Source organism: Methylobacterium sp. AC315 (genome assembly GCF_979253755.1).
On record NZ_CEEDEA010000028.1, the window covers coordinates 1 to 53,290 of the forward strand.

Genomic DNA, 53,290 nt, shown 5'->3' on the forward strand with positions numbered 1-53,290 from the left:
CCCGCGGCGCCTCCCCTCCGACCGCGTTGCCAGGCGGCTGCGCGGCCCCCACCTTGGCGCCATGCTCGAACGCCGCCCGCCAACGCCCGGATTGCCGACGGCCTTCGCGGACGGCTCCGAAGCCGACGACGTGCCCTTCGGCGCGCTCCAGCCCTCGGTGGGCATCCGCGACTGGCTGCTTGGCGAGGGCGCCCGGCTGCAGAAGGCCGAGGACATGCTGTCCGGCCTCGCCGAGCGGCTGATCGCCATCGGCGTGCCGGTGGATCGGGCCTCCACCGCGATCGACACCCTGCACTCGGAATATGCCGGCGTGGGCCGGGTCTGGACCCGGGACGGCGGCACCAGCGTGCGGCTGTTCCCGCACGGGGGCCGCTCGCAGGAGGCTTATCTCAACAGCCCGTTCCACACCGTCCACGAGACCGGCGAGTGGCTGATCCTCGACGTCGCCGAGACGCCGGACGATGCCTACGCGATCATCCCGGACCTGAAGGCCGGCGGCTACACCCACTACGTCGTGGCGCCGCTGTTCTTCACCAACGGCACCAAGAACGGGATCACCTTCGCGACGAAGGCGCCCGACGGGTTCGGCGAGGACGACATCGCGATCCTCCGCTTCGTCATGCCGGCGCTCGCCGCCGTCGCAGAGATGCGCGTCCTCAACAAGCAACTCGACCACGTGCTGCGCCTCTATGTCGGCGACGAGCCGCACCGGGCGATCCTGGCCGGCGACATCCGCCGCGGACAGGTGACGCGGATCCGCTCGGCGATCCTATTCGCCGACATGCGGGACTACACCCGGACCTCCGCCGACATGACTCCCGAGGAGGCGGTCGGGCTGCTCAACGTGTTCTTCGACTGCCTGGTGCCGCCGATCGAGCGTGAGGGCGGCGAGGTCCTGAAGTATCTGGGCGATGGCTTGCTGGCGATCTTCCGGGAATCGGGCGACGATCTCGGGGGGGCCGCCAAGGGGGCGCTCACTGCGGCCCAGAACGCGCTGGCGGCCCTCGACGAGGCCAACGCCCTGCATCAGTTCTCGGTGCCGGTGGCGGCGGGAATCGCGCTCCACCACGGCGAGGCCGCCTACGGCAATGTCGGCTCGGGCTCCCGGCTCGACTTCACGGTCATCGGCCGCGACGTGAACCTCGCCAGCCGGATCGCCCGGCTGAACCGCCAGCTCGGCGAGCCGCTGCTGATGTCGAAGCCGTTCGTGGACTTCCTCTGGGGCGATCCGATCCCCCTGGGCGAGCACGTCCTCGACGGCTTCCGCGAGCCCATGGCGGTGTTCCGCCCGAAATTCCTGCGGCCGCGTGCGCCGAGCTGAGAGTTTTCGCAAAATGTCACAGGACTGATAAATTCGCCCCCATACGTAACAATGACATCAGTGCCGTTTAGAACCTCTGTGCTTAGCCGTGTGACGCGGATATTTTTCCGACTGCCCCAGCTTTTAGGCTCTCCATAATCGAAAGATCGTAGACCTGTGCTGGGATTATCCCGATCCAGGCACCGACTCGGCCATCTTGACTAGAACTGCGTTCGCCAAGGCTGCGGTCCGGGTGAGAACCTCGTCTGGAACTTCCGGCAGGTCGAGTATTTTCAGGCACGCCGCCGCGCAGGCCTTGTGTTGCGCCGTGTGATAAGCGTGAATTGAAAATTCTTCCAGCAATCCAAAATCGTAAACCCAGGGCATTATTGCGATGCCTTCTTTTGGCGCCTTGAGGGACAGTCCGGACTCCGCATACCGGTATCCCGCCGCAAACTTCTCCTTGCGTCTGCAGTATTGGCTAGCGCTGTGGCGTGCCTCAGCCCGTGCCGGACAGACGGGAATCATGCGATCGTACAGCTTCAGGACTTTTTCCGCGGGCTCATTCAATTTCTCCATGAGCCAGGCAGCGTTCAATAAACTGATGTATACTTCTTCCTTCCAATACCCGAGGCTGCTTCGCTTCAGATAACAATCCAGTGCCTTGAGATCTTCGCCGACATCGCGATAAGATCGCGCGAGATAGAACGTGTATCGCGCGATCATGAATGGGTCTTTTTCAGCAGCTAACGCTCTTTCCAGAACCGCCAAATCTCGTCGTTCCGACGACCGATCGCGATGACGAGCTCCATCGTCGCCGCGACGCATGGCAAGCGGCAGCTTGGGTGTTGGCGGGTCCTTTTGGCACTCCAGAAATTCATGCACGACGCCTCGATAGCGCCAATTTTTATTATTTTTAATCAGTTGTATACGCCAGTATTCTGTATTTTCATCCAAAATCGTCATCATGTACCCTGCCGCAATGAGCTTCGGCATCGAGAAATCATTGGGAATTATCAATTGATCGTCGGCATCGATGATCAAACTATATACGGCGTGCGGGCGCGCTAATTTTAAAGCCTCGGTGCGGTTGAAGGCGAAATCGACCCAGGGTCTCTCCACAAGCGTACCGGGCATGTCTGCCATCGCTGCGCGGATGACATCCTGTGTTCCATCCGTCGAGCCGGTATCGACAATGATCCAATGGTCAATAACGGATCTCACAGAATCAAGACACCTGCGAATAACGTGAGACTCATTCTTGACGATCATGCAAAGGCAAATTTTTTGACCAAAACTATTCATGCCAATACACCCAAAGAAAATTTCGTTACATCGCCTCTTATCGTGCTGCGTCTTTTGATAGCGCAAACCTCCTCATCACCCAATCTAGCTCCCCGCATTAAATTTACTTTTTGATTTTCATTATTTATATAGCATTATAAAGGGCGAATTATTCAAGTACTTTTTCAAAATTAACGACTATCTCTTATGGAAAATTCATTGAATATTACTGATTATAACTCAAAAAATTAAAATATTGGGAATCGCTGGCGCAGGTATGCCGGCATGCACGCTCGTGCCGCGGACGCCTTCAATGATCGAGCATGGCGCATATCGCTCAACCGGCAAGCGACGCGATCAGAATTAGGCCCTGGGCCGGAGATCCGATCGGTGATTGCGCCACCAGGAATGTTGCATCCCAGACCGCCGCTCGCCGTATCAGGCTTGACCCGCGGGGCCTACGCGACCAGATCTATCGCTGTTCCAGGGAGATCCCCGGCAAGGGGCTGAGAAACCGCTGGCAAGTCCCCCGGACCTGCGGCGCGGAAATCCTTCGAACCTGATCCGGCTCACACCGGCGTAGGGATTGGACCGCGGCCGCCTGAATGGCAGGTCACCGCTTCTCACCGAAGCAGACGGCCCGATCTTCGCGACGGAATTCCGCGGAGATGACTTTGGCTTTTGACCGCCCCGTTTCGCCGATCGGACGCCGCCGCCTCCCGGGCGGCTTCGCCGCGCAGGCCTCGCTGCCGGCGCGTGCCGATGTCGCCGTCGTCGGCGGCGGGTTGATCGGCCTGTCGATCGCCTGGCGGCTCGCACGCGCCGGCCGCGCGGTGGTCGTCATCGAGCGCGACACGATCGGCGCGGGTGCGAGCCTGGCCGCCACCGGCATGCTGGCCCCGGCCGCCGAGCACGAGCCGGGCTCCGATCCGCTGCTGCCCCTCGCCCTCGAATCGCTCCGGCTCTGGCCGGGGTTCCGCGACGCCCTCGAAGCCGAGACCGGCCTGCCGATCGATTATCGCGCGGACGGGACCGTCGTGGTCGCCATCGGCCGCGACGAGGTCGAGCGCCTGCGCTTCCGCTACGACCTGCAGCGCCGCTCGGGCCTCGACGCCGCGTGGCTCCCGGGCACCGAGGTGCGGCGCCTTGAGCCCGCCCTGCGGCCGGCCGTCACCGCCGGAATCCATTGCCCACTGGATCACCAGGTCGATCCCCGCCTCGTTATGGCGGCACTGGCCGAAGCCTGTCGGCGTGCCGGCGTGACGCTGGTCGAGGGCCTGGCGGTGAGCGGGCTCGACTGGTCCGGCGGAACGGTGACCGGCATCCGGGCCGGCGACGAGGCCGTGACGGCCGATACCGTCGTGCTGGCCTCCGGCGCGTGGAGCGGGGAGGGCGGCCTGCTGCCCGAACATCTCGCCCTGCCGGTGCGACCGCTCAAGGGCCAGTCGATGGCCCTGCGCACCACCGCGCGCACCGGCACGCTCAGCCGGATGATCTGGACCGAGCAGGTCCACATGGCGCCCAAGAGCGACGGCCAGCTGATCGTCGGCGCAACGGTCGAGGATTGCGGCTTCCGGTCGGGCATCACCGCCGGCGGCCTCTTCGCCCTGCTCGAGGGCGCGCGCCGGGTGCTGCCCGGCATCGAGGAGATGGAGGTCGAGGCCGTGTGGGGCGGCTACCGTCCGACCTCGGACGACGACGCGCCGATCATCGACACGCTTGCGCCGGGCCTCGTCGTCGCCACCGGCCATCACCGCAACGGCTACCTGCTCGCCCCCGTGACGGCCGAGGCGGTCGCCGAACTCGTCACACGCGGCGCGCTGCCGGAGATCGCACAGCCGTTCACTCGGGCGCGCTTCGACCGACGCGAACCCACGAGGGCCTCGGCATGAAGCTTCTGGTGAACGGAGAAATGCGGGATCTCGCGGTCGAGACCATCGCGGCCCTGTTCCGGGCCGAGGCCGACGAGACCGGTATCGAGAGCCCCCAGGGCATCGCCATCGCGCTGAACGGCCGCGTGCTGCGCCGCCGGGACTGGGACGAGACGCCGGTCGCCGAGGGCGACCGGGTCGAGATCGTCCGCGCCATGCAGGGAGGTTGACCATGGACCAGACCGTCACGCCGCTGCGCCCCGAGACCGAGGCGGACCGCTTCACCATCGCCGGAGTGGAGCTGTCCTCGCGGCTGTTCATCGGCACGGCCGGCTACCCGACCCAGGCGATCATGCGCGACGCGGTCGCGGCGTCTGGGGCCGAGGTCGTCACCGCCTCGATCCGGCGGGTGTCCCTCCAGGGCCACGGCTCGGACACCGTGCGCATCCTGAAGGGCAAGCGCTTCCTGCCCAACACCGCCGGCTGCGAGACCGCCCGCGACGCGATCATGACCGCCGAACTCGCCCGGGAGGCTCTGGACACCAACTGGATCAAGGTCGAGGTGATCGGCGACCGGGAGACCCTCTATCCCGATGTGGCCGAGTTGATCGAGGCCTGCCGGCATCTGGTGGACGAGGGCTTCGTGGTCCTGCCCTACTGCAACGACGATCCGGTCGTCTGCCAGCGCCTGGAGGATCTCGGCTGCGCCGCGATCATGCCGATGGGCTCGCTGATCGGCTCCGGCATGGGGGTCGCCAACCCGGCCAATATCGAGCTGATCTGTCGCCGCGCGAGCGTACCGGTGATCGTCGACGCCGGCATCGGCACCGCCTCGGATGCGGTCATCGCCATGGAGCTCGGGGCGGCGGCCTGCCTGATCAACACCGCCATCGCCAAGGCCGACGACCCGGTGCGGATGGCCCGGGCCATGGGCCGCGCGGTCGAGGCCGGGCGCGATGCCTATTGCGCCGGTCGCATCCCCCGCCGCGGCCGGGCCGATCCGTCGAGTCCGCAACTCGGCCTCGTCGGCTCGTGAGACCGCTGCCGTCGCGGCTGCTGGCAGTGACGGACCGGCACGGGCACGCCCGGCCCCTGGCCGACACCGTGCAGGCGGCGCTCGACGGCGGCGTCCGCTGGATCTGGTTCCGCGACCGCGACCTCGACCCGGAGGCGCGGCGCAGCCTCGGCGCCAGCATCGCCGCCAGGGTCCGTGCGGCGGGCGCGTTCCTCACGGTCGGCGGTGACATCGCCCTGGCTGAAGCACTCGGGGCGGACGGCGTGCATCTCGGTGGCGGCACCGGGCCGGAATGGATCACGGCGGCCCGCGCGGCCCTCGGACCGAATGCGCTGATCGGGATCTCGGCCCACGCACCCGTGGAAGTCGAGGCTGCCGCCGGGGCCGACGCCGACTATGTCACCCTGAGCCCCATCTTCCCCACCGCCAGCAAGCCCGGCTACGGCCCGGCCCTCGGTCCGGAGGGCATAGCGGCGGCCCGTCGTGCCAGCCTGCCGATCGTCGCCCTCGGTGGCGTCACGCCGGAGCGCATCCCGCTCTGCCAGGATGCGGGTGCAGCCGGGGTCGCCGTGATGGGCACGCTGATGCGCGCCGCCGGGCCCGCGGCCGCCGCCCGTCGCATCCTGGCGGCCTGGGACGGGTGCCAGCCCTAACCCCCGTCGGGCGCAGGCGGACGGCGTCTCCGGGTGGACCGCCGCGGAGCGGTCGCCAGCGCCGCGAATGTATGCCTCACTCCGCGCCCGATTCGGAGCGCGGGGGTGGTGTTGCGGGCAGACCGATCGTCCTTCGGCTGGCGCTGGCTCGGCCGTTCGCTCGCGTTGCGCCGGGGGCAGGTGAACTGGCTCCTGATCGCGATCGCGGCGGGATACGGCGCCGGGCTGGTCTTTCCGGTCGCCACCCAGCGCATCGTCGACGCGATCGTGGCCGGGCAGGCCGACCTGCACCTGCTCGGGCTGGCGCTGCTCGCACTCCTGTCGATCGCCGCCGAGGTCGGGCTCACCGCGTTCCGGGGGCGCCTGATCATCGCGCTGGCGGTCTTCCTCGACCGCCGGATCTCCCGCCGCGTCTTCGCCCACCTGCTGCGGGTGCGGATCGACGGTGCCGGCTTCAAGTCCGGCGAAGTCTTGAATCATTTCCAGCAAATCACGAAGATCCGGGACTTCGTCCTGCATCAGATCCCGAACACGGTGATCGATGCCGGCGGCGCGCTCGTCGCCTTTGGCCTGGTCCTCTACTACGACGTCGCGGTCGGGGCGGCGCTCGCGGTGGCGGCGCCGCTGATCGTGATGATCGCGAGCAACCAGATCAGCGGCATCTGGAAATCCGCGAAGGCCTATTACCAGTCGATCAGCGTCCGTGACGGCACACTGGCCGAGAGCGTCAACGGCCTGGCCACCGTGAAGTCGCTTGCCCTCGAAGCCGGGCGGATGCGGCGCTGGATTACGGTGACGGACAACACGCTTGCCGAACTGAGCGGCGTCATGGACCTGCAGCGGCGCTACGGGCTGCGGTCCCAGGCGGTCTCGCGGGCGATGACGCTGCTGGTCATCGGCGTGGGCTGCTGGCGGATCTATGGCGGCTACCTGACCGTCGGCGAGTTTTTAGCGATCCAGGTGGTCGCCGCCCGCATCACCGGCCCGCTTCTCGGCAGCGCCGACATCCTGCGCATGGCCCAGGAGGTGAACGTCGCGATCCGCGAGATCGGCGGCTTCCTCAGCCTGCCGCGCGAGCAGGCCGGCCGCCATCCGCCCCTGCGACGGATCGGTCCCGGCGGCATCCGCCTCGACGGCGTCTCACTGACCTATCCGGGTGCGGCGCGGCCAGCGCTGTGGGATCTGAGGGCGACCCTGCCGGAGCGCGGCATCGTCGCCATCGTGGGACGCAACGGCTCGGGCAAGTCGACCCTGCTGCGCATCCTGCTCGGCCTGCAGCGCGACTATACCGGCCGGGTCGAGATCGGCGGTGCCGATCTGCGGGATTACGATCCCCGATGGCTGCGCGGCCAGATTGGTACCGTGGATCAGGATACGATGCTGTTCTCCGGCAGCGTGCGGGAAAATCTCGCTGCGCAACGCCCGGATGCGGCGGCCTTCGACGCGGCCCTGGACTTCGCCGGGCTGCGGGGACTCGTCGAGACCCTGCCCGAGGGTCTCGATACGTCCCTTGGCGAGGGCGGCCGGACCCTGTCGGGCGGCCAGCGCCAGCGCCTGTCGATCGCCCGTGCGGTGATCCGCAACCCGCCGGTGGCGCTCCTCGACGAGCCGACCGCCTTCCTGGACCCGGAAGCCGCCCTGGCGCTGGAGCGCAACCTCACGGCCTGGGGCCGCGAACGGCTGCTGATCCTCGTCACCCACCATCTCGCCGCGGCGCGCCAGGCCGACCGGATCCTGGTCCTCGACGACGGCCGCCTGCTCGGCGACGGGCGGCACGACGATTTGCTGCGCACGGTGCCGCTCTACGCGGCTTTGTGGGAGGATTACACGCGCGCGATGGTCAGGAGCGCAGACCGGGCCATCGAGCCGACCGGCTGACCTTCCTTGACCGGCCCTATTTGGCCGTCGGGCCGTAAGGCGGGCGCGGGATCGCCCGGTGCGCGGCCCGGAGCGCGGCCGACCAGCGCTCGCGCAGGTCGTGGAAATAGCCCTCGCCGGCCTCGATCCGATGGTTCACTTCGAGGTCGAGGCCGTTGCGGCGGGCGACCGCGATGTCGATCGGCAGGCCGACGCCGAGGTTCGACCGCATGGTCGAATCCATCGAGACGAGGCTGACCTTGAGGGCGTCGTAGAGGTCGCTCTCGAACTTCACCGCCCGGTCGAGGATCGGCTTGCCGTACTTGTGCTCGCCGATCTGGAGGAAGGGCGCGTCGGTGCTGCACTCGATGAAGTTGCCGGCCGAGTAGATCAGGAACAGCCGCATGCCCTCGCCGGCGATCTGTCCGCCGAAGAGCAGCGAGATCGAGAACCGGATGCTGGCCGCCTCGAACCCGTCCCGCTCGATCGCCCGCACCCGCCGGATGGCGCGCCCGATGAGCTGCGCGGCCTGGAACATCGTGGGCGCTTCGATCAGCTTCTGCGGCGGCTCGCCGTCGTCGCTGGGCACACCTTCCTGAAGCAGGCTCAGGACCGACTGGGTGATCGACAGGTTGCCGGCCGAGGCCAGCATCATCACCCGCTCGCCCGGCACGTTGAAGTGGTGGAGCTTACGGTAGGTCGAGATGTCGTCGAGCCCCGCATTGGTGCGGGTGTCGGCGACCATCACGAGCCCCTCCTCGACGAGGACACCGACGCAGTAGGTCATGGATCTCGGGCTCTCGCGGGGTGGGTTTCCGGCTCTCGCCGAGCCGGCGGCCCGCCCTTCAGGGAAACGGGCGAAGGATCAGGCGAAGAATTAGGCAGGGAATCAGGCAGGGACTCAGGACTGTGCGGCGTCCCTGCCTTGCTCGACGCGGAGCTTGACGTCCAGTGTCTCGGTTCCGCCACCGGTGCGGCTGCCGCGGATCGGCGCGGCGCCCAGATAATCCAGCCCGCAGGCGACACGGATCGTGCCGTCGGACGGGGTGTCCTGGTAGCAGGCGTCGAACGCCACCCAGCCGAGATCCGGCACCAGCGCCTCGGCCCAGCCGTGCGGCGCCTCGACATCGGCCTGGCCGTCGCCGCGGGCGCGGTAGCCCGCGACGTAGCGGGCCGGGATGCCGAGGTGGCGGGCGGCGGTGATGAAGACGTGGGTCAGGTCCTGGCAGATGCCCTTGCCGGCGGCAAATGCCGTGGCGGCGGGCACGCCGTTGGCGGCCGGCCCCGGCTCGTAGACCACCGTCTGAGGAACGGTGTCGCGCAGGCGGTGCAGCACCGAGAGCGGCTTGCTGTCGCCGTCGGTGGCGACCCGCTCGGCGAAGACCTGCAGTTCCGCGCTCGTCGTGCAGAGATCCGTGTCCCGCAGGTAGAACTCGTCGGGCAAGCGCTCGACCGTGCCGCGGACCACCCCGTGGGTATCTTCGGTGTCGACTGCGCCGGTGACCCGGATGGTCAGCGCGTCGGCCGGCGCGTCCGGGGTGAACCAGTGGACGATGTTGCCGAACCCGTCCTCGCGGGCGGTCAGCCGCCCGTCGATGGAGGTGTCGATCCGCCAGGTGCGGACATATTGCCCGTCATGGTCCCGCGGCGTCAGGCGCATGACCTGGACGAGGCCGCGGGCCGGGTGCTCGTAGGTGTAGATGGTCTCGTGGACCACGCGGATGCGCATGCGCCGGGCCTGTCTGTCTTTCCGATTGCATCAGCCCGAACCGGTCTCGCCGGCGCTCGGGCGACGATGATGCGTCGTCATACGCTCGGCGCATCGCCCCGGATCCGCCCCCCGGGACGATGCGCTATCCGACCAGATACTGCTTCGCGATGGCTTCGCCCACCTTGTTGTTCTCCACGATGAACGCCTCGACGAACTCGTGGAGCCCGGAGTTGAACACGCGGTCGATATCCTCGCTGTCGAGCTTGGCCAGCATGTTCCCGGCCAGGCGCTGGCTCGGGCCGCGGCGGCCGTAGGCGTCGGCGACGAGGTCGAGATACTCGACGATCACGCTGTAGCAATTGGCAAAGGAGCGCGGCATCTGCTTGTTCAGCATCAGGAGGTCCGCCACCAGCAGCGGCTTGACGCTCTCGCGATAGACCCAGTGATAGGCGTTGAAGGCCGACACCTCGCGCAGGATCGTGGTCCATTGAAAGTAGTCGAGGCTGCCGCCGACCGTCTCGTTCTGCGGCAGCAGGATCTGGTACTTCACGTCGAGGATGCGGGCGGTGTTGTCGGCCCGCTCGATCGCCGTGCCGAGTCGGGTGAACCAGAACGCGTCGTTGCGCAGCATGGTGCGGAAGGCCGAGCCGTCGAAGGTCAGCGAAACGGTCTTCACCCAGTCGAGGAAGCGGCTGAACTCGTCGCGGCTGAGCTCCTTGCCGGCGTAGTTGCGCAGCTCCAGCCAGGCGCCGTTGATCGCGTCCCACATCTCGGTGGTGAGCGCGGTGCGCACCGAGCGGGCGTTCTCGCGGGCCGATTCGATGCAGGAGCGGATCGACGAAGGATTGTGCGGGCTGAAGGCCAGGAAGTCGCAGACCGTGTCGGCATTCACGACACTGTAATGCGGCTTGAACAGGTCCGGATCACCGGCCGAGGCGAGGGCGGATTCCCACTCGTTGGTCTCGCCGCCACCATAGCTGGTCGGCAGCGAGGCGAGCCGGTGCGCCGCGTCGAGGATGCGCGCGACGAAGTCGGCGCGCTCCACGTAACGCGAGAGCCAGAAGAGGTTGTCGGCAGTCCTGGAGAGCATGGTGTGCGAACTCGGATCGGCTCGGCGGCAGGCGGCGCGTCTGGCAGTGTGGAAGCGCTGGGGACCTTAAGCGTCGAGCACCCAGGTATCCTTCGTACCACCGCCCTGGCTGGAATTGACAACCAGGGACCCCTCTTTCAGCGCGACGCGGGTCAGCCCCCCGGGCACGATGCGGATCTGGTCCGCGCCGTTCAGCACGAACGGCCGCAGGTCGACGTGGCGCGGGGCGACCCCGGAGGCCACGAAGGTCGGGCAGGTCGAGAGCGACAGCGTCGGCTGGGCGATGAATCCGTCCGGGGCATGCTTGAGCTTCTTGGCGAAATCCTCGATCTCGCGCTTGCTCGCATGCGGCCCGACCAGCATGCCGTAGCCGCCCGATCCGTTGACCTCCTTCACCACCAGCTGGGACAGGTTGTCCATCACGTAGGCGAAGGACTCCTTCTCACGGCAGCGATAGGTCGGCACGTTGTGCAGGATCGGCTCCTCGCCGGTGAAGAACTTCACGATCTCCGGCATGTAGCTGTAGACGGCCTTGTCGTCCGAGATGCCGGTGCCCACGGCGTTGGCCAGGGTCACGGAGCCGCGCTCGTAGGCGTTCATCAGGCCCGGCACGCCGAGGACCGAATCGGGGCGGAACACCAGGGGATCCAGGAAGTCGTCGTCGAGGCGGCGGTAGATGACGTCCACCCGGCGCGGCCCCTCGGTGGTGCGCATGTAGACCACGTCGTCCTTGGTGAAGAGGTCGGACGCCTCCACCAGCTCGACACCGAGCTTGTCGGCCAGGAACGAGTGCTCGTAGAAGGCCGAGTTGTAGCGGCCGGGGGTCAGCAGCACCACCGTGGGGTCGCGCGTGGTGGAGCCCGGTGCGAGGCTGCGCAGGGTCGCCAGCAGGGCGTCCGGGTAGTTCTCGACCGGCGCGACCCGGTGCTTGGAGAACAGGTCCGGGAACAGCCGCAGCATCACCTCCCGGTTCTCCAGCATGTAGGACACGCCGGACGGGATCCGGGCATTGTCCTCCAGGACGAAGAAGTCCTTCTCGCCGGTGCGGACGATGTCGATGCCGGCGACGTGGACGTAGAGGTCGTGCGGGACCCGGAACGAGCGCATCTCCATCCGGTAATGGGCGTTGCGGTAGACGAGGTCGGCCGGGATAATGCCGGCCTTGATGCATTCCTGCGCGCCGTAGACGTCCTTCAGGAACAGGTTGATCGCGGTCACCCGCTGCTTCAGCCCGCGCTCGAGGAAATCCCACTCCGGCTTGGTGATCACCCGCGGGATGATGTCGAACGGGATCAGCCGCTCGGTCGATTCGTTGTCGCCGTAGACCGCGAAGGTGATTCCGATCCGGCGGAACAGCAACTCGGCCTGGCTGCGGCGGGTGTTGAAATGCTCGGGCGGGGTGGTCTCGAGCCAGGTCTTCAGCTTGCCATAGGCGTCGCGGACGGCGGCCGGGTCGGCGGCGCCGTTGCCGATCCCGTTCATCTCGTCGAAGGCCGTCAACGCCATTCCGATTCTCCCTAACGCTCCCGCTCTTCAGGCAAGAGACGCGCCACCCAGCAGGGCTATACGCGCGGGCACCAACGCTCAAGTCGGCCGGAAGATCAGAACAGCTTGAGGCCTTTCAGGCTGGCATGTCCGTTTCGACCCAGGATGATATGGTCGTGCACTACAATCTTCAGTGGTGCCAGCACCGACACGATTTCGCGAGTCATCGCGACGTCGGCCGTGGACGGACTGGGATCGCCCGACGGGTGGTTGTGGGCCAGGATGATCGCGGTGGCCGAGAGTTCCAGGGCCCGGCGGGCGACCTCCCGGGGATAGACCGGCGTGTGGTCGACCGTGCCGCGGCCCTGGACCTCGTCGGCGATCAGGTGGTTGCGCTTGTCGAGGAACAGGATGCGGAACTCCTCGCGCGCCGCGAACGCCATGGTGGCCCGCAGGTACTCGCTCAGCGCGCTCCAGGAATTGAGCACCGCGCGCTCGCGCAGCGCGCCGCGGGCGAGCCGCCGTCCCGCCGCCTCGATCAGCTTGAGGTCGGCGGCGACCCCGGCGCTCACGCCCTCGACCTCCATCAGCCGGGCCGGCTCGGCGCTCAGGACCTCGGCGAAGCTGCCAAACCGTGCGACCAGGGCCTTGGCCAGGGGCTTCACGTCCCGTCGGGGGATCGCCCGGAACAGGACGAGTTCCAGAAGCTCGTAGTCCGGCAACGCCTCGGCTCCGGCTACCGCGAACTTCTCCCGCAGGCGGTCGCGATGGCCGTGGAAATGCGGCGGCTCCTTGGCGACCGGCGCGGTGCTCCCGGGGAACAGCCCGGCCGCCCCGTCGTCCGCAGCCATGGCCGGTCAGGCCGCCGGGTTGATGGGCTGATGCAGTCCCTTCGGCGAGACCGTGAAGATCTCGACGCCGGTCTCGGTCACCGCCACGGTGTGCTCGAACTGAGCCGAGAGCGAGCGGTCCCGGGTCACCGCGGTCCAGCCGTCGCCCAGGACCTTCACGGCCGGGCGGCCGAGATTGATCATCGGCTCGATCGTGAAGAACTGGCCCGGCTTCAGCGGCACGTCGTAGCTCGCCTCGACGTAGTGCAGGATGGTGGGCGCGTCGTGGTAGATCCGCCCGAGCCCGTGGCCGCAGAAGTCGCGGACCACCGAGCAGCGCTCGCTCTCGGCAAACGTTTGAATCGCCCGGCCGATATCGTTGGTCGATCCGCCCGGCTTCACCGCCGCGACGCCGCGCATCAGCGCCTCGTAGGTGATCTCGCACAGGCGCTGCGCCTTGCGGGGAACCTCGCCGACATAGGCCATCCGGCTCGAATCGCCGTGCCAGCCGTCGAGGATCAGGCAACAATCCAGGTTGACGATGTCGCCCTCGCGCAGGGGCTTGTCGTTCGGGATGCCGTGGCAGACCACGTGGTTGATCGAGGTGCAGATCGACTTCGGATAGCCGCGATAGAGCAGCGACGCGGGATAGGCGCCGTGATCCATCGCGAAGGTGTAGGCGAGCTTGTCGAGCTCCTCGGTAGTGACGCCGGGCTGGGTCGCCTCCATCAGCAGATCGAGAGCCTCGGCCGTCAGGCGCCCGGCCCGACGCATGCCCTCGAATCCCTCCGGGCCGTGGATCGGCGGCTCCGGCGCCCGGCGCGTACCCTGCGCGGTGGCCTGTTCCTGTTGCATCGTCGAGACTTTTTGCGGCGTCGGAGAGCGGGTGTCCTGCATATGTACGGTGCGCGGCGCGGCAGGCCAAGCCGCATGCGCGGAACGGCGCGCGGACGCGCGGCGGGGGAGGCTTGCGCGGGCCGCGGGGCTGGCGGCATAAGCGGGATCATGGCGCCCGGGGATGCCCGGGCAGATTCGCCCCGTGGACGGGTCTGGGGCAGGCGAGGGCCGTATGGCAGGCAAGGCGGTACCGCACTTCCACAACGAGCCGGGCGTCCCGGTGGTCGCTGTCGGGGTGAAGGAATTCATGTGCATCGGCGCGCTACCGCCGTTCGATCACCCGCACGTGTTCCTCGACATGGGCGCCGACACCGAGATCATCTGCCAGTACTGCTCGACGCTCTATCGCTACCGTGCCGGCCTCAAGGCCGACGAGGCGGATCCGCAGGCCTGCGTCTGGCACGACGCGGCCACGGTCGCCGCGGAGTAGCACACCCCACATTGCCCACGGACAGTCGAACGCCCTTGGAAATCGGGATCGTCGGGGCCGGGATCGGCGGTCTGACCGCCGCCCTGGCGCTTTCGGATGCCGGGCATTCCGTGACGGTGATCGAGCGCCGCACCGGCTTCAGCGAAGTCGGGGCCGGGATCCAGGTCTCCCCGAACGCCAGCCGGGTGCTGGCCGGCCTCGGCCTCTCGACGGCGCTGCGCCGGGCCGCGAGCGAGCCGCCGGCGGTCGAGGTCCGCGCCCTCGACAGCGGCCGGAGGATCGGCGGCGTCAGCCTCGGCGGGCCGGCGCAGCAGCGCTTCGGCGCGCCCTATTACGTGATCCACCGGGCCGACCTCCAGACGCTGCTGCTCGACGCCCTGCGCAGCCGCCCGGCGATCCGGCTGATGATGGGCCGCGCGATCACCGGGCTGGCCGAGACCGGTGCCGGCGCCGTCCTGACCGCCGAGAGCAGCAGCGGCGGCGCGCAGGCGTTGCCGTTCGACCTCGTGATCGGCGCCGACGGCCTGCGCTCGCGCCTGCGCGGCCATCTCGACGCGGCTCCGATCCGGCCGGGCCGCGCGGCCGCATGGCGCGCCTTGATTCCGAGCGAGGCGGTGCCGGAGGCGCTGCAGGGCCCGGCCACCGGCCTGTGGCTCGGCCGCGGACGGCACGTCGTCCACTACCCGGTGCGGAGCGGGCGCTTCCTCAACGTCGTGGCGGTGGTGCCCGAGGCGGTGGGCGACGAGGATTGGGGCCGCCTCGGCGAGCCCGCCGTGCTGCGCGCCCATTTCCGCGGCTGCGCCGGGCCCCTGCGCGACCTGCTGGGCCTGCCCGATTCCTGGTTGGTCTGGTCGCTCGCCGACCGGGCCGTGGCCCATCCGATGGCCTCAGGCCGGGTCGCGCTGATCGGCGACGCCGCGCATCCGGTCCTGCCCTACCTGGCCCAGGGCGCGGCCCTGGCGATCGAGGACGCCGCCGTGCTGGCGCGGTCGCTGACCGACCACGCGGACGTCCCGGCGGCGCTCGCGGCTTACGCCACGGACCGCACCGCCCGGGTCCGGCGGGTTCAGAAGGCCGCCCGCGCCAACGGCCGGACCTACCACGCCGGCGGCCTCGTGGGCCTCGCCCGCAACGCCGTGATGGCCCGCCTCGGCCCCGACGGCATGCGCGACCGCTACGCCTGGCTGTACAGCTGGACGCCCCCGGCTTGATCGCGTGCCCCGTCGCGGCTACCGAGGGGATCATGCGGACGTGGCGGAACCGGTAGACGCACGAGACTTAAAATCTTGCGGCCGCAAGGCTGTGCGGGTTCGAGTCCCGCCGTCCGCACCAACACTGGGCAGGTTTCGGGGTACCCGGCCGAACCGGTTGGGGTATTATCCGGGGTCACAGCAAAAGCTGCGTGATGGCCGGCGCTCATGCCCCTTGGGACTTCGATCGCCCGCACGCTGCCAAATGATCTGCGAGCGACGCCGCTCCGGGATCCGAGACCGAGCTTCGAATCAGGCTTGATGCTCAGTGGCATGACGATCTCGCCCGAGAAAGAATTGAAGCCACCAGCAGCAATGCCGATTTGGCGCGTGGACGATCCCTGCGATGGCAGGGGGAAACGATTTGGCCCTGCTGCACGCCCAACGGGACTTGAACCCGCGGCACGCCATCGTTGACCCGTTTGCTAGCGCCCGCGCCGCGACTGTTATGCTATCATGCGCACAGCCCTTGCAGTCCTCGTCTTCGTTGTCGCTGCAGACAGGGCACAGGCTCAGACGATCCAAAAGGCTATAGAGGCCAGGCAGTTGCGGTCCGCGGGATCCGGTGCGTCGATTCAGGCCGCGATGGGTTCGTGTGCGAGGCGGAAGCAGACGGTCGACGCCTCCGGCTGGATGCGTCCGGGCTCGGCGGGACGACAGATGCGATGGCCGAGAAGCTGATCGGCCCGTGCAATGGGGTCGCGGCGCTTGCCAAGCCCATCTGCACCGTCGATGTGGCGTTCACCCCGACCGGCTCTGGCTTCGAGGCTGTGGTGACGATCATCAAGACGTCCGAGATCGAGGTCACTGCACTGCGGCGGCGACGACCGGGAGGCTGCAGTAGCGGCGCGCACCGGCGCGCGGCCGCGCAAGGACACCCGAGCCCGGATCCTCGCCGTGCTCACGAGAGAACCCGCAACCGCCAGGCAAATCGCTGAACGTGTGGGGATCCGAGGAGGGGACCGGGGCAGGGAGGCTACCCTGGGGCTGGCGCGCCTTGAAGCTGAAGGCCTGGCGATCAGGGAGGAGGTGCGGCGGCAGTTTCCGCGCTGGCGGGCGGTTCCGGCCGTTCTCGCCGCGCCACGATCCGACAGCGATCCCGAAGCGTGACCTCGTGCTTCGGCCACAGCTCGCACGCGGTCTCGAACGCGACCCGCGCCATGGCGATCGGATAGATCACCGCGAGTTGCGCCTCGACGCAGCCGCCCGTTTCCTTCCAGACCTCGATGGTGAAGGGCACGCCCGGCGGGACCGGTGTCGTCGGGCGCGCGGGCGGCGGCAGCGTGATCGCGGCCAGACACAGGTGCTCGTATTTCCGCGCGGGCGGCGAGCCGGGCGGGCGCTGGTACCGGCACGAGGCCGTCAGGATGCGCAGGATATCGAGCGTCGACACATCCGGCCCGAACCGCTCCCGGAGGCTCGCGACCGAATACCGGCCGGATCGCTTGCAGGACGAGCAATCCACGTAGACCCGCCCGGGCAGAACATCCCGCAGAGACCCCACCGCCATCGCCTCCGTTCTGGAACGAAAGCGGAACATGCCAGATCCGGCCGCGCGGTTCAGCGGGGCGCGAACTCGGCCGGCGACACGGTGGTGGAGAGCTGTGGATCGCGTTGAAGAACGCCAGCGCTATCAGGCGCTTCGAGCGCCCTTCGGCCTTGCCGTCTGTTCAGCGCCTGGGAGGGTGCCGCGCATTCTTTCGGCTGCGCGCCGTCCTGGATGGCTTGCCGGAAGTCGGGCCTCGGGTAACCCTACCGGGATGCGCACAGCCCTCGCCGCCCTCGCCTTCGCCGCCGCCACCGGTGGGGCCAGCGATAGGGCCTACGCATGGGACGCCTGCCAGGCGATCGCGCTGCGCGACGTCCCGGCCATGGAAGCGCCTGACGCGATCCTGGCGAAGGGCGAGCTCGATGGCGGCATCACGCAGTACCGGATCAACAAGGCGACGAAGCGGGCCGTGTTCTGCTCCCACGGCGGCCACTGCTACCCGACCCACCTGACCGTGAAGGGCGAGACGGTCGAGGCGTTGCGCCTCACCAACTGCAAGATCGGCCCGAAATCGAACGACCAAGATGACGAGGAGACCTATTATCCCGTCGACATCATCCGCGAAAAGTTCACGCCAGGGCAGCTGCGTCGGTATGATTCGGAAGACACCCTCGCGCGGATTGGCCTCTGCTCGGCATGCGTCGGCGATGTGGCGAGCCAGTATCTGGACAAGCCGACCTCGCGATGCGGGCTCCTGGTCGAGAGCGCCTTCGAGGGCGATCCGAAAGCGAAAGCTGCCCTCAAGAGCCCTCCGAACGCCTGCCAGAAACAGTGAGGGGCTGTTTGCCCACGCCGGCTGACGCTCCCGCGTTGTGCGCTCGGCCTCGGCTCCATCTGCCCAAGGGGCAGACCATTTCTGGGGTCGGTCGATCGCGAAGGCGACCGCTTCATCGAACCACCCTTCGCCGAAAGCGTTCTAGCCTCGCAATGGGGAGGAAAACCGAATGAAGGTGATTTCAGCGGCCGTCTTGGGTCTGGCACTGCTGGGCAGCGTGGCTCCGGCCTTCGCACAGCCCTATGGCGGGCGCGACTACGATCGCGGCGACTATGGCTCCCGCGACAGGGGCTACGGAGATCGCGGGTATGGCGACCGGGGCTATGGCGATCGTGACCGCCGCGATTACGATCGGGATAACGACCGAGGATCGCGAGGCCAGCGTGGCGACTACGCTTTCAACGAGGCGGAGTATCTGCGCTGTAACCCGGACGTGCGCCGGGCGGTCATTGGTCGAGCAATCAAGTCCGGTCTGGAACACTACCGGAAGGTCGGCATGGCGGAAGGCCGTAAGCTGAGCTGTTGATCGAGAGGCGTCGGCACGGTCCTGAGTGACCGGCCGCGAAAAGGCCCGCGCCGGCGAACCGGGCGGGCTTCTCCGATCCAACGCCGCTGGGGATAAGCCTCAGACCCGGTGAGCATCAATCGCAGATGCACACAAAGGAAAGCCCGCCGCGGCGCTGAGCCGGGCGGGCTTTTCTCAACCGAATTGAGATCTTCAGATCTTCACGGCCTCGGCGGCCATATTGGACCGCAAGGCCTCCGGGAGATCGGCGAAAGCGTGGTACCCGGCAGCCTGCGCGGCAACATCGAGTGCGCGATCCGCACTCTCAGCCTTACCCGTCCAAAGCACTGCCCTGCTGCTCTTCTGCCTCACCTGAAAGATGGTCATGGGTACCTCATGCCAAAGCGTTCTGCTGTTAAAGCGGCACCCGCCTAAGTCGGTTCCACGGATCGCCGTCCAGACGCCCGCCGGCGGGGATCGCGCCAATCCTACCGATCATTAGGCGACCTACGAAAAAGCCCCGCGCGGCGGCTGCCGGCGGGGCGAAGGTTGTGACCTCGAACTCGGGGGAGCCTGAAATCGCGTCGGCCATACCCTGGATGCTGACGAAGATAACCTCGTCGTGGCGCCGCACCCACCATGTCTCCGATGCGGGCACACTCGATACGACCGACTTGGTAGGGGCTTTTAGAAGCCTCCTCGGCCTCCATACCCATATCCGTGGCCGTAACCCCGGCCATAACCGCGACCGTAGCCTCGCCCACCGCCGTAGCCGCGGCCATACCCTCTCCCATAGCCATAGCCGCGCCCGTAGCCGCGCGGGCCGCCATAGCCGTGGCGGTGACCGCCGAAGCCGGGTCCGAAGCGGGGCCCCCCGTAGCCATACTGGATCTCTTGCACCGCAGAAGCAGCTTCCGGTACGGCTCCAATGCCGATCTGAGCCGCTGAAGCTTGCATGGGTGCGATAAACAAGCTGGCTGCGAACAGCCCAGCTGTCAGTGCCGGTACTTTGAACAAACGCTTGCTCCTGGCCACATCCCCAGGTTGAGGCGGCGGCTTTGACCAACCCGAGAGCGGCTCATACCGTTCCAGTCGCTCGCCATCCGCTGCTCGTGAGGTTCACCGCACCGTTCTTGAAAACTTGCGCCGCACGGCCGTGCGGGTTCGAGTCCCACCGTCCGCATCGGGGGCTGTTTCGATTGCAACGCCTCCGACCAACGGCGTGGCTGCACCAATCATCCTCGCGCATCTCTCCAGCGTAGGCGGCAGCCCTGAGGGCAGGTTCTTGCCGATCCACCGGCTCCCCCCTGTCGCAGGCGGGACGGAACATCGCGCAGATTCGTTTCAGACAGCCGAAACCTTCGCGAAGAGCAGACGAAGCAGCGCACCCCGGGAATGATTAGCTTTAAAATTTTTATCTTTTCTAAAAAATATCAGATACAATTCTTACAGCGCCTGCTCAATTGACTATTTTTACTCCATAAATTCTCGATTCAGTCGCATTATGTGGTCTGACATTTCTGCGGTAGCCTGAACCGATGACGCGCACCTGCTCCTGAGCGGCGGCGCTCGCTAAGAGCTTCGTTAAAGCTTCATCACGAGATTGGAGACCCATCGGATGTGGCTCCGGCACCACGAGCCGGTCCCGATCAGGCATTTGCCAACACCCATGAGCTGCCACGTACTTTGACGGGCGCGGGAGATCGGTTTAAAGGTGATCGTGCACGACAAGCAATAACCATGCCGCTGGCAGCGTCGCCCGGCTGGTCGTTCACGCTGAAAGGGCATTGGGGCCTCTTATGAGTTTGGTGCAACGGCTGGAAGTGCGTCAGGGCCAAGCCCTGGTGATGACGCCGCAGCTCCTGCAAGCGATCAAACTCCTGCAACTGTCGCATCTCGATCTCGCCGCCTATGTCGAGACCGAGCTGGAGCGGAACCCTCTTCTGGAACGCGCCGAAGCCGAGGGTCCCGCGACCGGTGACGCTGAAGCGGCCGGTCCGTCGAGCGAGGCCTCGGGCGAGTCGTTCGACGCATCAGATCCCGATTCGTGGCAGCCGCCGGAGCTCAATCCGAGCCGCGGTGAGATCGAGACCGATTTCGACGCGCGGCTCGACAACGTCTTCCCCGACGACGCCCCCACGCAGGTCCAGGAATCCTCCGCGGGCGACATACTCTCGCTGACCCCGCCGCCCTACGGCAGCAGCGGCGGCAGCTTCGATTCCGAGGCGCCGGATTTCGAGGCGGCCCTGACGGCCGAGATCTCCCTGCGGGACCACCTCGCGGGCCAGCTCGAGCTGGCGACGCGGGATCCGGTGGAGCGGCTAATCGGCGGCTTCCTGATCGACGCGGTCGACGAGGCCGGATACCTGCGCGAGACGGTGGAGGGCGTGGCCCAGCGCCTCGGCGCGGACGCCGACACGGTGGCTCGGGTGCTGACCCAGGTCCAGAGCTTCGACCCGCCCGGCATCGCCGCCCGGGACCTCGCCGAGTGCCTGGCGATCCAGCTGCGCGAGCGCGACCGGTATGACCCGGCGATGCAGGCCCTGGTCTCCCGTCTCGACCTCGTGGCCAAGCGCGATTTCACCGCCCTGCGCCGTCTGTGCGGCGTGGACGACGAGGATCTCGTCGAGATGCTGGGCGAGATCCGAAGGCTCGATCCAAAGCCCGGACGGGCCTTCGGATCGAGCGCCGTCGAAGTGCTGATCCCGGACGTGTTCGTGCGCGCCGCCCCGGACGGGTCCTGGCTGGTCGAGCTCAACGGCGAGGCGCTGCCGCGGGTGCTGGTCAACCAGAGCTACTATGCCCGGGTCGTGCGCGGCGCCTCCGCCGAGGGCGACAAGGCTTTCCTGTCCGAGGCGCTGCAGAACGCCAACTGGCTCACCCGGTCGCTGGAACAGCGTGCCCGCACGATCCTGAAGGTCGCCACCGAGATCGTGCGCCAGCAGGACGGGTTCTTCGTCCACGGCGTCACGCATCTGCGCCCGCTGAACCTCAAGACCGTGGCCGAGGCGATCGGCATGCACGAATCGACTGTGTCCCGGGTGACCTCCAACAAGGCGATCGGGACGAGCCGCGGCACCCTGGAGATGAAGTACTTCTTCACCGCCGCGATCCCGGGCGCGGCCGGCATGGCGGCCCATTCGTCGGAAGCCGTGCGCCACCGGATCAAGCAGCTCGTCGACGGCGAGACGCCGGACGACGTGCTCTCCGACGACGCGCTGGTGCAGAAGCTGCGCGGCGAGGGTGTCGACATCGCCCGCCGGACCGTAGCCAAGTACCGGGAATCGTTGCGGATCCCGAGTTCGATCGAGCGCCGCCGCGAGCATTACGCTCACGGCTCGGCCCATCACGGGGCTCTGGCGCTGCGCTGAGACTCTGCGGGACGGCCTTGCGCCGCGCCGCCGTCCGGCTCATCGGTCGCGCGCCGAATCACGACGCCCGGACCCGCGATGACCCCGACCGCCCAGCCACCGCGCAGCCTCACCGCCATCGTGCTCGCGGCCGGGAAGGGCACGCGGATGCGCTCGGCCCTGCCGAAGGTGCTCCACCGGGTCGCCGGGCGCAGCATGCTGGGCCACGTGCTGGCCGCCGTGCAGGCGGCGGGCGCCGGCCGGATCGCCGTGGTGGCCGAGCCCGGCCGCGACGACGTCGCCGCCGAAATCGCCCGGGAGGCACCCGGCGCGCAGGTCTTCCCGCAGGCCGAGCGGCTGGGCACCGCCCACGCGGTGCTGGCCGCCCGGTCCGTGCTCGAAGGCCCCGACGACGACGTGGTCATCGCCTTCGGCGACACCCCGCTGATCAGCGCCGAAACCTTTCTCCGCCTTCGCGCGCCCCTGGCGGAGGGTGCAGCGGTTGCCGTCCTCGCGTTCGAGAGCCCGACCCCGACCGGCTACGGCCGGGTGCTCACCGACGGCAGCCGGGTCCTGGCGATCCGCGAGGAGAAGGATGCGAGCCCGGCCGAGCGGGCCGTGACCCTGTGCAATGCCGGTCTCATGGCTTTGGGAGGTCGGCACGCGCTGGCGCTGCTCACGCGCATCGGCAACGACAACGCCGCCGGCGAATACTACTTGCCCGACGCGGTGGCGCTCGCCGTCGCGGACGGGCTCTCGGTCACGGTCGTGCCCGTGGACGAGGCGGAGGCGCAGGGCGTCAACGACCGGGTCCAGCTCGCCGTCGCCGAGGCCGCGATCCAGGTCCGGCTGCGCCGCAACGCCATGCTGGGCGGCGCTACGCTCGTCGCCCCCGAGACGGTATTCCTGAGCCACGACACGATCCTCGGACGCGACGTGGTGGTGGAGCCGCACGTCGTGTTCGGGCCCGGCGTGCGGGTCGGGGACGGCTGCACGGTGCGGGCCTTCGCGCACCTCACCGACACCGTACTCGAAGGCAGCGTTCGCATCGGGCCGTTCGTGCGCCTGCGTGGCCATGCCGTCCTCGAGACCGGCGCGGAACTCGGCAACTTCGTCGAGCTCAAGAACGCTCGGATGGGCCCGGGCGCGAAGGCCGCACACCTCACCTATCTCGGCGACGCGGAGGTTGGCGCGAAGGCCAATATCGGCGCCGGCACGATCACCTGCAATTACGACGGCGTGCTCAAGCACCGGACCACGATCGGCGCCGGCGCCTTCATCGGGTCGAACTCGGCCCTGGTGGCCCCGGTCACGGTCGGGGAGGGCGCCTACGTGGCCTCCGGCTCGGTCATCACCGACGCCGTGCCCGACGGCGCCATGGCGATCGCCCGTGGCCGACAGGTGGTGAAGCCGGGCTGGGCTAAGCTGAAGCGGGCGGCGCTGCTCGCCGAGAAGGCATTGCGCGGGGGGCGTTGACGCCCGCGGATCCGGGGCCGGCTCTCGATCCGCTCAGTCGTGCGATTGTTGATTGCGACCGATGTCGGTCGCCCGGCATTTTTGGCTCGGGGCGGCGTCCCTTGGCTGCCCCGAAGGTAGCGGACGTTCCGTATCCGCCGCATCTCAATTGATCAGGCAAAGAGCCAGCGGCCCAGATGATTGTAGTAAGACCTGTCCCAATTTTCATAACAACGTCACACCATTGACCGGAGGCATGCTGAGCGCATGCCTGCAGGCGGGTGTCGGGATATGTGTGCTGGGGCGACGCTCCGATCACGGCATGACGACCCGCGGGCGATCCCGCCTGTCCGTTCACCACGTTAAGGTGGCCGTTCAGCCTCCGACCTTTGCCGGTCGCGCGAACCATGGTCCGCCCGTCCCGGAAGCCGCCCCTCGATTCGGTCGCGCTGGACAACCGCCGACGCCCCGGCAGGGAGAGCTTGACCCGACAGCGATACCCTGCGGGACGGCTGCGCTTGACGCACATCGGCGAAGCTGGAACACGGCCGCCGCCCTTCTCGGACATCGGCCCGCACGATGCTGCTCAACCGCTTGTTTCCCGTCTGCGCCGTCCTGGCAGCGGCCACGGCCTATTTCGCGCCGGACGTGTTCCTGCCGGTGCTCCCGCACGTCGCAATCTTGCTGGCCGTGATCATGTTCGCCCTCGGCGTGACGCTGACGCCCGCGGATTTCGGCCGGATCCTGGCCCGGCCCGCGCCGGTCGCGGCCGGGGTGGTCGTCCACTACCTCGTGATGCCTGCCGCCGCCTGGGCCATCGCCCACGCCCTCGGCATGGGCACCGAGCTCACGACCGGCATGGTGCTGGTCGGCAGCGTCGCCAGCGGCACGAGTTCCACCCTGATGGTCTACATCGCCGGTGGCGATGTCGCGCTGTCGGTGACGATCGCCACGGCGTCGACGCTGGTGGGTCTCGTGGCGACGCCGCTGCTGGTGCGCCTCTACGTCGACGCCGCCGTGCCGGTGGACGTGGCGGGGCTCCTGGCCAGCCTCGTGGAGATCGTGGCCGCGCCGGTGGCTCTGGGGCTGGCGCTCAACCGGCTCGCGCCGCGACTCGTCGGGCGCATCGAGCGGGCTCTGCCCGCCGTGTCGATGATCGCCATCCTGCTGATCATCGGCGCCGTCGTGGCCGGCAGCGGGGCGAGCATCGCGGCCGTCGGCCCACTCGTGCTGCTGGCGGTAGTGTTGCACAACGGAGCCGGTCTGGTCTGCGGCTACTGGAGCGGGCGCCTGCTCGGCTTCGATGAGGGCACCTGCCGAACCTTGGCCCTGGAAGTCGGCATGCAGAATTCCGGCCTCGCGGCGGCGCTGGGCAAGCTCTATTTCTCGCCGCTGGCCGCCCTGCCGGGCGCGGTCTTTTCCGTCTGGCACAACCTGTCGGGCTCGGTACTCGCCAGTCACTGGTCGGGACGGAACGCAGCCATCGTCACGCGCGGACCCGCGCCCTCATAAAAGAACCGCCGAGGCGACCGCGCACATCAGCATCGATTCGGCCGGGGCTGGCCCTGCGCGGCCCTGATCCGGTACACGTGACGCTCGGCTCGGCGGTGAGCGAACGGCCCGGAGCTTGCGCGGCGCGTCCGCGCGCGGCCACCCGGGCGTCAAAGCGAGAGACACTTCTATGTGCGGCATCGTCGGCATCGTCGGGCGCGACGCGGTGGCGGGGCAGGTGATCGAGGCCCTGCGGCGGCTCGAATACCGCGGCTACGATTCCGCCGGCATCGCCACCCTGGAGCACGGGCAGCTGGCGCGCCGCCGCGCCTCGGGCAAGCTGGTCAACCTGGAGGCTCGGCTCGCGCAGGAGCCGCTCACCGGCACGATCGGCATCGGCCACACCCGCTGGGCGACCCACGGCCGGCCCAACGAGACCAACGCCCACCCGCACGCCACCAAGCGCCTCGCCGTCGTCCATAACGGCATCATCGAGAATTTCCGCGAGCTGAAGGCCGAGCTGGAGGCCGACGGCATCGTGTTCGAGAGCCAGACCGACACCGAGGTCGTGGCCCAGCTGGTCAGCCGCAACATGGACCGGCAGATGAGCCCGGTCGACGCGGTCGCCGCCGCCCTGCCGCGGCTGCGCGGCGCCTTCGCGCTGGCCTTCATCTTCTCCGGCGAGGAAAACCTGCTGATCGGTGCCCGCCACGGCGCGCCGCTCGCGGTCGGCTTCGGCCAGGGCGAGACCTTTCTCGGCTCCGACGCCCTGGCGCTCGCCCCGTTCACCGACGCCATCACCTATCTCGACGAGGGCGACTGGGCGATCCTGACTCGGGACGGCGCCGAGATCCGCGACCAGTCCGGCGCCCGCGTCCAGCGCCCGCGCCAGAAGATCGCCACGCAGGCCTACCGGATCGACAAGGGCGAGTACCGCCACTTCATGGCGAAGGAGATCCACGAGCAGCCCGAGGTGGTGGGCCGCACGCTCGCCCACTACGTCGACATGGCCAACGGCCGGGTGATGCTGCCCGAGGCGCTGCCGTTCGACTTCGCCAAGCTCAGCCGCGTCTACATCACCGCCTGCGGCACGGCGTTCTATGCCGGGCTGGTGGCGCGCTACTGGTTCGAGCAGGTCGCGCGCCTGCCGGTGGAGATCGATGTCGCCTCCGAGGCCCGATACCGCGAGGCGCCGCTCGAGAAGGACGGGCTGACGCTCGTCATCTCGCAATCGGGCGAGACCGCCGACACCCTGGCCTCGCTGCGCTACGCCAAGAGCCAGGGCCAGCACACGCTCAGCGTGGTCAACGTGCCGACCTCGACCATCGCGCGGGAATCCTCCGTGGTGATGCCGACGCTCGCTGGCCCCGAGATCGGCGTCGCCTCGACCAAGGCGTTCTCGTGCCAGCTCACCGTGCTGCTGTGCCTGGCCATCGCGGCCGGCCGGGCGCGGGGCACGCTGGATGAGGCCGGGGAGCGCCGGCTGGTGGACGCTCTGATCAAGGCGCCGGGCCTGATGGCGGAGGCGCTGACCCGCGAATCGGAGATCGAGCTCCTGGCCCGGGACGTCGCGAAAGCGCGGGACGTGCTTTATCTCGGCCGCGGCACCAGCTACCCGATGGCGCTGGAGGGCGCGCTGAAGCTGAAGGAGATCAGCTACATCCACGCCGAGGGCTACGCGGCGGGCGAGCTGAAGCACGGTCCGATCGCGCTGATCGACGAGAGCGTGCCGGTGATCGTGATCGCGCCCCACGACGCGGTGTTCGAGAAGACGGTGTCGAACATGCAGGAGGTCGCCGCCCGGGGCGGGCGGATCGTGCTGATCGGCGACGCCAAGGGCGCGGCCGAGCACGGGCTCGACACCATGGCCACCGTGACCATGCCGGACCTCGACCCCACGGTGGCACCGATCGTGTACGCGGTGCCGATCCAGCTGGTGGCCTACCACACCGCGGTGTTCATGGGGAAAGACGTCGACCAGCCCCGGAACCTCGCCAAGTCGGTCACCGTGGAGTAGCCGCACCGACCAACAGGGACCCCGATGACCGAGAGAGACGCCGCCGCGATCCGCTGGCTCGAAGGACAGGAGGGCGCCATGCTGGCCCTGCTCGAGGAGCTGGTGAACATCGATTCCGGCTCCTACGACAAGGCCGGGGTCGACGCGGTCGGCGCCCGCATCGCGTTCTTCCTGGCCGAGCACGGCGTCTCGGTCACCACCATCCCGGTGGAGGATTACGGCGACGCGCTGAAGGCGCAGGTCGCCGGATCCGGCGGCGCGAACCGGCCGGTCGTGCTGATGGGCCACCGCGACACGGTCTTCCCGAAGGGCGAGGTCGCCCACCGGCCGTTCCGGATCACGGAGGGCCGCGCCTACGGGCCGGGCGTCGCCGACATGAAGGCCGGGCTGGTCATGAACGCCTTCGTGCTGGCGGCCTACCAGCAGGCCGGTGGCGCGCCGGTGCCGCTGGTAGGCCTGTTCACGAGCGACGAGGAGATCGGCTCGCCGGCCTGCCGGCCGATCATCGAGGAGACCGCCCGCGGCGCCCGCGCGGTGCTCAACGCCGAGCCTGGCCGACCGTCCGGGAACGTCGTCACCGGCCGCAAGGGCGGTGTGTTCATGCACATGGAGGTCCACGGCAAGGCTGCCCATTCCGGCGGCAACTACGCCGACGGGCGCAGCGCCATCGGCGAGCTCGCCCACAAGATTACCGCGCTCCACGCGATCACCGATCTCGACCGTGGCATCACGGTGAATGTCGGGCTGGTCTCGGGCGGCCAGTCGGTAAACACCGTGGCGCCCCGGGCGACCTGCGAGATCGACCTGCGCTACGTCACCCCGGCGGACCGGGACGCGGCCATGGGCCGGATCGCCGCGATAGTGGACGGTGCGACCGTGCCGGATACCCGGGCGCAGCTGACCATCAAGGGCGAGTTCCTGCCCCTGGTGCAGGACGAGGCCTCGCGCGCGCTGTTCGAGACCTACGCGCAGGTCAGCGCGCAGCATGGAGTCCGGATCGAGGGCGAGTTCGCCGGCGGCTGCGCCGATTCCGGCTTCACCGCGAGCGTCGGGTGCCCGACGCTGTGCGCGGTCGGGCCGGTCGGCGGCAAGGCGCACTCGCCCGAGGAATATCTGGAGGTGGCGAGCCTCGTCCCCCGGGCGCGCGCCATCGCCGAGACGGTCTCGGCGATGGCGGCCTGAGGCGTCTTCTCCCGGGCCGCGATCACCCCTCCACAAGCGCCAGCGCGGCGTCGGTGTAGCGGCGGCCGCTGACTGCCTCCGGCGGCATCGCCGCGTCGATCGCGCTGAGGTCGTCCACGCTCAGCGTGATCTCCGCGGCGGCGGCGTTCTCTTCGAGGTGCCGGATCTTGCGGGCACCCGGGATCGGCACGATGCCGCCGCCCCGGTGGAGCACCCAGGCCAGGGCGAGCTGAGCGGGCGTGACGCCCTTGTCGGCCGCCATGGCGGCCAGCGCATCGAGCAGAGCCTGGTTGGCCGCCAGGTTCTCGGCCTCGAAGCGCGGCAGGGTGCGGCGGAAATCGTCGGCTCCGAGGCCATCGAGGGCCCGAATGGCGCCGGTCAGGAGCCCACGACCCAGCGGGCTGTAGGGCACGAAGCCGATACCGAGTTCGGCGCAAGTCGGCAGCACCGCGGCCTCCGGCTCACGGCACCACAGGGAATACTCGCTCTGCAAAGCGGCAATCGGATGGACCGCGTGGGCGCGCCGGATCGTGGCCGCGCCGGCCTCGGACAGGCCCAGCGCGCGCACCTTCCCGGCGCGCACGAGATCGGCCATCGCGCCGACGGTGTCCTCGATCGGCACCGCGGGATCGACCCGGTGCTGGTAGAATAGGTCGATCACCTCGACGCCGAGGCGCTGCAGCGAGGCGTCGCAGACCGCGCGGACATGCTCGGGCCGGCTGTCGAGGCCGACGATCCGGTCCCGGCCCTCTCCGGTCTCGGCGATCTTGAAGCCGAACTTGGTGGCGATGACCACCTGGTCACGCACCGGCGCCAGGGCCTTCCCGACCAGCGTCTCGTTCTCGAACGGCCCGTACATCTCGGCGGTATCGAAGAAGCTGACGCCGAGATCGACCGCCCGGCGCAGCGTGACGACGGCCTCCGCCTCCGGCTGGCCGCCATAGCCGAAGCTCATGCCCATGCAGCCCAGGCCGAGGGCTGAGACGGAGAGTTCGGAACCGAGTCGACGCTGCTGCATGTTCGCCGGCGGCGCCCTGTTCCGCTGGGATCTCGAGAAGGACGGCGCGGCCGTGACCGTCTCGGTCTCCGGAAGCCTGATCCTGGACGACATGGGGCTGATCGCGGAGGCAGCGCGGATGGGCGCCGGGCTCGCCTACGTGTTCGAGGCGCAGGTGACGGACGACCTCGCCTCCGGCCGGCTGGTCCGCGTGCTCGCGGATTGGTGCCCGCGCTTTCCGGGCTTCTTCCTCTACTATCCGAACCGCCGTCTGATGCGGCCGGTGCTCCGGGCCTTCCAGGATTTCGTCCGGGCCGAGGGCACCATCGATCGACAGCGCCAGCCGGCGACGCCTTAGCTGCGCACCGCACCGACCAGCCGCCGCAGGAATCCATCGAGGGCCGCCTTGTCGATCCAGCGCAGGACGGCGACGTGGTCGTGGTCCGGATCGACCCAGATCACGTTGTTGCCGGCCCCGAGCGCACTGAACGCGGACTCCGGCAGTTCGGGCTTGGCGGTCGGACCGCGGTTCAGCCACCACAGGTAGCCGTAATTCGCGAGCGTCGGCGACGGGGTCAGCATCGCGCGGATCCACCGCTCCGACAGGAGCCGGCGTCCGGCCCAGACGCCGCCGTGGGCGATCAGGAGCCCGAAGCGCGCATGGTCGTCCGCGCCGATGAACAGGCCACCACCCCAATGGCCGCCACCGGGCACCGACTGGATCCGGGCCCCATCGATCTCGACCCAGGCGTTGTCGTAGCCGTGCCACGCCCAATCGTGGGACGCTCCGATCGGCTCGAAGATCCGCGTGCGCAGCACCTCCGGCAACGCGCGGCCGAAGCGGCGCATCAGGCAATACGCCAGCAGGTTGACCCGCACGTCGTTGTATTCGTAATGGCTGCCCGGGGCCTGGAGCGCGCGACGCTCGCCCTTGCGGCTGTTGTCCGCCCCGGGACCGATCTGGCGGAAATGATCGACCTGGTCGGACTTGCCGAACAGCGTGCCCTGCCACTCGCTCGATTGCTGCAGCAGGTGCCGCCAGGTGATCGCGCCGTTCCGCGGACCCTCGAGGAGAGGATCCGGGACGCTGTCCCGAACAGGCGCATCCACGTCCGGGATCAGCCCGTCATCGTGCGCGAGCCCGGCCAGGACGGCCAGATAACTCTTCGCGATAGAGAAGGTCATGTCGGGTCGCCGTGTATCGCCCCAGGCGGCCACGCGTCGGCCGCCCTTCAGGATCACGCCGGCCGGGCCGCCCCGCGGTCGCACCGGCCCGCCGATGTCGCTCCAGGACCCGCGCTCGTTCCACTCGACCAGGCCGACATAGCGTCCGTCCGGGTAGTAGAGGCTGCGCGGCCAAGGGCTCTCGTTCGCCTCGGCATAGGCGATCGCCTCGGCCAGGGCCGCGGCATCGAGCCCGGCGGCCTCGGGCCTTAGGGTCTCCCACGTCTGCGTCGGACAATACGGCTCGGTCCCCTGCGTCACGCCCGTTCTCCCGTCGGCACCGGGTGGTCATAGCACCGACGGACGGGCACGCATGCGCCGCGCCAGGGCGTTCCCTGGTACGTCCTGGCGATTCGCCCCGGATGTCAGCCCGCGGCCCGGTAGCGCTCCGCGGGTTGGACCTGGCCGAGATTCGGGATCATCGCGGTCCGCGCCCGATCATACGCGTCCCACTGCGCGGCGTCGGGCAGGGGCGGGATCGTCACCGGCTCACGGAGGTCGAAGCCGACCAGGGCGGCGTCCACCAGGGCGCCCGTCTCCATCACGGCCGGTAGGCTGTTCACGTCGAGTCCGGCGCGCTCCCAGATCTCGGTGCGGGTCGCCGCCGGCAGGACCGCCTGGACGTAGACGCCCTTCGGCCCGAGCTCGGCGTGGAGCGCTGCGCTGAGATACTGCACGAAGGCCTTGGTGGCGCCGTAGACCGCCATTCCGAATTCCAGGACGAAGCCGACCACCGAACCGATATTGATGATGGCGCCTTCACCGGCCTCGGCGAAGCGCGGGGCGACCGCAGCGGCGAGGCGTGCCGGAGCGGTTGTATTGAGGGCGATCAGCGCCGCGACTTGCTCGGGATCCTGGCCGACGAAGCTGCCGGTGAGCGCCGCGCCGGCATTGTTCACCAGCACGCCGATCCGGGCATCCGTGCGCAGGCGGGTCTCGACGGCGGCGAGGTCGGCCGGACGGGTCAGGTCAGCCGGGAGGATGTCGACCGCGACGCCGGCCTCCCGGCGCAGGCGCTCGGCCAGCGCCCCCAGGCGGTCGGCGTCCCGGGCGACCAGAACGAGATCGTGGCCGCGATGGGCGAAGCGGTCGGCATAGACCGCACCGATGCCCGACGAGGCACCGGTGATCAGGATGGCAGGCTTGCTGGACATGGGCTCGATCCTTAACCTTTACATGATCATCATCATGTATCACAAACATGACGATGATCATGTAAAGGGTCAAGCGAGCCGCGTTCCGCGGGCGTGAGATTGCGCACATGAAGGTCGACGGCGCGCCGAGTGCCGGCGCGCCGCGCAGCTTGGCGGACCGGTTCCCGGATCCGCCCGACCGGCTGAGCTCGGCAGCCAGATTGCGTTCATCCCGGCCCCGTCGCGCACAGACCAGCGCCGAGATCGATCGGGTCGCCCTGACCAGGCCTTACCGGTGAAACCGCGCCGCGCCGCCCGGATCGGCGGCGGTGAGCGGCCTCCTCCTCGGCCGCTTGCGCCCCGGCGCCGCATCGATCAGGTTTCCGATGTCCCAAGGGTCCCGCATGCGGATCTCGAGCGAGGAACCGCTTCGACCGTGCAACTCCTGATCGTCGACGACCATCCGCTGTTCCGTGACGCCCTGGCGGCCACGATCCGCCTCGCCCATCCGGATGCCGTCCTGCACGAGGCCGACGGGATCGAGGCCGCCTGCGCGGTGCTGGCCGAGAACCGCGGCATCGACCTGACGCTCCTCGACCTGTCCATGCGGGGGGTCACCGGCTTCGACGGCCTGATCACGGTCCGGGCCCGCTTCCCGCGCATCCCGATCCTGATCGTGTCGGGCCACGAGGACCCGCGCATCGTCCGCGAGGCCCTGCAGCACGGAGCCGCCGGCTTCGTGCCCAAGGCGATGGACAAGAGCACCCTGACCCGGGCGATCACCGAGGTGATGAGCGGCGCATTGTTCCTGCCCCCCGGCTTCGCAGAGGCGAGCGCGCCGTCGCCGCATGCCAAGAAGGCCCCCCTGGCCGAGCGTGTGGCCCGGCTCACGCCGCAGCAATTGCGGGTGCTGATGATGATCCGCCAGGGCAAGTTGAACAAGCAGATCGCCCATGAGCTTCACGTCGGCGATTCCACCGTGAAGGCCCATGTCTCGGAGATCCTGCGCAAGCTCGAAGTGATCAGCCGGACACAGATCGTGATCGACACGGCATCACTGGATTTCGACCAGATTCACAACACGCAACCGGCCTGACACCGCGCATTCCGCCGTCGAAGCCGGCTTTGCGGCAGGGAGCCGCCGGGGATGCGCGCCGCGTAAAAGCCGCGACAGGCACCCGGACGTAACGCGATGGCGCCGGGCCGGGCGCATCGTCCTCAGGAGGCGACGCGTTCGACCAGAGCGCGGACATCGGCGCGATCCATCGGCTCCGGATCCACCGAGCGGTGAATCGACAAGCCCTCGATCAAGGCATCCAGGGCCTTGGCCACGTCGGCCGAGAAATGTTGCCGGAGTGCCGCACGGCTCTTCTCCATCCAATCCTGCATGACGCGGCGCAGCGGCGGGTTGCGGGCGGCGAAGGCGTAAAGCTCGTAGCTCAGCAGCATGGTCCGCGGGCTCGCCCAGCTGTCGTCCACGATGAGGTCGACCACGGCCTCGCAGGCCTCATGGCGATCCGCGGCCTCGGCCAGCCGCTCGGTGAAGCGCGCCGAGACCGTGTCGGCCAGAAGGGTGAACGCCTCGGTCAACAGTTCGACCAGGCCGGTGAAGTGGTAGGTCATCGAGCCGAGCGGCACGTCGGCCGCCGCCGCGACCCGGCGATGCGTCGTCCCGGCGACGCCGTGCTCGGCGATGACGTCGAGGGTCGCCTGCACGATGCGGGCGCGGCGGTCCGGGTCGTAACGGCGCTGGGACGAGGGCACGCGGGGCTCCTGCACGCGATTTCCAGACGAGATCCCTGGACGAAATTTCTGGGCGAGATTCGTTGGCAAGATTCCCGGACGGGCGGGAATTGGCATTCGCGTCCGATGCGTACATATGTACGCATCGTTGGACCGGACCGGAAGGGCTGGCCGGGACCGAGCCCGCATCGCTGCGGAGCTTGAACGGGGAGGATGCCGATGCGGACCGAGCGGGACAAGATGCTGGCGGGGGAACTCTACGACGCCCTCGATCCCGAACTGGTCGCGGGCCGCATCCGGGCCCGGGATCTCTGCCAGTTGCTCAACGCGTCAGGCGAGGCCGACGCGGATCACCGCCGGGACCTGTGCCAGCAGATCTTCGCGGCCGGCGGCGATACGGTCTGGATGCAGCCGCCGTTCTTCTGCGATTACGGCTCGAACATCGAGCTCGGCGAGCGGGTGTTCTTTAACTTCAACTGCGTGATCCTCGATGTCTGCCGGGTGCGGATCGGAAGCTTCACGCTGTTCGGCCCATCCGTTCAGATCCTCACGCCCCTGCACCCGTTCAACGCGGCCCTGCGCCGGGTCCAGGAATTCGGGAAGCCGGTCGACATCGGGTCGGACGTCTGGGTCGGTGGTGGCGCCCTGATCCTGCCGGGCGTCACCATCGGGTCCCGCACGGTGATCGGCGCCGGCAGCGTGGTCACGCGCGACGTGCCGGACGGGGTCCTGGCCGCCGGAAATCCGTGCCGGGTCATCCGGCCCATCAGCGACGACGAGCGGGAGCATTACGCGTCCGCGCCCTGACGCGGAGTAGCGATTCCCGCGCGCGAGACCGGATGGCGCGCGGCGCGTGCCATCCGGTCCAACGAATTCACGCGCCGAGGCCGCCGACGCAGAGATACTTGGTGTTTAGGTAATCCTCGATGCCCTGGTAGGAGCCCTCGCGGCCCAGGCCGGATTCCTTCACGCCGCCGAAGGGCGCCACCTCGGTGGTGATGATGCCCTCGTTGATCCCGACCATGCCGTATTCCAGCGCCTCGGCGACCCGGAAGGTGCGGCCGAGGTCGCGGGTGTAGAAGTAGCAGGCCAAGCCGAACTCGGTGTCGTTGGCCATGCGGATCGCCTCCGCCTCGTCGCGGAACCGGAACAGCGGCGCCAGCGGCCCGAACGTCTCCTCCCGGGCCACCGCCATGTCTGGGGTCGCGCCGGTGATCACGGTCGGCTCGAAGAACTGGCCGCCCAACGCGTGGCGATGCCCGCCCGCGACCACCCGGCCGCCCTTCTCGACGGCGTCGCGGATATGGGCCTCGGTCTTCTCCACCGCGGCCATGTCGATCAGCGGCCCCTGGGCGACGCCCTCCTCGATGCCGTTGCCGACCTTCAGGCGGTTGGCGGCCTCGGCCATCTTGTCCGCGAAGGCGTCGTAGATCCCGTCCTGCACCAGGAAGCGGTTGGTGCAGATGCAGGTCTGGCCGGAGTTGCGGTACTTGGCGAGCATCGCGCCAGCCACGGCCCGGTCGAGGTCGGCGTCGTCGAACACGATGAACGGCGCGTTGCCGCCCAACTCCATCGAGACCTTCTTCACCGTGTGAGAAGCCTGCTCGAGCAGCACCTTGCCGACCTCTGTGGAGCCGGTGAACGTGATCTTCTTGACCAGCGGGTTGCCGGTCATCTCACCGCCAATGGCCCGGGCCGAGCCAGTGAGGATGCTGACGGTCCCGGCCGGGAAGCCGGCCTTCTCGCACAGCACACCCCAGGCGAGGCCCGAGAGCGGGGTCTGCGAGGCCGGCTTGATCACGATCGGGCAGCCGGCGGCCAGCGCCGGGGCGATCTTGCGGGCGATCATCGAGGACGGGAAGTTCCACGGGGTGATGGCCGCGACCACGCCCACCGGCTCCTTGGTGACCAGGATCTTGCGGTCACCCCAGGGGGAGGGGATCACGTCGCCGTAGACGCGCCGCGCCTCCTCGGCGAACCACAGCACGTAGGCCGCCGACATCGCGACCTCGCCGCGGGATTCGGTCAGCGACTTGCCCTGCTCGGCGGTGAGGATCTGCGCCAGATCCTCCTGGTTCTCGGTGACCAGGGCGGCGAGCTTGCGCAGCAGCACGGCGCGCTCGTTGGCGGTCTTCGCGCGCCAGGCCGGATAGGCCGCGTGGGCGGACTGGATCGCCCGGCGGGTCTCGTCGGCGCCGGCGTTCGGCACCCGGGCGATCACCGCGCCGGTGGCCGGGTTGGTGACGTCGATCGTTCCGGACCCGGCCTTCGACCATTCCCCGCCGATCAGGCAGGATTCGACCAGGAGGCTCCGGTCCTTCAGGGTGAAAGTGTCGGACTCAGGCATTCAACGGTTCCTTCGGCGGCTGCGGCCTGTCCGGCTGAGACAGATCCGTCCGCGGCTTGAGGGGCACGCTCTGGGCCGTATTCCTCGCCTGCGCCTCGGCTTTTGTCTCGAAGACATGCGGAGCCAGATCGCGGCTCGCCAACGAGGCACCGAGTTTTAATCGCAAGAACGCGCTCGTCGTGTAGCGCGAAGCAGTCTCGTAGTACCGGTTCTCCAGATAAGCGATCGCCGAGAAATAGGCATCGCTCACTGTCGGGTCGATCTCGAATCCATCGTAATTGGCGATCAGGTGGACCTTGCGACCGATTTCCTGGCAGGCGCGCTCGTATTCGCGGCGCACCAGTTCGACGTCGTCGATAGTCCTGACCTGGAAGCCTTCGAGGTTCGAGAACAGAATGTTGCGTTCCCGGTCGTAGCTGATCCGCTCCGACAGGGAGAGTCCGAGGAGCCATGGCTCCAGCCCCATGACGGCGTCGCGGAACAGCCGCGGATCCATGGGTTTCGGGTCCTGCACGATCGGCGTGAACCCCATCTGCCCGAGGATGTCCCGCGCGATGTCGATTCCCGGGGCGACCTCGGCCAGCTCCATGCCGGCCTTGGTCCGGCGGAACACGCAGCGCTCGGTCACGTAGAGCACCGGCTGGCCACGCTCGGCCGCGTAAGCGCCCGAGAAGGTCACCTGCTCCACGGCGGCGATGAACTTCCGGGAGCGTCCCTCGGTGACGATCCGGATGCAGTCGCCCTCGACGACCACCTCCAGCCCGTCGGCCGTGAAGGTGCCGGCGAACACCAGGCTCTTGGCGTTCTGCGAGATGTTGATGAAGCCGCCGGCGCCGGCGAGCCGCTTGCCGAAGCGGCTGACGTTGACGTTGCCCTCGGCGTCGCATTGCGCGAGCCCCAGGCAGGCGAGGTCGAGGCCGCCGCCGTCGTAGAAGTCGAATTGCTGGTTCTGGTGCAGCACCGCCGCCGGGTTGAGGGCGGCGCCGAAATCGAGCCCGCCCTGCGGCAAGCCGCCGATCACTCCGGGCTCGGCGGTGAGCGTCAGGTATTTCAGCACCCGCTCCTCGGCGGCGACCGCCGCCACCCCCTCGGGCATGCCGATGCCGAGATTGACCACGCCGCCGGGGGGCAGCTCGAAGGCGCAGCGCCGGGCGATGACCTTGCGGGCATCGAGCGGGATCGGCGGGATCCGGTCGAGCGGCACGCGCTGGCGGCCCGTGAAGGCGTGGTTGTAGGGCGTGCCGTAGGTCTGACGGTGGTTCTCCGGCTGGCTCAGCACCACGCAATCGACCAGCACCCCGGGTACCTGCACCTCGCGGGGCGCGAGCGAGCCGGCCTCGGCTAGGCGCTCGACCTGGGCGATGACGAAGCCGCCCGAGTTCTTGGCCGCCATGGCGGCGGCGAGGTTGTCGAGGGTGAGCGCCTCGCGCTCCATGGTGATGTTGCCGGCCGGATCCGCCGTGGTGCCGCGGATCAGCGCGATGTTCACCGGAAAGGCCTTGTAGTGCAGCCAGGACTCGCCGCCGAGCTCGACCACGCTGACCAGGTCCTCGCGGGTCACGGCGTTGAGCTTGCCGCCTTCGAGCCGCGGATCCACGAAGGTGCGCAGCCCGACCTTGGTGATGTGGCCAGGCGTATGCGCGGCGATCTCCCGGTAGAGATGCGAGACCACCCCGAGCGGCAGGTTGTAGGCCTCGATCTCACCGTCGATCGCCATCTTCGCCAGCTTGGGCACAAGCGCCCAGTGACCGCCGACGACGCGACGCACCAGCCCCGGGATCGCCAGCCGGTTGAGGCCGCGCTCCTTGCCGTCGCCGGGCGCGGCGGCGAACATCAGCCCGAGCCCATGCGGGCCCTGGCCGGCCTCGAACCGCCGGGCCAGAGCCAGGATCAGCTCATCCGGCGTACCGATGCCGACGAAGCCCGAGACCGCGACCATGTCGCCGTCCTGCAGGATGGCGAGCGCCTCGTCGGCGCTGACGATCTTGTTCTTCAGGCTGCCCATGCGGTTATCCTCGGAGCCTGGAATTGAGAGCGCCGCGCCAAGCGCGGCGATCATTCGACCGGTCGATCCTACCCACCGCCCTCATCCTGAGGTCCCCGGCGACCGCAGACCGCCGGGCCTCGAAGGAGCCCTCCAGGGATCGCAGCGATTTCTGGAGGGCTCCTTCGAGGCGGCCGCTGCGCGACCGCACCTCAGGATGAGGGAGAGCTTTGGATCGACCGGCGATACAAACCCGCAAGATGGCGCGAGATCCGCGCGGTTTCCCTCCCCCTACTGCGGGGGAGGGTGGGCCGGCCGTCAGGCCAGGTCGGGAGAAGGGAGCGCGGTATCCAGAGAAGTCGCGCCGGAAGCCCCATCCACTACTGTCGCGCTGCCTCTCTCCCCTCCTGCTGCGCAGGGTACCCTCCCCCGCAGAGGGGGGAGGGGGATAAGCGGCGCGCCTCTCATCCACGAACGTGCACCCGGCAGCTCCCCTGTCGCGGCGCATCACCCTACCCACGCGCATCCAGCCAATCTGCGATGCCGGAGCCCAGCAACTTCTGCGCCTTGCCGCCGACGAAGACGCCGACATGGCCGCCGGGTAGGCCGAGCTCGGTGTAGTCGTCGGTGCCGATCTTGTCCTTGAGCGCCTGCGACGTCGCCGGCGGGATGATGTGGTCGTCCTGGGCGAAGACGTTCAGCACCGGGCAGGCGATCCGCTTCAGATCGACCGTGCGGCCGCCGAGCACGAAGGCGCTCTGGACCAGCTTGTTGTCCTGGTAGAGATCCTTGAGCCACTGCTTGGCCGCCTCGCCGGGATGGTCCGGCCGGTCGGCGATCCACTTCTCCATGCGCAGGAAGTTCAGGAACTTCTTCTTGTCGTCGAGGGCGTCGAGCAAGTCCAGGTTGTACTTCGTCATGGTCCGCATCGGCGTCATCATCGAGAACACCGAGCCCATGAACGCCCCGGGCAGCGAGCCTTGCGCGTCGATCAGGCGGTCCACGTCTTCCGGCGACAGGGAGCGGGTCCAGACGTTGATGAAGCCGTGGCCGGCCCGGGACTCGCGGGTGTCGGCGTGGAAGTCGATCGGCGTGATCGTCAGCACCATCGCGTTGACGCGCTCCGGGTAGAGCGCCGCGTAGCAGGTGGTGAAGACGCCGCCCTCGCAAATCCCGAGCAGGTTGATTCTCTCGCGGCCGGCGGCCTCGCCGATGAAGGCGACGCATTCGGCCAGATAGTCGTCGACGTAGTCGTCGATGGTGACGTAGCGGTCGGCCCGGCCGGGATTGCCCCAATCGACCACGTAGAGGTCGAGGCCGAGATTGAGCAGGTTGCGGACCAGCGAGCGGTCCTCCTGCAGATCGGCCATCGTGTAGCGGCCGATCAGACCGTAGACGATCAGCACCGGCGGCAGGCCCTTGCTCTCGGCAAGCGGCCGGTAGCGGTAGAGCGAGACCTTGTCCTGGCTCCAGACCAGGTCCTTGGGCGTGGTGGCGATCTGCACGTCGGCGTCGCGCACGTCCGCGAACAGCTTGGCACCCGCACTGATGCGGCGGCCGAGCTCGGCGACCTCGGCCATCATCTCGGCGGGGTTGAGCGGGAGCGGCGTAGTCGGAGCCTTCGGGGCGGCCCGGTCCGCTCCCCCCTTGTCGGCCATGCCTTCGCCGGCCATGCCACCGTCACCCATGCCCTTGTCAGCCATGCCCTTGTCAGCCATGCGCGTCCTCCGTTGCCGGCGCGGCGGTGCCGTTGGCCCTGGGGGCCCGGGCAGCCTCCCGGCGCTCCCGGCGCAGGGCCCGGACTTCCCGGCGCAGCTCGGTCAGGCTCTTGTGCACGTCGTCCAGTTCGGCCCGGGTCGGCTGCCCGTAGAAATCCGACAGGAAGGCCGAGAGGTCCTGTTGGGCGAGCCGCAGGTCGGTCGATGCCTTCAGCACCACCCGCTGCGAGGCCAGGAACGCCTCGGAGCGCTGGACATCCAGCAGCACCGCGTTGGCGGTCTCGGTCCAGCGGGTCATCATCTCGCGGGCGGAGCTGAAGCCCTCGCCGCGCTCGGCTCGGTCATTGGCCTCCTTGGCGAAGGTCCCGGCCGCCCGGGTCCAGGCCTCCAGCATCACGGCCTGGTGCTCGGCCTGCGCCCGCCGCAACGCCGCCCAGGCGGTGAACAGCGCGCCGTAGCGCCGCTCGGTCTGCCACAGGTCGGCGAGCTGGGGCCCCTCGGACATCCGCGTCAAAGCCGCGTCGAACTCGGCCGAGCCGCCGAGCCAGGCCTGTGGATCGAAGATACGCGCCAGCACCGCTCCGGCGGTCGGGTCCGGCGCTCCGGCGCCCCCCTGCAGCGATGTGGTCAAAGTCTGCGACAGGGCGGTCGCCGAAGCCAAGGCCTGGGCGAGATGACTCTGCGCCGTGGCGAGGCTGGAGAGATCGGTCTGCGGCGGGGTCGGCCACGAGAAGCCCGGCGCGGCCCCGGGGGCGAAGAAGCCGGCGCCGGCACGGGTCCAGAACTCGCCCATCGCCTTGAACGCGTCGAACTGGTCCATGACGGCGCACCTCCTCGCGGTTCTCCGGCCTCCTTGGCGGGCCGGTTGTCGGGCCGTTTCAGGCCGCTGGGCGCGCCTCGCCAAGCGCCTCGCTGTAGATCGCGTATGCGTCGTCGTAGGTGACCTCGCGGGGATTGTTCACGAGGAGCCGCGTCTGCTTCATCGCGTCGGTGGCCATCCGCTCCAGATCCTTCTGCGCGACACCGACCTCCGCGAGCGAGGCCGGGACCTTGCAGTCGCGGCAGATCGCGTCGAGGCTTTCGACGAAGCGGGCGGCCGCCTCGGCCGGCGGGAGATCGGCCGCCGCCGGATCCAGGATCGGCGCCAGCTCGGCGTAGAGCGCCTCCGCGTGGGACAGGTTGAAGCGCATCACCCCCATCAGCACCAGGGCGTTGGAGAGCCCGTGCGGCACGTGGAAGATCGCGCCGACCGGATAGGCCAGCGCGTGCACCGCCGCCACCGGCGCGTTGGCGAAGGCCATGCCGGCGAGCATCGAACCGAGCAGCATGCCGGAGCGCGCTTCGAGGTTGCGACCGTCCGAGCAGGCGGTGCGGATGTTCGCCGAGAGCAGGGCCAGGGCCTGCTTGGCGAGCTGATCCGAGATCGGGTTCTTCTTGTTCTTGCTGGTGAACGCCTCGATGGCGTGGACCATGGCGTCGATGCCGGTGGCCGCGGTGACGTGGGCCGGCAGGCCCAGGGTCAACTCGGGATCGAGTACCGCCCAGTCAGGCAGGAGTTTCGGCGCGACGACGCCCTTCTTCTCGGTGGTCGGCGTCGTGACGATTGAGATCGGCGTGACCTCGGAGCCTGTCCCGGCGGTGGTCGGCACCAGGATCAGCGGCAGCCGGTCGCCCTTGGCCAGGCCGACGCCGTAGATCGAGTCGAGCGGCTCATCGGACTTCGCCAAATAGGCCACCAGCTTGGCGGTATCGAGCGCCGAGCCGCCGCCGATCGACAGGACGAGATCGGTCCCGAGTTCCCGGGCCCGCTTGGCCGCCGCCTCGATCACCGTGGAGGGCGGGTCGGCGACCACGTCCTCGTAGACGTCGATGGCGATGCCGGCCGCCGCCAGCGCCGCCTCGGCGGCCTCGGTCAGACCGGCCTTGCGCACGCCCTTGTCGGTGACCAGCAATACGCGCTTGGCCCCGAAGGTGCCGACGATCTCCGGAAGTTTCTTCGCGGCGCCGGCCTCGAACAACACGTTCGGGGTTGTCTGGAAGGTGAACGGGTTCATCGCGCTGCCCTGTTGTCGTGCCGGGATCGATTCTGCGACGGAATCACTCGGCCGGCTCGAAATCCTTCACCTTCTCGCGCAGTTCCTCAACGAGAACACGCGTGTTCTCCGAATAATCGATCGGTACCGCGACCAGGTGCACGCCGCCTTCGGCAAACGCCCGGTCCAGGGTCGGGACCAGGTCGTTGACGGCCTCCACGCGGTGGCCCTTGGCACCGTAGGCCTGCGCGTAGAGGACGAAATCCGGGTTGCCGAAGGTCATCCCGTAGTCGGCGAACTTATCGACCGCCTGCTTCCAGCGGATCATCCCGTAGGCCGAGTCGTCGAGGATCAGCACGACCAGGTTGAGCTTGAGCCGCACCGCGGTCTCCAATTCCTGGCTGTTCATCATGAAGCCGCCATCGCCGCACACCGCCATGACGCGGCGGTTCGGGTAGAGCATCGCCGCCATCATGGCGGAGGGCAGGCCCGCGCCCATGGTGGCGAGCGCATTGTCGAGCAGCAGCGTGTTGGCGACGTAGGTGCGGTAGTTCCGGGCGAACCAGATTTTGTACATGCCGTTGTCGAGGCACACGATCCCGTCCTCCGGAATCACCCGCCGGACGTCGCGCACCAGCCGCTGGGGCGTGACCGGGAAGCGGTCCTCGCCGGCCCGGTCGGCGATGTGGTCGAGGATGTGCTCGCGCAGGTGCAGCAGGGCGCCGGCGTTCGGCAGCTTGCCCTCCAGCTTGTCGGCGAGGAGCTTCAGGGTCGGCCCGAGGTCGCCCACCACCTCCGCGTCGGGATAGTAGACCTGCTCGACGTTGGCCGGCATGTAGCCGATGTGGAGCACCTTCTGGTCGGCCTGGCCCATGAAGAAGGGCGGCTTCTCGATCGTGTCGTGGCCGATCGCGATGATCAGGTCGGCCTTGTCGATCGCCTCGTGGACGTAGTCGCGCTCGGAGAGTGCCGCGGTACCCATGTAGAGGCTGGTGCCGCTGGCGACCGTGCCCTTGCCCATCTGGGTGGTGAAGAACGGGATCTGGGTGCGCCGGACGAAGCCGCCGAGGTCGCCCGTGGCGCGCGGCCGGCTGGCGGCGGCCCCCAGCATGACGAGCGGCCGCTTGGCCGCGAGGATCATGGCGGCGGCCCGCTCGATCGCGGTCGGGTGGGCGACCGGGATGTCGATCGGATGCGGCGGCACGACGTAGGCCTCGGCCTGCTCGGCGGCGATGTCCTCCGGCAGCTCCAGCAGCACCGGCCCGGGACGCTCCTCGGTGGCGACCCGGAAGGCGTCGCGGACGATCGTCGGGATCGAGGAGGCCGAGACGATCTGCCGGGCCATCTTGGTGATCGGCTTCATCGAGCTGATCACGTCGACGATCTGGAACTTCGCCTGCCGGGAGGACAGGATGCCCTTCTGGCCGGTGATGATGATCATCGGCATCGCGCCGAGGTGGGCGTAGGCCGCGCCGGTCGAGAAGTTCAGGGCGCCCGGGCCCAGCGTCGAGAGGCACACGCCCGGCCGGCCGGTGAGACGGCCGTGCGTCGCCGCCATAAAGCTCGCCGCCTGCTCGTGACGGGTCAGCACCAGCTCGATCTTGGAGGTACGGAGCGACTCGACGACGTCGAGGTTCTCCTCGCCCGGAATGCCGAAGATGCGGTCGACGCCCTCGTTCTCCAGGGCCGCAACGAGTAGATCTGAGCCCTTGGGCATGTGATGTCCCACTGATGCGGCGCCCAACGGCGCCGTCCGGCCCGGCCCGATCCACACGCCCGATCCACCGTCTGCAGACCGGTGATTCGCACGGTTCGGATCGGGACGGACACCCTTCGAATAGGCGACCGGTTAGAGGACTGGCCTGTAGTGTGGTCAAGGGCCGCCGAGGCTGAAAGGTCACAGAGCGGTGCCAATCCTATCGTGTACGTGAATGAGGCCGTCTGGGACCGACCGAGTACGGTCAAGGTTGTCGCCTACTCGGTTCGGCGGGGGATCATGGACAAGGTGCCAAACGACGAGACGCGGGCCGCGACGTTGCTTCCGGCCGGCGACGAACCGACCGAGGATGTCGTGCTGGCGCCGCTCGCGGACTTCCCGCGGATCGATCTCCGGGCCGGCGTCGAGCCCTGGGACAAGCGCCGGCAGGCCGGCAAGGCGATGCGCGCGAAGGTCCCGCACCAGGACCACGCGGCCCTGCGCTCGGAGCCGGATCGCCCCGATCCGGTCGGCCTGATCGCGGCGGCCCATGAGGGTCGGCAGGCGCATCTGATCCCGCTGCGGGTCGCCAGGATGGCGACGAGCCCGTTCGCGTTCCTGCGTGGCGCCGCCCACGTGATGGCCTGGGACCTGTCGCGCGGTCCGCGCAGCGGCATCGACGTGGTCATGAACGGCGATGCCCATATCGACAATTTCGGCCTGTTCGGCACCCCGCAGCGCGACATCGTCCTCGACCTCAACGACTTCGACGAGGTCACGGTCGGCCCGTGGGAATGGGATTTGAAGCGGCTCTGCGCCGGGATCACGGTCGCCACGGCCGATGCCGGCACGCCGGCCGAATCGCGCAGGGCCGCCGTGATGGCCGCGGTGTCGGGCTACCAGCGCACGATGCGGCGCCTGGCGCCGCAGGGCTCCCTTGAGGTCTGGTACCAAACAACCCGGGCGGATTTGGCTGAACTCGGCGGGATCCGGATGGATCCGGAGGCCCGTTCGGTGGTGCGCCGGTCGGTCGAGAAGGCCCGCCGCAAGAACAACCGCAGCCTCTTGGCCCAGATGGCCGAGCGGCGCATCGACGGCGGTTGGCGCTTCCGGACCGACGCGCCGATCCTGACCCCGGTCGACGAGACCACCCGCCAGCAGGTCGTCTCGGGGCTGGAGCGCTACGCCGAGACCCTGCCGCGCGAGCGGCGATTCATGCTCGATCGCTATCAGGTCATCGATGTCGCCCATCGCGTCGTCGGGGTCGGCAGCGTCGGGACGCGGGCCTATGTGGCGCTCTTGTGCGGGAACTCCGATCGGGACGCGCTCTTCCTGCAGGTCAAGGAGGCGGTTCGCCCGGCCCACGGCCCCTACCTGCCCGGGATGCCGGAGCCCTATGCGGGCCACGAGGGCGAACGGGTCATCTACGGTCAGCGCCTGCTGCAAGCGGTGGGCGACCCGCTGCTCGGCTGGACCACCATCGAGGGCCGTCCGTTCTACGTGCGCCAGATGAAGAACCTGAAGGGCGCGATCCCGCTCTCCGACATGTCCGGGCCGTCGCTCCTGACCTTCTCTTACGCCTACGGGGCTCTCCTGGCCCGGGCCCATGCCCGCACCGGAGACGCCGCGGCGATCGCCGGCTATTGCGGCCGCGGCAAGAACCCGGACCTGCGGGAGGCCCTGGCCGACTGGGCAGCCTCTTATGCGGAGCGCAACGCCGAGGATTTCCGCCTGTTTCGCGCCGCGATCGCCGACGGGCGGCTGGAGGCTGCCGACGATCCTTGCCTGTGATGGACCTCTGAAGGCGCGCGCCGCCTCTGTTCGGCGCACCCGGTGCGCCGCGCGCGATTCTTACGGGACGAAGCCGAAGTCCAAAAGGAATCGCGCTCACAGCATCCCGAAGGTCGGGGCTTCGTTGGCGAGGCGCACCAGCAAATCGCGCAGCCAGCGATGGGCGGGATCGCGATCGTAGGAGGCGTGCCACAGCATCGACACCACCACCTCGTCGAGCGCCACCGGCACCGGGCTAACCGCCAGGGAGAGCGTGCTGGCGAAGGAAGTCGCCAGCCTCGCGTGCATGGTGGCGATCACCGGCGCGGCGCGGACCATGAACGGCACCACGAGGAAGCGCGGCGTGGTCACCGCGAGGATGCGCGAGCGCCCCAGCGCCGCCAGCGCGTCGTCCACGACTCCGTGGGCCGTCTCCCGCAACGAGGTCAGGACGTGCGGGAAACGCAGGTAGTCATCGAGCCCGATCGGCGGCTGGATCCCGATCAGGTCGGCGTTGAACAGGACCACGTAGCTGTCGCGGTAGAGCAGCCGCTGCTTGTGATGCAGTTGCCCCTCGGTGAAGAACCCGATGGCCAGATCGACCCGGTCGGCATCCAGCTCGTCGAGGATGCGAGCCCGCTCGACGGAACGCAGCAGCAGCCGGATCCCCGGCGCGTCCCGGCGCAGCTGCGCGATCAGCCGGGGCCCGATCAGGACCTCGACGCTGTCGGGCAGGCTCAGCGTGAAGCTGCGCTCGACGGTGGCCGGATCGAACCGCTCCTCCCGGTGGACGAGGGCCTGGATCTGCCGCAACGTGGCCCGCAACGGCTCGACCAGTTTCAGGGCCCGCGGCGTCGGCCGCATCCCGTCGGGCGCGCGCGTGAGCAATTCGTCGTCGAACAGGCGGCGCAGCCTGGCGAGGCTCGAACTCATCGCCGACTGGCCGACGCCGATCCGCGCCGCCGCCCGGGTGACGCTGCGCTCGTCGAGCAGCGCATCGAGGGCGACGAGCAGGTTCAGGTCAATCCGGCTGAGGTCGATATGGTCAATGGCCACGCGCGCTGCGCTCGGTTCGAGGTCGGGTCCCCTCCATAGCAAAGCGCGGCCGTCACGCCGGCACCGGCTCCCGCGGCTCGGTGTGGTCGAACAGGCGCGGCGGAGCGATCTCGTTCCTGGCGCCCATCCGCTCGATCAGATGGTCGGCCACCCGCAGCGCGTTGGCGATGATCGTGAGCGTCGGGTTCACTGCGCCGATCGACGGGAAGAAGCTCGCGTCGGTGACGTAGAGGTTGTCGAGTTCATGCGCCTTGCAGTTCCGGTCCAGCACGGAGGTCGCCGGGTCGTCCCCGAACCGCAAAGTCCCCGCCTGGTGCGCGGTGCCGCCGATCGGGATGTTCTTGCCGAGGTAGAGCGAACGGTCGAACAGGTGCGGGTGCATGTCGGTGAAGCTGCAGATCTCATGCAGCTTGCGCCGCAGCCGCTTGTGCGCCTCCACGTTGGTCTCGGTGAGGTCGAGATGGACCTTGCCATCCTTGTAGTAGACCCGGTTCTGGGCCAGCGGGACGTCCTCCGAGGTCAACCAGAAATCGACGGAGTGCTTCGCGATCCAGTCGAACGGCTTGTTGGGAAACCATTGCAGGAAGCCCGGCAGCCCCTCGCCGTGGATCTGGGCGCCGTCGGACTTGCCGACCATCTGGATGTGGCCCAGCGGGAAGTCCCAGTCGTCCTTCCGGTCCGGGTCGCCGAAGTAGAAGTCGTTGAGACCGAGCGTCTTCTGGAAACGGGTCGGGTTCGGCACCTTCGAAATAGCCAGCACCGTCGAATTGTTGTGGCGCATGTAGTTGCGCCCGACCTGTCCGGAGCCGTTGGCGAGGCCGTCCGGGTGCCGGTCGCTGGCCGAGCGCAGCAGCAGCAGCGCCGAGGAGAGCGCCCCGCAGGCCACGACGACGAGGTCGGCGGAGGCCTCGAACGGCGCGTCGTCGCGGGTGCCGGCCACGCCGGTCACGGTACGACCGCTGGGGTCGGTGACAAGGCGCTCGACATAAGTACGCGTGAGCAACGTCAGGTTCGGGCAGTCGCGCAGGGCCGGATCGACCACCATCGTCTGCGCGTCGGACTTGCCGTTGGTCGGGCAAGGGAAACCATCGAAGGATTCGCACTTGATGCAGGGCGAGGTCGACACCGCGCGTCCGTCCTTCTCCACCAGCCGCACGCCGACCGGCAGGTGGAACGGGTGATGCCCGGCATCCTTCAGGTTGTCGAACAGCTGCTGGATCCGCGGCTCGTGGGACACCGGCGGATGAGCGTAGGGCTTGCGCGACCAGGGCTCGGTCGGATCCTCGCCGCGCTGGCCGTGGACGTGGAACAGCTCCTCGGCGGCCTGGTAATGCGGCTCGAACTCGTCGTAGCCGACGGGCCAGGCGGGTGCGATGCCGTCCTCGTGGCGGATGTCCGAAAAGTCCTTTTCCCGGAGCCGGAACAGGACCGAGCCGTAGAATTTCGAATTGCCGCCGACGTAGTAGTGCAGGCCCGGCTGGAAGCTGGCGCCGTCGGAGGAGTACCAGGTCTCCTTGGTCTGGTAGTAGCCGTCGACGATCACCGCCTGGCTGTCCCAGTTGCGCGGCTCGCGCAGCAGATAGTCGCCGCGCTCGATCAGGAGGATCCGCTTGCCGGTCTGCGCCAGGCGCCACGCCATCGTCCCGCCGCCAGGGCCGGATCCAACGACGATCACGTCGTAATGCTCACCCGGCATCAATTCTGTCTCCGTCCGGACGGATCGTCCTGGCAAGCAACTCTTGAGCCCGAATTCGGATCGCTCCAAGGCGATGTTTTGCGGGGCGGCGCCGCGGATGCTGCAACCGGCGGTTAAGCGCTTTTCCCAACGCGACCTTCAGGTTCACCTGCGATCCTGCACCGAGCCGGCCTGAAGCCGGGGAGGCATCCATGGTCGTCAAGGATATCGCGCTCGTGCTGGCGCTGCTCATCGCGGCAGCCCTGGCGCTCGGCCATTGGCGCGCCCGGCGCGGGCGACCGGACGAGGCCGAGGCCGAGCGGCTGCACGACCGCATCTGGCGGATCAGCGAGAGCGAGGACCGCTACCGCGCCCTGGTCGCGGCCACCACCGAGGTGATCGTCCAGCGCGACGCCCGCGGCCGCATCACCTACGCCAACGACGCGTACGCCCTTCTCTTCGGCCGACCGGCGATCGACCTGCTCGGCGCGCAGATCGATCTGGAGATCCTGGAGCGGAACGCCGTCGAGGTCGGGGAGGACGGCGTGCGCCGCATGGAGGCGCAGGTCCGCTCGGTGGACGGGCAGGTGCGCTGGTTCGCCTTCGTGGAGATGCCGGTCGCACACGGCGACGCGATGCACTGGCTGCGGGCCGGGCGAGACGTCACCGCCCGGGTCGAGGCGCTGCGCAGCCGCGACGCCGCCCTCGAACGCGCCGAGGCTGCGAGCGTGGCGAAGTCGCGCTTCCTCGCCACCGTCAGCCACGAGATGCGGACGCCGCTGAACGGCATCCTCGGAATGGCCGACCTCGTGCTCGGCACCGCCCTCGACCTGGAGCAGCGGACCTACGTGGAGGCCGTGCGCACCAGCGGACAGGCCCTGCTCGGGCTGATCGACGGCGTGCTCGACTTCTCGCGGATCGAAGCCGGGCGCCTCGACCTCGCGGCCGAGCCGTTCGACCTGCCGGCCCTGGCCGAGAGCGTCGTGGAGCTGCTGGCCCCGCGAGCCCAGGACAAGGGCATCGAGATCGCCCTCGACGTCACCGAGGATTTTCCCCGCGCGCTCGTCGGCGATGCGGATCGCGTCCGGCAGATTTTGATCAATCTCGCCGGCAACGCCATCAAGTTCACGGAGCGCGGCGGCGTCGGCGTGAGCCTGACTTTCGCCCGCATGCCGGGTGGGGGAGGGGAGGTAGTCCTGGCCGTCTCCGATACGGGCCCCGGCATCCCGGAGGAGCGCTTGCCAGTCCTGTTCGAGGAGTTCGAGCAGGGCGACGGCAGCGCCAGCCGGAGCCACGAAGGCACCGGTCTGGGCCTCGCCATCACCCGCCGCTTGGTCACCGGCATGGACGGACGGATCGAGGCGGATTCGCGCCTGGGACGCGGCTCGACCTTCCAGGTCGTCCTGCCGCTGCCGGACGCCGAGACCGAGCGCGCCGACCCGGTTCCCCTGCCGCGGCTCGAGGGACGGCGCTGCCTGATCGTGGCCGACTCGCCCTACCAGGCGCCGTACCTCGCCCGCAGCCTGTCCCGGGCGGGCGCCGCGACGGTGATCGTCGGAACCCTGGACGACGGCCTCGACGCCCTGTCGGGCGCTGCCTTCGACGCGGTGTTGGCGGACCGGGCCCTGGGCGACGCGGCGGTCCGCCAGATCGCCGACGCCGCGCATGCCTGCGGGGTGCGCTGCAGCCTGGTCCTGCTGTCCCCCTTCGACCGCCGCGGCTTCGGGGCCCCCGGCGCGGCGGGCTTCGACGGATACCTGATCAAGCCGGTCCGGGCCCGCTCGCTATTCGAGCGGCTGCTCGCCCCACCGCCGACGGTCGAATCCGCCGCGATCCCGGCACCGGCCCCGGTCCGGACGGGAACCGGCCAGCGGATCCTACTCGCCGAGGACAACCCGATCAACGCCCTGCTGGCGACGCGTGCGCTGGAGCGCCTCGGCGCAGAAGTCGTCCATGCGGTCGACGGCGTCGAGGCGCTGGAGCAGCTGGCGAAGGCCGGCCCGTTCGATCTCGCCCTGATCGACATCCGCATGCCGCGCCTCGACGGCCACGAGACCGCCCGCTGCATCCGGGCTGCTGAAGCCGCGGGCGAGGGTCCCCGGTTGCATCTCGTCGCCCTCACGGCCAATGCCGGCCGCGAGGACGAAATCGCTGCACGCGAAGCCGGCTTCGACGATTTCCTGGCCAAGCCGCTCAATCTGAAGCTGCTTCCGGGCCTGTTGGAAGACCGGACCGCGCAGGCCGCCTGACCGGGGTACACCCGCGTTGACAGGAGGGCGCAGGCCGCGCCAACAGGACGACCATGTCGACAGCGCCCACCACGCCGCCCGCCCCGCGTTCATCCAGCGGCGCCCTCGCCGCCTGGGGCGTCGCAATCCTCATGGTCGCCACGGTCCTGCTCGGCGCGCTCCTGCCCGCCCGCCACCCGGCGCCGGCACGTTCGGTCGCCGACGACCCCGCCTGCCTGGAATGGACCGACGACTGCCGGGTCTGCCAGCGCCTCGCGGAGGGGCCGGCCTGCTCGCTTCCGGGCATCGCCTGCCAGACCGGCACCCCGCACTGCCTGCGTCACCGCGACGGGTGAGGGCGGGCTCGCCGGTCCTCCGCTTCGCGCCGAGCCCGAACGGACGGCTCCACCTCGGCCACGCCTATTCGGCCCTGCTCAACGCCGACCTCGCCCGGCGGATGGGCGGCCTCTGCCGCCTGCGGATCGAGGACATCGATCCCGTCCGCTCGAAGCCGGAGCTGGTGGAGGCGATCGTCGCCGACCTCGCCTGGCTGGGCCTGACCTTTCCGGAGCCGGTGCGGCACCAATCCCGGCACATGGGCGCCTACCGGGCGGTGCTCGATGGCCTGATCGGCCGGGGCCTCGCCTATCCCTGCTTCTGCTCACGCGGGCAGATCCGCGCGCAGGCCGCCGCCCAGGCCGGACACCCGCACGACCCCGACGGAGCGCCGCTCTATCCGGGAACCTGCCGCGGGCTCGATCCAGCGATCGTGGCCGAGCGTCTTGCCGGGAACGCGCCGCATACCTGGCGCCTCGACATGGAAGCCGCCCTGCGCCGCGGCGGCGACCGGCTGGGCTACACCACCTTCGACGGATCCGGCACGCAATGGGTCCAGGCCGATCCAGCGCGCTGGGGCGACGCCGTAATCGCCCGCCGGGACGTACCGACGAGCTACCACCTCGCCGTCGTTCACGACGACGCGGAGGAGGGGATCACCCACGTGGTGCGCGGCCAGGACCTGGAAGCGGCCACCGACCTGCACGTCCTGCTTCAGCACCGGCTCGATTTACCGGTCCCGCGCTACCGCCACCATCGGCTGATCCTGGATCCCGGGGGAGAGAAGCTCGCCAAGTCGCGCGCCTCGCAGAGCCTGGCCGACCTGAGGGCTGCGGGGGTCACGCCCGAGCAGATCCGGGCGCGGCTCGGGTTCGGATGACGGGCGTCCAGCTCATTCAGCGCACGGCGGCGTCGCGCTGCGCCAGCGCCGTAGCGCTCTTCGATTTGAGCATGGTCGCGTCGATCTGCTCGCGCTGGCGCTTGAACTCGCTCAGCATCCGCCCGTCGAGTTCGCGGCCGCGGGGCACGCGAATCTTCATCGGGTCGACGAAGTGGCCGTTGATGATCACCTCATAATGGAGGTGTGGCCCGGTCGAGAGGCCGGTGGAACCGAGATAGCCGATGATCTGCCCCTGGCGGACCCGGACACCCTCCTTCACGCCCCGGCCGAACCGCGACATGTGGTTGTAGGTCGTGACGTAGCCGTTCACGTGCTGGATCTCGACCCGGTTGCCGTAGCCCGAGGTCATCTCGGCCCGGATCACCACGCCGTTGCCCGCCGCGGCGATCGGCGTCCCGATCGGGTTCGCCCAGTCCACGCCAGTATGCAGCTTGGCATAGCCAAGGATCGGATGGCGGCGGTAGCCGAAGCCGGAGCGCATGATGCCGTCCGGGATCGGCTTGCGCAGCAGGAACTTCTTGAGGGAGCGCCCCTGGTCGTCGAGGTAATCGATCGTGCCGTCGTCCGGGGACTGGAAGCGGTAGACCTTGCGGGTCTCGCCGCCGAGCGTCAGCGCCGCGTAGAGCAGGTCAGGCCGGTCGGCGGAGGCCTCGTCGTCGTAGGTGTAGAACACGTCCAGCCCGTCGCCGCTGGCGATGCGGCGCTGGAAGTCGAGGTCGTAGCTGAACACCCGGACGATGTCCTCGACCGTGGCGCGCGGCAGGTCGTGGCGCGCGGCCGTCTCGTAGAGGCTCTGATACAGGCGCGGCCCCGAGCCCGAATCCTCGTCCTCGTCCTCGCCGGCCTCGGCCTGAGGCTGCGACTTGGCGGACGGGGCGTCCTCGGTCGGGGGCGTCACCGAGACGAAGGCGTTGCGGTCGTTGAGCGCGGCGATGCCCTCGATGCCGCTCTCGCCGTACAGCACCACGCGGGTGACCTGGCGCGGATCGCCGGGACGCGGGCCCGGGGCGACCTGCACCCGCATCTGCTGCCCTTCGGTGAGGGCGCCGGTGCGGCTCTTTCCGCCCAGCGCGGCGACAATCGCGCGGATCTGCTCGTCGCCGGCCATGCCGGTGGCCTTCAGGAGTGTCTCCAGGGTGTCGCCCCGCTTGAACGCGACGTCGCGCTCCTCCACGAGCGGCGCCTCGTTCGGCTTCAACTCGACCTTGGCGACCTTGGTGACGTTCTCGGGGACGACCAGCACCTCGATCGCCTTGAACGGGTTGGTGTCTTTGGCGGCGGCGGCCTCCGCGTCGCCGCCCGCGCCCTGCTGAAGCGTGCGCGACAAGAGGATCTGAGGGGCGATCGGGATGGCGGCCCGGCGCCCGGCCTCGGCCGCGATGCGCCGCTCCTCCTCGACCTGGGCGGTGACGTCGTCGTCGGTCAGGGCCGGCGCATTCGGATCGATGGCGGCGTCGGCGAGGTCGCGCTTGACCACCGTGACCTCGGCGCCCGGTGCGTCGGCGGCGGCATCCGGCGCGCGCTCCAGGGGCTCGTCGGAGACGAACTTCATCGGATCGAAGCGCGGCAGATCACCGGCATAGACGCCCGTGGTCATCGACAGCGGGGCGGTGATCCGCACGAAGGCCTTGGCCTTGATGATCTCGCGGTCCCCCAGCCGCACGGTGACCGGCGCGCGAAAGCTCTGCTTGGCGGAGGCGATCATCAGGTTGCGCACGAGCCGGTCGCCCTTGCGGGCGATGTTGGCGCCGCTCTCGCTCGGCTGCGGGCGCGCCATGATGGTGGCCTTCTCCGGGATCGCCGCGAAGGAGACATCACCCTGGAGGGATACGTGCAACGCGGCGGCGATCAGGCCGGCACCAGTAAGACCGGTCAGCGTGCTAGCGCAGAGCCAACGCAAATTGACCGCGCGGCGATCGATCTGGGTCGCGTCGGCGCCGAGGAGATCGAGGGGGGCCTGAACGCCGCGCCCCACGCCAGGGGCGAGGGCGGCAACATCACCGATCTTGAGTCGCTCGCGCTTCACTCGAAGGCCCCGGATAGACGACGGCGCATGGGCCTCCCGCCAGCCTGATGATCCACGGCCGGGCCGATCGCCATGCCGCCCGTCCCATTCATGTACGGGCTGCTCATCTCGGGGCGTAGCATGTCCAGATTGAGGCGTCGCGCACGCCAGGGACGGAAGGCCAAGCAGCGCCTTCTAGCAAGCAGCGCCTTGTTTGAGAGACATGGCGCCGGGGGAGGGGAGGGGAGGGGGGGCGCCCGACGCTCAAAAACTCACGACCCGGTGTTGACGGCGGGGATTGCGCTGCGTATACACCGCTCATCGGCGCCGGCCGCGGAAGTGGCCCGGGCGCTGAGGCATCTTCTGACAGTTCAGCGGGATTGGCCGGCTTAAGCGCCGGGCGATCGGCTGTCTGTCTCTGGTAGGCGGGTCTGCGGATCTGATCGA

Annotated in this window: 45 protein-coding genes, 1 tRNA gene and 1 riboswitch; of the genes, 24 read left to right on the forward strand and 22 right to left on the reverse strand. The window is 68.8% G+C overall.

Annotation, left to right across the window (positions count from 1 at the left end):
• Positions 1–61 precede the first annotated feature (61 nt).
• Positions 62–1,321 (forward strand): adenylate/guanylate cyclase domain-containing protein, encoded by a 1,260-nt coding sequence (locus AC0IY0_RS25755; protein ID WP_147908949.1) that lies wholly within the window; start codon positions 62–64, stop codon positions 1,319–1,321.
• A gap of 165 nt (positions 1,322–1,486) precedes the next feature.
• Here the strand turns inward: AC0IY0_RS25755 and AC0IY0_RS25760 are convergent, their stop codons facing one another.
• Positions 1,487–2,572, reverse strand: coding sequence for a glycosyltransferase (locus AC0IY0_RS25760; RefSeq protein WP_471766110.1), 1,086 nt, complete (start codon positions 2,570–2,572; stop codon positions 1,487–1,489).
• A 488-nt stretch (positions 2,573–3,060) separates the two neighbouring features.
• Positions 3,061–3,188: riboswitch (TPP riboswitch) on the forward strand.
• A 64-nt stretch (positions 3,189–3,252) separates the two neighbouring features.
• Here AC0IY0_RS25760 and thiO point away from each other — a divergent pair.
• From thiO to AC0IY0_RS25785, 5 genes are all read left to right on the forward strand, one after another.
• Positions 3,253–4,476 carry a glycine oxidase ThiO gene (thiO, locus tag AC0IY0_RS25765; protein ID WP_471766111.1) on the forward strand — a complete coding sequence of 408 codons (1,224 nt, stop codon included), beginning with the start codon at positions 3,253–3,255 and terminating at the stop codon, positions 4,474–4,476.
• Complete coding sequence (thiS, locus tag AC0IY0_RS25770) at positions 4,473–4,685, forward strand: sulfur carrier protein ThiS (RefSeq protein ID WP_147896857.1); 213 nt, start codon at positions 4,473–4,475, stop codon at positions 4,683–4,685. Before thiO ends, thiS begins: the two co-directional genes overlap by 4 nt.
• 2 nt (positions 4,686–4,687) lie before the next feature.
• Positions 4,688–5,491 carry a thiazole synthase gene (thiG, locus tag AC0IY0_RS25775; RefSeq protein ID WP_147937827.1) on the forward strand — a complete coding sequence of 268 codons (804 nt, stop codon included), beginning with the start codon at positions 4,688–4,690 and terminating at the stop codon, positions 5,489–5,491.
• A complete protein-coding gene (locus AC0IY0_RS25780; RefSeq protein WP_471766112.1) occupies positions 5,488–6,123 on the forward strand; it encodes a thiamine phosphate synthase in 636 nt (211 codons plus the stop codon). Before thiG ends, AC0IY0_RS25780 begins: the two co-directional genes overlap by 4 nt.
• A gap of 108 nt (positions 6,124–6,231) precedes the next feature.
• Entirely contained in the window at positions 6,232–8,001 is a 1,770-nt protein-coding gene (locus tag AC0IY0_RS25785) for a peptidase domain-containing ABC transporter (protein WP_471766113.1), read from the forward strand.
• 16 nt (positions 8,002–8,017) lie between these two features.
• Here the strand turns inward: AC0IY0_RS25785 and AC0IY0_RS25790 are convergent, their stop codons facing one another.
• From AC0IY0_RS25790 to map, 6 genes are all read right to left on the reverse strand, one after another.
• A complete protein-coding gene (locus tag AC0IY0_RS25790; RefSeq protein WP_147855650.1) occupies positions 8,018–8,767 on the reverse strand; it encodes a proteasome-type protease in 750 nt (249 codons plus the stop codon).
• Positions 8,768–8,881: 114 nt separating this feature from the next.
• Positions 8,882–9,709: a transglutaminase family protein gene (locus tag AC0IY0_RS25795; RefSeq protein ID WP_147908943.1), complete on the reverse strand. Its 828-nt coding sequence runs from the start codon at positions 9,707–9,709 to the stop codon at positions 8,882–8,884.
• Positions 9,710–9,833: 124 nt separating this feature from the next.
• On the reverse strand, positions 9,834–10,781 hold the full coding sequence (locus AC0IY0_RS25800) for an alpha-E domain-containing protein (RefSeq protein WP_147908942.1): 948 nt from the start codon (positions 10,779–10,781) through the stop codon (positions 9,834–9,836).
• Positions 10,782–10,847: 66 nt separating this feature from the next.
• A complete protein-coding gene (locus tag AC0IY0_RS25805; protein ID WP_147937824.1) occupies positions 10,848–12,287 on the reverse strand; it encodes a circularly permuted type 2 ATP-grasp protein in 1,440 nt (479 codons plus the stop codon).
• A gap of 95 nt (positions 12,288–12,382) precedes the next feature.
• Positions 12,383–13,117: a RadC family protein gene (gene radC / locus AC0IY0_RS25810; protein WP_471766114.1), complete on the reverse strand. Its 735-nt coding sequence runs from the start codon at positions 13,115–13,117 to the stop codon at positions 12,383–12,385.
• Between the two features lie 6 nt (positions 13,118–13,123).
• Positions 13,124–13,951 carry a type I methionyl aminopeptidase gene (gene map / locus AC0IY0_RS25815; RefSeq protein WP_147908939.1) on the reverse strand — a complete coding sequence of 276 codons (828 nt, stop codon included), beginning with the start codon at positions 13,949–13,951 and terminating at the stop codon, positions 13,124–13,126.
• Positions 13,952–14,165: 214 nt separating this feature from the next.
• Here map and AC0IY0_RS25820 point away from each other — a divergent pair, with 214 nt between their 5' ends.
• From AC0IY0_RS25820 to AC0IY0_RS25835, 4 genes are all read left to right on the forward strand, one after another.
• On the forward strand, positions 14,166–14,423 hold the full coding sequence (locus AC0IY0_RS25820) for a zinc-finger domain-containing protein (RefSeq protein WP_147908938.1): 258 nt from the start codon (positions 14,166–14,168) through the stop codon (positions 14,421–14,423).
• A gap of 35 nt (positions 14,424–14,458) precedes the next feature.
• Positions 14,459–15,634 carry an FAD-dependent monooxygenase gene (locus tag AC0IY0_RS25825; protein WP_419830371.1) on the forward strand — a complete coding sequence of 392 codons (1,176 nt, stop codon included), beginning with the start codon at positions 14,459–14,461 and terminating at the stop codon, positions 15,632–15,634.
• Between the two features lie 34 nt (positions 15,635–15,668).
• A tRNA-Leu gene (locus tag AC0IY0_RS25830) sits at positions 15,669–15,755 on the forward strand.
• A gap of 583 nt (positions 15,756–16,338) precedes the next feature.
• The gene (locus AC0IY0_RS25835; protein ID WP_471766115.1) at positions 16,339–16,611 is read left to right on the forward strand and encodes a hypothetical protein; all 273 of its coding nucleotides are present in this window, start codon (positions 16,339–16,341) and stop codon (positions 16,609–16,611) included.
• Positions 16,612–16,691: 80 nt separating this feature from the next.
• Here AC0IY0_RS25835 and AC0IY0_RS25840 read toward each other — a convergent pair whose 3' ends face one another.
• Positions 16,692–17,066, reverse strand: coding sequence for a hypothetical protein (locus AC0IY0_RS25840; protein ID WP_471766116.1), 375 nt, complete (start codon positions 17,064–17,066; stop codon positions 16,692–16,694).
• A gap of 367 nt (positions 17,067–17,433) precedes the next feature.
• On the opposite strand from AC0IY0_RS25840, the gene AC0IY0_RS25845 reads away from it, so the two are divergent.
• Both AC0IY0_RS25845 and AC0IY0_RS25850 read left to right on the forward strand, forming a co-directional pair.
• Complete coding sequence (locus AC0IY0_RS25845) at positions 17,434–17,997, forward strand: hypothetical protein (protein WP_471766117.1); 564 nt, start codon at positions 17,434–17,436, stop codon at positions 17,995–17,997.
• A gap of 169 nt (positions 17,998–18,166) precedes the next feature.
• A complete protein-coding gene (locus tag AC0IY0_RS25850) occupies positions 18,167–18,523 on the forward strand; it encodes a hypothetical protein (RefSeq protein WP_147937819.1) in 357 nt (118 codons plus the stop codon).
• 192 nt (positions 18,524–18,715) lie between these two features.
• Here AC0IY0_RS25850 and AC0IY0_RS25855 read toward each other — a convergent pair whose 3' ends face one another.
• On the reverse strand, positions 18,716–18,889 hold the full coding sequence (locus tag AC0IY0_RS25855) for a hypothetical protein (RefSeq protein ID WP_187278311.1): 174 nt from the start codon (positions 18,887–18,889) through the stop codon (positions 18,716–18,718).
• A 1,412-nt stretch (positions 18,890–20,301) separates the two neighbouring features.
• Between AC0IY0_RS25855 and rpoN the strand changes: the two genes are divergently transcribed.
• From rpoN to AC0IY0_RS25880, 5 genes are all read left to right on the forward strand, one after another.
• Positions 20,302–21,873 carry an RNA polymerase factor sigma-54 gene (gene rpoN / locus AC0IY0_RS25860; RefSeq protein WP_471766118.1) on the forward strand — a complete coding sequence of 524 codons (1,572 nt, stop codon included), beginning with the start codon at positions 20,302–20,304 and terminating at the stop codon, positions 21,871–21,873.
• 78 nt (positions 21,874–21,951) lie between these two features.
• Entirely contained in the window at positions 21,952–23,328 is a 1,377-nt protein-coding gene (glmU, locus tag AC0IY0_RS25865; protein WP_471766119.1) for a bifunctional UDP-N-acetylglucosamine diphosphorylase/glucosamine-1-phosphate N-acetyltransferase GlmU, read from the forward strand.
• Between the two features lie 558 nt (positions 23,329–23,886).
• A complete protein-coding gene (panS, locus tag AC0IY0_RS25870) occupies positions 23,887–24,819 on the forward strand; it encodes a ketopantoate/pantoate/pantothenate transporter PanS (protein ID WP_419830365.1) in 933 nt (310 codons plus the stop codon).
• A gap of 169 nt (positions 24,820–24,988) precedes the next feature.
• Entirely contained in the window at positions 24,989–26,815 is a 1,827-nt protein-coding gene (gene glmS / locus AC0IY0_RS25875; RefSeq protein WP_471766120.1) for a glutamine--fructose-6-phosphate transaminase (isomerizing), read from the forward strand.
• Positions 26,816–26,839: 24 nt separating this feature from the next.
• Complete coding sequence (locus AC0IY0_RS25880; RefSeq protein WP_147908928.1) at positions 26,840–27,997, forward strand: M20 family metallopeptidase; 1,158 nt, start codon at positions 26,840–26,842, stop codon at positions 27,995–27,997.
• Positions 27,998–28,019: 22 nt separating this feature from the next.
• On the opposite strand, the gene AC0IY0_RS25885 is transcribed toward AC0IY0_RS25880, so the two are convergent.
• The gene (locus tag AC0IY0_RS25885) at positions 28,020–29,015 is read right to left on the reverse strand and encodes an aldo/keto reductase (RefSeq protein ID WP_471766121.1); all 996 of its coding nucleotides are present in this window, start codon (positions 29,013–29,015) and stop codon (positions 28,020–28,022) included.
• Between AC0IY0_RS25885 and AC0IY0_RS25890 the strand changes: the two genes are divergently transcribed.
• Entirely contained in the window at positions 29,014–29,352 is a 339-nt protein-coding gene (locus AC0IY0_RS25890; protein WP_471766122.1) for a LysR substrate-binding domain-containing protein, read from the forward strand. The genes AC0IY0_RS25885 and AC0IY0_RS25890 overlap by 2 nt on opposite strands.
• Here AC0IY0_RS25890 and AC0IY0_RS25895 read toward each other — a convergent pair.
• Positions 29,349–30,479 (reverse strand): serine hydrolase domain-containing protein, encoded by a 1,131-nt coding sequence (locus AC0IY0_RS25895; protein ID WP_471766123.1) that lies wholly within the window; start codon positions 30,477–30,479, stop codon positions 29,349–29,351. The genes AC0IY0_RS25890 and AC0IY0_RS25895 overlap by 4 nt on opposite strands.
• A gap of 104 nt (positions 30,480–30,583) precedes the next feature.
• Positions 30,584–31,372, reverse strand: a complete 789-nt coding sequence (locus tag AC0IY0_RS25900) for an SDR family NAD(P)-dependent oxidoreductase (RefSeq protein ID WP_471766124.1) — start codon at positions 31,370–31,372, stop codon at positions 30,584–30,586.
• Positions 31,373–31,787: 415 nt separating this feature from the next.
• On the opposite strand from AC0IY0_RS25900, the gene AC0IY0_RS25905 reads away from it, so the two are divergent.
• Entirely contained in the window at positions 31,788–32,447 is a 660-nt protein-coding gene (locus AC0IY0_RS25905) for a response regulator (protein WP_147908925.1), read from the forward strand.
• Between the two features lie 122 nt (positions 32,448–32,569).
• Here AC0IY0_RS25905 and AC0IY0_RS25910 read toward each other — a convergent pair whose 3' ends face one another.
• The gene (locus AC0IY0_RS25910; RefSeq protein WP_147937808.1) at positions 32,570–33,115 is read right to left on the reverse strand and encodes a TetR/AcrR family transcriptional regulator; all 546 of its coding nucleotides are present in this window, start codon (positions 33,113–33,115) and stop codon (positions 32,570–32,572) included.
• Between the two features lie 198 nt (positions 33,116–33,313).
• Between AC0IY0_RS25910 and AC0IY0_RS25915 the strand changes: the two genes are divergently transcribed.
• Positions 33,314–33,901 (forward strand): sugar O-acetyltransferase, encoded by a 588-nt coding sequence (locus AC0IY0_RS25915; RefSeq protein ID WP_471766125.1) that lies wholly within the window; start codon positions 33,314–33,316, stop codon positions 33,899–33,901.
• 67 nt (positions 33,902–33,968) lie between these two features.
• On the opposite strand, the gene AC0IY0_RS25920 is transcribed toward AC0IY0_RS25915, so the two are convergent.
• The 6 genes from AC0IY0_RS25920 to AC0IY0_RS25945 all read right to left on the reverse strand — a co-directional run bounded on the left by AC0IY0_RS25920 (position 33,969) and on the right by AC0IY0_RS25945 (position 42,893).
• Positions 33,969–35,441 (reverse strand): NAD-dependent succinate-semialdehyde dehydrogenase, encoded by a 1,473-nt coding sequence (locus AC0IY0_RS25920; protein ID WP_419830359.1) that lies wholly within the window; start codon positions 35,439–35,441, stop codon positions 33,969–33,971.
• Entirely contained in the window at positions 35,434–37,446 is a 2,013-nt protein-coding gene (locus tag AC0IY0_RS25925; protein WP_471766126.1) for an acyl CoA:acetate/3-ketoacid CoA transferase, read from the reverse strand. The genes AC0IY0_RS25920 and AC0IY0_RS25925 overlap by 8 nt, the downstream gene beginning before the upstream one ends.
• 491 nt (positions 37,447–37,937) lie before the next feature.
• On the reverse strand, positions 37,938–39,008 hold the full coding sequence (gene phaC, locus AC0IY0_RS25930; RefSeq protein ID WP_471766131.1) for a class III poly(R)-hydroxyalkanoic acid synthase subunit PhaC: 1,071 nt from the start codon (positions 39,006–39,008) through the stop codon (positions 37,938–37,940).
• Between the two features lie 127 nt (positions 39,009–39,135).
• Positions 39,136–39,963 (reverse strand): poly(R)-hydroxyalkanoic acid synthase subunit PhaE, encoded by an 828-nt coding sequence (locus AC0IY0_RS25935; RefSeq protein WP_471766127.1) that lies wholly within the window; start codon positions 39,961–39,963, stop codon positions 39,136–39,138.
• A 58-nt stretch (positions 39,964–40,021) separates the two neighbouring features.
• On the reverse strand, positions 40,022–41,197 hold the full coding sequence (locus AC0IY0_RS25940) for an iron-containing alcohol dehydrogenase (RefSeq protein WP_461231857.1): 1,176 nt from the start codon (positions 41,195–41,197) through the stop codon (positions 40,022–40,024).
• A gap of 43 nt (positions 41,198–41,240) precedes the next feature.
• Positions 41,241–42,893 carry an acetolactate synthase large subunit gene (locus tag AC0IY0_RS25945; protein ID WP_147937801.1) on the reverse strand — a complete coding sequence of 551 codons (1,653 nt, stop codon included), beginning with the start codon at positions 42,891–42,893 and terminating at the stop codon, positions 41,241–41,243.
• Between the two features lie 279 nt (positions 42,894–43,172).
• Between AC0IY0_RS25945 and AC0IY0_RS25950 the strand changes: the two genes are divergently transcribed.
• On the forward strand, positions 43,173–44,663 hold the full coding sequence (locus AC0IY0_RS25950; RefSeq protein WP_147910272.1) for a DUF2252 domain-containing protein: 1,491 nt from the start codon (positions 43,173–43,175) through the stop codon (positions 44,661–44,663).
• 96 nt (positions 44,664–44,759) lie between these two features.
• Here the strand turns inward: AC0IY0_RS25950 and AC0IY0_RS25955 are convergent, their stop codons facing one another.
• Together AC0IY0_RS25955 and AC0IY0_RS25960 are read right to left on the reverse strand one after the other, a co-directional pair.
• A complete protein-coding gene (locus AC0IY0_RS25955) occupies positions 44,760–45,698 on the reverse strand; it encodes a LysR family transcriptional regulator (RefSeq protein ID WP_147910273.1) in 939 nt (312 codons plus the stop codon).
• 52 nt (positions 45,699–45,750) lie between these two features.
• Positions 45,751–47,394, reverse strand: a complete 1,644-nt coding sequence (locus tag AC0IY0_RS25960) for a GMC oxidoreductase (RefSeq protein WP_147910274.1) — start codon at positions 47,392–47,394, stop codon at positions 45,751–45,753.
• A 191-nt stretch (positions 47,395–47,585) separates the two neighbouring features.
• Between AC0IY0_RS25960 and AC0IY0_RS25965 the strand changes: the two genes are divergently transcribed.
• From AC0IY0_RS25965 to gluQRS, 3 genes are read left to right on the forward strand one after another with little or no spacing between them, the layout of a single operon-like run.
• The gene (locus AC0IY0_RS25965) at positions 47,586–49,622 is read left to right on the forward strand and encodes an ATP-binding protein (RefSeq protein ID WP_471766128.1); all 2,037 of its coding nucleotides are present in this window, start codon (positions 47,586–47,588) and stop codon (positions 49,620–49,622) included.
• Between the two features lie 53 nt (positions 49,623–49,675).
• On the forward strand, positions 49,676–49,957 hold the full coding sequence (locus tag AC0IY0_RS25970) for a hypothetical protein (RefSeq protein ID WP_471766129.1): 282 nt from the start codon (positions 49,676–49,678) through the stop codon (positions 49,955–49,957).
• On the forward strand, positions 49,954–50,817 hold the full coding sequence (gene gluQRS, locus AC0IY0_RS25975) for a tRNA glutamyl-Q(34) synthetase GluQRS (protein ID WP_471766130.1): 864 nt from the start codon (positions 49,954–49,956) through the stop codon (positions 50,815–50,817). The genes AC0IY0_RS25970 and gluQRS overlap by 4 nt, the downstream gene beginning before the upstream one ends.
• A 16-nt stretch (positions 50,818–50,833) precedes the next feature.
• Here gluQRS and AC0IY0_RS25980 read toward each other — a convergent pair whose 3' ends face one another.
• Positions 50,834–52,864 carry a M23 family metallopeptidase gene (locus AC0IY0_RS25980; RefSeq protein ID WP_147937794.1) on the reverse strand — a complete coding sequence of 677 codons (2,031 nt, stop codon included), beginning with the start codon at positions 52,862–52,864 and terminating at the stop codon, positions 50,834–50,836.
• Positions 52,865–53,290 lie beyond the last annotated feature (426 nt).

Bases quoted from the DNA above. Each gene is read 5' to 3' on its own strand.
- AC0IY0_RS25920 (WP_419830359.1), bottom strand. From the start codon at position 35,441: ATGCCTGAGTCCGACACTTTCACCCTGAAGGACCGGAGCCTCCTGGTC.
- AC0IY0_RS25795 (WP_147908943.1), bottom strand. From the start codon at position 9,709: ATGCGCATCCGCGTGGTCCACGAGACCATCTACACCTACGAGCACCCG.
- AC0IY0_RS25790 (WP_147855650.1), bottom strand. From the start codon at position 8,767: ATGACCTACTGCGTCGGTGTCCTCGTCGAGGAGGGGCTCGTGATGGTC.
- map (WP_147908939.1), bottom strand. From the start codon at position 13,951: ATGCAACAGGAACAGGCCACCGCGCAGGGTACGCGCCGGGCGCCGGAG.
- AC0IY0_RS25950 (WP_147910272.1), top strand. From the start codon at position 43,173: ATGGACAAGGTGCCAAACGACGAGACGCGGGCCGCGACGTTGCTTCCG.
- AC0IY0_RS25965 (WP_471766128.1), top strand. From the start codon at position 47,586: ATGGTCGTCAAGGATATCGCGCTCGTGCTGGCGCTGCTCATCGCGGCA.
- radC (WP_471766114.1), bottom strand. From the start codon at position 13,117: ATGGCTGCGGACGACGGGGCGGCCGGGCTGTTCCCCGGGAGCACCGCG.
- AC0IY0_RS25940 (WP_461231857.1), bottom strand. From the start codon at position 41,197: ATGAACCCGTTCACCTTCCAGACAACCCCGAACGTGTTGTTCGAGGCC.
- phaC (WP_471766131.1), bottom strand. From the start codon at position 39,008: ATGATGGCCGAGGTCGCCGAGCTCGGCCGCCGCATCAGTGCGGGTGCC.
- AC0IY0_RS25755 (WP_147908949.1), top strand. From the start codon at position 62: ATGCTCGAACGCCGCCCGCCAACGCCCGGATTGCCGACGGCCTTCGCG.
- glmS (WP_471766120.1), top strand. From the start codon at position 24,989: ATGTGCGGCATCGTCGGCATCGTCGGGCGCGACGCGGTGGCGGGGCAG.
- AC0IY0_RS25760 (WP_471766110.1), bottom strand. From the start codon at position 2,572: ATGATCGTCAAGAATGAGTCTCACGTTATTCGCAGGTGTCTTGATTCT.
- AC0IY0_RS25915 (WP_471766125.1), top strand. From the start codon at position 33,314: ATGCGGACCGAGCGGGACAAGATGCTGGCGGGGGAACTCTACGACGCC.
- AC0IY0_RS25800 (WP_147908942.1), bottom strand. From the start codon at position 10,781: ATGCTCTCCAGGACTGCCGACAACCTCTTCTGGCTCTCGCGTTACGTG.
- AC0IY0_RS25820 (WP_147908938.1), top strand. From the start codon at position 14,166: ATGGCAGGCAAGGCGGTACCGCACTTCCACAACGAGCCGGGCGTCCCG.
- AC0IY0_RS25935 (WP_471766127.1), bottom strand. From the start codon at position 39,963: ATGGACCAGTTCGACGCGTTCAAGGCGATGGGCGAGTTCTGGACCCGT.
- rpoN (WP_471766118.1), top strand. From the start codon at position 20,302: ATGAGTTTGGTGCAACGGCTGGAAGTGCGTCAGGGCCAAGCCCTGGTG.
- AC0IY0_RS25880 (WP_147908928.1), top strand. From the start codon at position 26,840: ATGACCGAGAGAGACGCCGCCGCGATCCGCTGGCTCGAAGGACAGGAG.
- panS (WP_419830365.1), top strand. From the start codon at position 23,887: ATGCTGCTCAACCGCTTGTTTCCCGTCTGCGCCGTCCTGGCAGCGGCC.
- AC0IY0_RS25900 (WP_471766124.1), bottom strand. From the start codon at position 31,372: ATGTCCAGCAAGCCTGCCATCCTGATCACCGGTGCCTCGTCGGGCATC.
- glmU (WP_471766119.1), top strand. From the start codon at position 21,952: ATGACCCCGACCGCCCAGCCACCGCGCAGCCTCACCGCCATCGTGCTC.
- AC0IY0_RS25890 (WP_471766122.1), top strand. From the start codon at position 29,014: ATGTTCGCCGGCGGCGCCCTGTTCCGCTGGGATCTCGAGAAGGACGGC.
- AC0IY0_RS25855 (WP_187278311.1), bottom strand. From the start codon at position 18,889: ATGACCATCTTTCAGGTGAGGCAGAAGAGCAGCAGGGCAGTGCTTTGG.
- AC0IY0_RS25805 (WP_147937824.1), bottom strand. From the start codon at position 12,287: ATGGCGTTGACGGCCTTCGACGAGATGAACGGGATCGGCAACGGCGCC.
- thiG (WP_147937827.1), top strand. From the start codon at position 4,688: ATGGACCAGACCGTCACGCCGCTGCGCCCCGAGACCGAGGCGGACCGC.
- AC0IY0_RS25845 (WP_471766117.1), top strand. From the start codon at position 17,434: ATGCGCACAGCCCTCGCCGCCCTCGCCTTCGCCGCCGCCACCGGTGGG.
- AC0IY0_RS25885 (WP_471766121.1), bottom strand. From the start codon at position 29,015: ATGCAGCAGCGTCGACTCGGTTCCGAACTCTCCGTCTCAGCCCTCGGC.
- AC0IY0_RS25925 (WP_471766126.1), bottom strand. From the start codon at position 37,446: ATGGGCAGCCTGAAGAACAAGATCGTCAGCGCCGACGAGGCGCTCGCC.
- thiO (WP_471766111.1), top strand. From the start codon at position 3,253: ATGACTTTGGCTTTTGACCGCCCCGTTTCGCCGATCGGACGCCGCCGC.
- AC0IY0_RS25850 (WP_147937819.1), top strand. From the start codon at position 18,167: ATGAAGGTGATTTCAGCGGCCGTCTTGGGTCTGGCACTGCTGGGCAGC.
- AC0IY0_RS25960 (WP_147910274.1), bottom strand. From the start codon at position 47,394: ATGCCGGGTGAGCATTACGACGTGATCGTCGTTGGATCCGGCCCTGGC.
- AC0IY0_RS25835 (WP_471766115.1), top strand. From the start codon at position 16,339: ATGGCCGAGAAGCTGATCGGCCCGTGCAATGGGGTCGCGGCGCTTGCC.
- thiS (WP_147896857.1), top strand. From the start codon at position 4,473: ATGAAGCTTCTGGTGAACGGAGAAATGCGGGATCTCGCGGTCGAGACC.
- AC0IY0_RS25945 (WP_147937801.1), bottom strand. From the start codon at position 42,893: ATGCCCAAGGGCTCAGATCTACTCGTTGCGGCCCTGGAGAACGAGGGC.
- AC0IY0_RS25970 (WP_471766129.1), top strand. From the start codon at position 49,676: ATGTCGACAGCGCCCACCACGCCGCCCGCCCCGCGTTCATCCAGCGGC.